Origin of the sequence: Agromyces fucosus (assembly GCF_004134865.1) — a bacterium.
Lineage (GTDB): Bacteria > Actinomycetota > Actinomycetes > Actinomycetales > Microbacteriaceae > Agromyces > Agromyces fucosus.
The window spans coordinates 677,611-733,175 of the sequence record NZ_SDPO01000002.1 but is presented as its reverse complement, the minus strand read 5'-3'; the positions used below and the strand labels follow the sequence as shown (position 1 = coordinate 733,175).

General features: G+C 70.0%; 57 protein-coding genes and 3 tRNA genes (2 of these 60 only partly in view). 29 read left to right on the top strand and 31 right to left on the bottom strand.

Features of this window, described 5'->3' with window-relative positions:
• Positions 1-783, top strand: the 3' portion of a protein-coding gene (locus ESP57_RS09170) for an amidase domain-containing protein (protein WP_129231309.1). Its footprint begins 537 nt before the window's first position; 783 of the gene's 1,320 nt are visible here — the last part of the coding sequence; its start codon lies beyond the left edge, outside the window; its stop codon occupies positions 781-783.
• A gap of 5 nt (positions 784-788) precedes the next feature.
• Here ESP57_RS09170 and pgm read toward each other — a convergent pair whose 3' ends face one another.
• Both pgm and ESP57_RS09160 read right to left on the bottom strand, forming a co-directional pair.
• The gene (gene pgm, locus ESP57_RS09165; protein ID WP_129231308.1) at positions 789-2,414 is read right to left on the bottom strand and encodes a phosphoglucomutase (alpha-D-glucose-1,6-bisphosphate-dependent); all 1,626 of its coding nucleotides are present in this window, start codon (positions 2,412-2,414) and stop codon (positions 789-791) included.
• A gap of 27 nt (positions 2,415-2,441) precedes the next feature.
• Positions 2,442-3,719 (bottom strand): DUF445 domain-containing protein, encoded by a 1,278-nt coding sequence (locus ESP57_RS09160; RefSeq protein ID WP_129231307.1) that lies wholly within the window; start codon positions 3,717-3,719, stop codon positions 2,442-2,444.
• Between the two features lie 98 nt (positions 3,720-3,817).
• Here ESP57_RS09160 and pheA point away from each other — a divergent pair, with 98 nt between their 5' ends.
• From pheA to ESP57_RS09140, 4 genes are read left to right on the top strand one after another with little or no spacing between them, the layout of a single operon-like run.
• Complete coding sequence (gene pheA, locus ESP57_RS09155; RefSeq protein WP_056006266.1) at positions 3,818-4,771, top strand: prephenate dehydratase; 954 nt, start codon at positions 3,818-3,820, stop codon at positions 4,769-4,771.
• A gap of 27 nt (positions 4,772-4,798) precedes the next feature.
• A complete protein-coding gene (locus ESP57_RS09150; RefSeq protein WP_129231306.1) occupies positions 4,799-5,374 on the top strand; it encodes a hypothetical protein in 576 nt (191 codons plus the stop codon).
• On the top strand, positions 5,371-5,658 hold the full coding sequence (locus ESP57_RS09145) for a hypothetical protein (RefSeq protein WP_129231305.1): 288 nt from the start codon (positions 5,371-5,373) through the stop codon (positions 5,656-5,658). Before ESP57_RS09150 ends, ESP57_RS09145 begins: the two co-directional genes overlap by 4 nt.
• A gap of 1 nt (position 5,659) precedes the next feature.
• Positions 5,660-6,553, top strand: coding sequence for a hypothetical protein (locus ESP57_RS09140; protein ID WP_129231304.1), 894 nt, complete (start codon positions 5,660-5,662; stop codon positions 6,551-6,553).
• On the opposite strand, the gene ESP57_RS09135 is transcribed toward ESP57_RS09140, so the two are convergent.
• Positions 6,510-7,517 (bottom strand): diacylglycerol/lipid kinase family protein, encoded by a 1,008-nt coding sequence (locus tag ESP57_RS09135; protein WP_056007767.1) that lies wholly within the window; start codon positions 7,515-7,517, stop codon positions 6,510-6,512. The two genes, ESP57_RS09140 and ESP57_RS09135, sit on opposite strands and share 44 nt — an antisense overlap.
• A gap of 107 nt (positions 7,518-7,624) precedes the next feature.
• Here ESP57_RS09135 and serS point away from each other — a divergent pair, with 107 nt between their 5' ends.
• The 6 genes from serS to ESP57_RS09105 all read left to right on the top strand — a co-directional run bounded on the left by serS (position 7,625) and on the right by ESP57_RS09105 (position 12,837).
• Positions 7,625-8,890, top strand: coding sequence for a serine--tRNA ligase (gene serS / locus ESP57_RS09130; protein ID WP_129231303.1), 1,266 nt, complete (start codon positions 7,625-7,627; stop codon positions 8,888-8,890).
• On the top strand, positions 8,887-9,717 hold the full coding sequence (locus ESP57_RS09125) for an HAD family hydrolase (RefSeq protein WP_235507617.1): 831 nt from the start codon (positions 8,887-8,889) through the stop codon (positions 9,715-9,717). The genes serS and ESP57_RS09125 overlap by 4 nt, the downstream gene beginning before the upstream one ends.
• A 74-nt stretch (positions 9,718-9,791) precedes the next feature.
• Positions 9,792-11,063, top strand: coding sequence for an LCP family protein (locus ESP57_RS09120; RefSeq protein ID WP_129231302.1), 1,272 nt, complete (start codon positions 9,792-9,794; stop codon positions 11,061-11,063).
• Positions 11,064-11,258: 195 nt separating this feature from the next.
• A tRNA-Ser gene (locus ESP57_RS09115) sits at positions 11,259-11,343 on the top strand.
• Between the two features lie 27 nt (positions 11,344-11,370).
• A complete protein-coding gene (locus ESP57_RS09110; protein WP_129231301.1) occupies positions 11,371-12,669 on the top strand; it encodes an LCP family protein in 1,299 nt (432 codons plus the stop codon).
• A gap of 79 nt (positions 12,670-12,748) precedes the next feature.
• Positions 12,749-12,837 (top strand) — tRNA-Ser (locus ESP57_RS09105).
• Between the two features lie 47 nt (positions 12,838-12,884).
• Here ESP57_RS09105 and ESP57_RS09100 read toward each other — a convergent pair.
• A complete protein-coding gene (locus ESP57_RS09100; protein WP_243648500.1) occupies positions 12,885-14,354 on the bottom strand; it encodes a serine hydrolase domain-containing protein in 1,470 nt (489 codons plus the stop codon).
• 255 nt (positions 14,355-14,609) lie between these two features.
• Here ESP57_RS09100 and ESP57_RS09095 point away from each other — a divergent pair, with 255 nt between their 5' ends.
• Entirely contained in the window at positions 14,610-15,050 is a 441-nt protein-coding gene (locus tag ESP57_RS09095) for a hypothetical protein (RefSeq protein ID WP_129231299.1), read from the top strand.
• A gap of 78 nt (positions 15,051-15,128) precedes the next feature.
• Here ESP57_RS09095 and ku read toward each other — a convergent pair whose 3' ends face one another.
• The gene (gene ku / locus ESP57_RS09090) at positions 15,129-16,040 is read right to left on the bottom strand and encodes a non-homologous end joining protein Ku (protein ID WP_129231298.1); all 912 of its coding nucleotides are present in this window, start codon (positions 16,038-16,040) and stop codon (positions 15,129-15,131) included.
• An 87-nt stretch (positions 16,041-16,127) separates the two neighbouring features.
• On the opposite strand from ku, the gene ESP57_RS09085 reads away from it, so the two are divergent.
• A complete protein-coding gene (locus tag ESP57_RS09085; protein WP_129231297.1) occupies positions 16,128-18,659 on the top strand; it encodes an ATP-dependent DNA ligase in 2,532 nt (843 codons plus the stop codon).
• A 36-nt stretch (positions 18,660-18,695) separates the two neighbouring features.
• Here ESP57_RS09085 and ESP57_RS09080 read toward each other — a convergent pair whose 3' ends face one another.
• Both ESP57_RS09080 and ESP57_RS09075 read right to left on the bottom strand, forming a co-directional pair.
• Positions 18,696-19,598, bottom strand: coding sequence for a DNA topoisomerase IB (locus ESP57_RS09080; RefSeq protein WP_243648467.1), 903 nt, complete (start codon positions 19,596-19,598; stop codon positions 18,696-18,698).
• 89 nt (positions 19,599-19,687) lie between these two features.
• A complete protein-coding gene (locus ESP57_RS09075; RefSeq protein WP_056006231.1) occupies positions 19,688-19,954 on the bottom strand; it encodes a DUF7218 family protein in 267 nt (88 codons plus the stop codon).
• A 252-nt stretch (positions 19,955-20,206) separates the two neighbouring features.
• Here ESP57_RS09075 and ESP57_RS18420 point away from each other — a divergent pair, with 252 nt between their 5' ends.
• Positions 20,207-20,371 carry a hypothetical protein gene (locus ESP57_RS18420; protein WP_165877426.1) on the top strand — a complete coding sequence of 55 codons (165 nt, stop codon included), beginning with the start codon at positions 20,207-20,209 and terminating at the stop codon, positions 20,369-20,371.
• Between the two features lie 74 nt (positions 20,372-20,445).
• Positions 20,446-20,838 carry a DUF7882 family protein gene (locus ESP57_RS09070; protein WP_243648466.1) on the top strand — a complete coding sequence of 131 codons (393 nt, stop codon included), beginning with the start codon at positions 20,446-20,448 and terminating at the stop codon, positions 20,836-20,838.
• A gap of 31 nt (positions 20,839-20,869) precedes the next feature.
• Here the strand turns inward: ESP57_RS09070 and ESP57_RS09065 are convergent, their stop codons facing one another.
• Positions 20,870-21,406 (bottom strand): SRPBCC family protein, encoded by a 537-nt coding sequence (locus ESP57_RS09065; RefSeq protein ID WP_056006228.1) that lies wholly within the window; start codon positions 21,404-21,406, stop codon positions 20,870-20,872.
• 133 nt (positions 21,407-21,539) lie between these two features.
• Here ESP57_RS09065 and ESP57_RS09060 point away from each other — a divergent pair, with 133 nt between their 5' ends.
• Complete coding sequence (locus ESP57_RS09060; RefSeq protein ID WP_115959040.1) at positions 21,540-21,731, top strand: hypothetical protein; 192 nt, start codon at positions 21,540-21,542, stop codon at positions 21,729-21,731.
• A 27-nt stretch (positions 21,732-21,758) separates the two neighbouring features.
• Here the strand turns inward: ESP57_RS09060 and ESP57_RS09055 are convergent, their stop codons facing one another.
• Positions 21,759-22,085, bottom strand: a complete 327-nt coding sequence (locus tag ESP57_RS09055; RefSeq protein ID WP_056006222.1) for a DUF7882 family protein — start codon at positions 22,083-22,085, stop codon at positions 21,759-21,761.
• A gap of 104 nt (positions 22,086-22,189) precedes the next feature.
• Between ESP57_RS09055 and ESP57_RS09050 the strand changes: the two genes are divergently transcribed.
• Positions 22,190-23,380, top strand: a complete 1,191-nt coding sequence (locus ESP57_RS09050) for an alcohol dehydrogenase catalytic domain-containing protein (RefSeq protein WP_129231295.1) — start codon at positions 22,190-22,192, stop codon at positions 23,378-23,380.
• Between the two features lie 28 nt (positions 23,381-23,408).
• On the opposite strand, the gene ESP57_RS09045 is transcribed toward ESP57_RS09050, so the two are convergent.
• A complete protein-coding gene (locus ESP57_RS09045) occupies positions 23,409-23,645 on the bottom strand; it encodes a hypothetical protein (protein WP_129231294.1) in 237 nt (78 codons plus the stop codon).
• Positions 23,646-23,794: 149 nt separating this feature from the next.
• Entirely contained in the window at positions 23,795-24,502 is a 708-nt protein-coding gene (locus ESP57_RS09040) for a DUF6766 family protein (RefSeq protein ID WP_207904514.1), read from the bottom strand.
• A gap of 134 nt (positions 24,503-24,636) precedes the next feature.
• Between ESP57_RS09040 and ESP57_RS09035 the strand changes: the two genes are divergently transcribed.
• The 4 genes from ESP57_RS09035 (at position 24,637) to ESP57_RS09020 (ending at position 27,178) form a co-directional block, all read left to right on the top strand.
• Positions 24,637-25,035 carry an MmcQ/YjbR family DNA-binding protein gene (locus ESP57_RS09035; protein WP_129231293.1) on the top strand — a complete coding sequence of 133 codons (399 nt, stop codon included), beginning with the start codon at positions 24,637-24,639 and terminating at the stop codon, positions 25,033-25,035.
• Between the two features lie 126 nt (positions 25,036-25,161).
• Positions 25,162-25,234, top strand: a tRNA-Arg gene (locus ESP57_RS09030).
• A gap of 215 nt (positions 25,235-25,449) precedes the next feature.
• Positions 25,450-26,922 carry a DUF998 domain-containing protein gene (locus ESP57_RS09025; RefSeq protein WP_129231292.1) on the top strand — a complete coding sequence of 491 codons (1,473 nt, stop codon included), beginning with the start codon at positions 25,450-25,452 and terminating at the stop codon, positions 26,920-26,922.
• Positions 26,885-27,178: a GNAT family N-acetyltransferase gene (locus ESP57_RS09020; RefSeq protein ID WP_056006193.1), complete on the top strand. Its 294-nt coding sequence runs from the start codon at positions 26,885-26,887 to the stop codon at positions 27,176-27,178. The genes ESP57_RS09025 and ESP57_RS09020 overlap by 38 nt, the downstream gene beginning before the upstream one ends.
• Positions 27,179-27,471: 293 nt before the next feature.
• Here the strand turns inward: ESP57_RS09020 and ESP57_RS09015 are convergent, their stop codons facing one another.
• From ESP57_RS09015 to upp, 6 genes are all read right to left on the bottom strand, one after another.
• Positions 27,472-28,743 carry an APC family permease gene (locus ESP57_RS09015; RefSeq protein ID WP_056006190.1) on the bottom strand — a complete coding sequence of 424 codons (1,272 nt, stop codon included), beginning with the start codon at positions 28,741-28,743 and terminating at the stop codon, positions 27,472-27,474.
• A gap of 80 nt (positions 28,744-28,823) precedes the next feature.
• On the bottom strand, positions 28,824-30,179 hold the full coding sequence (locus ESP57_RS09010) for a M20/M25/M40 family metallo-hydrolase (protein WP_056006188.1): 1,356 nt from the start codon (positions 30,177-30,179) through the stop codon (positions 28,824-28,826).
• Between the two features lie 72 nt (positions 30,180-30,251).
• Positions 30,252-31,703, bottom strand: coding sequence for an SLC13 family permease (locus tag ESP57_RS09005; protein ID WP_129231291.1), 1,452 nt, complete (start codon positions 31,701-31,703; stop codon positions 30,252-30,254).
• 110 nt (positions 31,704-31,813) lie between these two features.
• Positions 31,814-32,257 (bottom strand): MarR family winged helix-turn-helix transcriptional regulator, encoded by a 444-nt coding sequence (locus ESP57_RS09000; protein ID WP_056006182.1) that lies wholly within the window; start codon positions 32,255-32,257, stop codon positions 31,814-31,816.
• Positions 32,258-32,580: 323 nt separating this feature from the next.
• Positions 32,581-33,378 carry a winged helix-turn-helix domain-containing protein gene (locus ESP57_RS08995; RefSeq protein ID WP_129231290.1) on the bottom strand — a complete coding sequence of 266 codons (798 nt, stop codon included), beginning with the start codon at positions 33,376-33,378 and terminating at the stop codon, positions 32,581-32,583.
• Between the two features lie 499 nt (positions 33,379-33,877).
• Positions 33,878-34,513 carry a uracil phosphoribosyltransferase gene (gene upp / locus ESP57_RS08990; protein ID WP_056006176.1) on the bottom strand — a complete coding sequence of 212 codons (636 nt, stop codon included), beginning with the start codon at positions 34,511-34,513 and terminating at the stop codon, positions 33,878-33,880.
• 45 nt (positions 34,514-34,558) lie between these two features.
• Here upp and tadA point away from each other — a divergent pair, with 45 nt between their 5' ends.
• Complete coding sequence (gene tadA / locus ESP57_RS08985) at positions 34,559-35,026, top strand: tRNA adenosine(34) deaminase TadA (protein WP_268753181.1); 468 nt, start codon at positions 34,559-34,561, stop codon at positions 35,024-35,026.
• Here tadA and ESP57_RS08980 read toward each other — a convergent pair.
• Positions 35,013-35,633, bottom strand: coding sequence for a TetR family transcriptional regulator (locus tag ESP57_RS08980; RefSeq protein WP_056006173.1), 621 nt, complete (start codon positions 35,631-35,633; stop codon positions 35,013-35,015). The two genes, tadA and ESP57_RS08980, sit on opposite strands and share 14 nt — an antisense overlap.
• Before the next feature lie 115 nt (positions 35,634-35,748).
• On the opposite strand from ESP57_RS08980, the gene ESP57_RS08975 reads away from it, so the two are divergent.
• Entirely contained in the window at positions 35,749-36,534 is a 786-nt protein-coding gene (locus tag ESP57_RS08975; protein WP_056006170.1) for an SDR family NAD(P)-dependent oxidoreductase, read from the top strand.
• A 239-nt stretch (positions 36,535-36,773) separates the two neighbouring features.
• Here ESP57_RS08975 and ESP57_RS08970 read toward each other — a convergent pair whose 3' ends face one another.
• A complete protein-coding gene (locus ESP57_RS08970; RefSeq protein ID WP_129231289.1) occupies positions 36,774-37,502 on the bottom strand; it encodes a glutamine amidotransferase in 729 nt (242 codons plus the stop codon).
• The gene (locus ESP57_RS08965) at positions 37,499-38,461 is read right to left on the bottom strand and encodes a cation diffusion facilitator family transporter (protein ID WP_129231288.1); all 963 of its coding nucleotides are present in this window, start codon (positions 38,459-38,461) and stop codon (positions 37,499-37,501) included. The genes ESP57_RS08970 and ESP57_RS08965 overlap by 4 nt, the downstream gene beginning before the upstream one ends.
• Positions 38,462-38,598: 137 nt before the next feature.
• On the opposite strand from ESP57_RS08965, the gene proC reads away from it, so the two are divergent.
• On the top strand, positions 38,599-39,450 hold the full coding sequence (gene proC, locus ESP57_RS08960) for a pyrroline-5-carboxylate reductase (RefSeq protein ID WP_129231287.1): 852 nt from the start codon (positions 38,599-38,601) through the stop codon (positions 39,448-39,450).
• An 8-nt stretch (positions 39,451-39,458) separates the two neighbouring features.
• Entirely contained in the window at positions 39,459-41,093 is a 1,635-nt protein-coding gene (locus ESP57_RS08955; protein ID WP_243648465.1) for a beta-N-acetylhexosaminidase, read from the top strand.
• Positions 41,094-41,167: 74 nt separating this feature from the next.
• Here ESP57_RS08955 and ESP57_RS08950 read toward each other — a convergent pair whose 3' ends face one another.
• A complete protein-coding gene (locus tag ESP57_RS08950) occupies positions 41,168-41,419 on the bottom strand; it encodes a hypothetical protein (protein WP_129231285.1) in 252 nt (83 codons plus the stop codon).
• A 75-nt stretch (positions 41,420-41,494) separates the two neighbouring features.
• Positions 41,495-42,619: a 23S rRNA (uracil(747)-C(5))-methyltransferase RlmC gene (gene rlmC, locus ESP57_RS08945; RefSeq protein WP_129231284.1), complete on the bottom strand. Its 1,125-nt coding sequence runs from the start codon at positions 42,617-42,619 to the stop codon at positions 41,495-41,497.
• Between the two features lie 33 nt (positions 42,620-42,652).
• Between rlmC and ESP57_RS08940 the strand changes: the two genes are divergently transcribed.
• Positions 42,653-43,216 carry a DUF402 domain-containing protein gene (locus ESP57_RS08940; protein ID WP_165877425.1) on the top strand — a complete coding sequence of 188 codons (564 nt, stop codon included), beginning with the start codon at positions 42,653-42,655 and terminating at the stop codon, positions 43,214-43,216.
• 93 nt (positions 43,217-43,309) lie between these two features.
• The gene (locus ESP57_RS08935; RefSeq protein WP_129231282.1) at positions 43,310-44,818 is read left to right on the top strand and encodes an HNH endonuclease signature motif containing protein; all 1,509 of its coding nucleotides are present in this window, start codon (positions 43,310-43,312) and stop codon (positions 44,816-44,818) included.
• 2 nt (positions 44,819-44,820) lie between these two features.
• On the opposite strand, the gene ESP57_RS08930 is transcribed toward ESP57_RS08935, so the two are convergent.
• From ESP57_RS08930 to ESP57_RS08900, 7 genes are read right to left on the bottom strand one after another with little or no spacing between them, the layout of a single operon-like run.
• The gene (locus ESP57_RS08930) at positions 44,821-45,525 is read right to left on the bottom strand and encodes a response regulator (RefSeq protein WP_129231281.1); all 705 of its coding nucleotides are present in this window, start codon (positions 45,523-45,525) and stop codon (positions 44,821-44,823) included.
• A complete protein-coding gene (locus ESP57_RS08925; protein ID WP_129231280.1) occupies positions 45,522-48,053 on the bottom strand; it encodes a DUF4118 domain-containing protein in 2,532 nt (843 codons plus the stop codon). The genes ESP57_RS08930 and ESP57_RS08925 overlap by 4 nt, the downstream gene beginning before the upstream one ends.
• Positions 48,054-48,064: 11 nt before the next feature.
• Positions 48,065-48,670, bottom strand: coding sequence for a potassium-transporting ATPase subunit KdpC (gene kdpC, locus ESP57_RS08920; protein ID WP_129231279.1), 606 nt, complete (start codon positions 48,668-48,670; stop codon positions 48,065-48,067).
• 27 nt (positions 48,671-48,697) lie between these two features.
• A complete protein-coding gene (gene kdpB, locus ESP57_RS08915) occupies positions 48,698-50,893 on the bottom strand; it encodes a potassium-transporting ATPase subunit KdpB (RefSeq protein ID WP_129231278.1) in 2,196 nt (731 codons plus the stop codon).
• A gap of 1 nt (position 50,894) precedes the next feature.
• Positions 50,895-52,568, bottom strand: coding sequence for a potassium-transporting ATPase subunit KdpA (gene kdpA, locus ESP57_RS08910; protein ID WP_129231277.1), 1,674 nt, complete (start codon positions 52,566-52,568; stop codon positions 50,895-50,897).
• Complete coding sequence (locus ESP57_RS08905) at positions 52,568-52,657, bottom strand: potassium-transporting ATPase subunit F (protein WP_022891167.1); 90 nt, start codon at positions 52,655-52,657, stop codon at positions 52,568-52,570. The genes kdpA and ESP57_RS08905 overlap by 1 nt, the downstream gene beginning before the upstream one ends.
• On the bottom strand, positions 52,654-52,854 hold the full coding sequence (locus ESP57_RS08900; RefSeq protein ID WP_129231276.1) for a hypothetical protein: 201 nt from the start codon (positions 52,852-52,854) through the stop codon (positions 52,654-52,656). The genes ESP57_RS08905 and ESP57_RS08900 overlap by 4 nt, the downstream gene beginning before the upstream one ends.
• Positions 52,855-52,936: 82 nt before the next feature.
• Between ESP57_RS08900 and ESP57_RS08895 the strand changes: the two genes are divergently transcribed.
• Entirely contained in the window at positions 52,937-53,332 is a 396-nt protein-coding gene (locus ESP57_RS08895) for a hypothetical protein (protein WP_056006126.1), read from the top strand.
• A gap of 3 nt (positions 53,333-53,335) precedes the next feature.
• Here ESP57_RS08895 and ESP57_RS08890 read toward each other — a convergent pair whose 3' ends face one another.
• Both ESP57_RS08890 and ESP57_RS08885 read right to left on the bottom strand, forming a co-directional pair.
• The gene (locus tag ESP57_RS08890; RefSeq protein WP_115959001.1) at positions 53,336-54,004 is read right to left on the bottom strand and encodes a potassium channel family protein; all 669 of its coding nucleotides are present in this window, start codon (positions 54,002-54,004) and stop codon (positions 53,336-53,338) included.
• A complete protein-coding gene (locus ESP57_RS08885) occupies positions 53,997-55,439 on the bottom strand; it encodes a TrkH family potassium uptake protein (protein WP_056006120.1) in 1,443 nt (480 codons plus the stop codon). The genes ESP57_RS08890 and ESP57_RS08885 overlap by 8 nt, the downstream gene beginning before the upstream one ends.
• A 71-nt stretch (positions 55,440-55,510) precedes the next feature.
• Here ESP57_RS08885 and ESP57_RS08880 point away from each other — a divergent pair, with 71 nt between their 5' ends.
• Positions 55,511-55,565, top strand: partial view of an ArsR/SmtB family transcription factor gene (locus ESP57_RS08880; protein ID WP_129231275.1) — the 5' portion only. The gene runs 386 nt beyond the window's last position; only the first 55 of its 441 coding nucleotides appear in the window; its start codon is at positions 55,511-55,513; the stop codon falls past the right edge of the window.

Sequence of the window (55,565 nt, the reverse complement as noted above, 5' to 3'; positions counted from 1 at the left end):
ACGCAGGTAACCGTCGCCGGCGAGCAGCTCGACCAGGTCGCCCAGGTGGCCGTCGGCGGCGTTGCGGCTCCCATCGTCGCCGCGACCGCCGAGCAGTTGACCTTCCAGGTGCCCGCGGTCGCCGACACCGCCCTCGGCGCAGTGGCCGTGGCGTTCACGGATGCCTCGGGCGCCCCGGTCGCCGTCGCCACCCCCGGCACCGCGACCGTCGCCGGTGCCGCGGCTCCGGCCTCGCTCGCCGCCCAGCTCACGGAGATCGACGAGGCCGCCGTGTACGCGCCGACCACGTCCCTCACCCTGACGTACACCTCGAACCCCGCGATCGACGCCCAGGTGGGCTATGTGCTCACCTACTGGAGCAGTTACAACACCGCGCAGTACACCGTCTTGAGCGGTGTCGACTGCGCGAACTTCACGAGCCAGTCGCTCGTCGCCCGGGGCTGGGCGATGGACGCCGGCTGGTACTACGACCAGGCGACCGGCGCGATGTCGCCGAGCTGGTCGAGCTCGACCGCGATGCGCGACTGGCTGTACGGCCGCCCCGACCTCGCGACCCCGCTCGACGACTCGCAGCGCGGGCTCGTCAAGGTCGGCGACATCGCGCAGTTCGACTGGGACGGCTCGGGCGATCGCGACCACACCGCCGTCGTCACCCGGGTCGAGCACGGCGCGAACGGCACGACCGTCTGGGTCGGCGGCCACACGAAGGACGCCGACTACTGGAACGTCGACGAGGCGCTCGCCTCGGGCGGCGGCAGCGTCACCTACTTCTCGCTGAAGTAGGCCGCTCAGCCCCCGAGCGCCCCGTCGACGATCGCCTTCGCCTCGGCCTGCACGAGCCGCAGGTGCTCCGGCCCCTTGAACGACTCGGCGTAGATCTTGTAGACGTCTTCAGTACCGCTCGGGCGGGCCGCGAACCACGCGTCGGCCGTCTCGACCTTCACGCCGCCGATCGCCGCTCCGTTGCCCGGCGCATGCGAGAGCTTCGCCGTGATCGGCTGGCCCGCGAGCTCCGTCGCCGGGATGGCGTCGCCGTCGAGCTTGCCGAGGGCCGCCTTCTGGGCAGCGGATGCCGCGGCATCCGTGCGCTCGTAGGCGGGGTTGCCGAAGCGCTCGGCGAGCTCCGCGTAGAGCGCCGACGGCGACTTCCCGGTGACCGCGCGAATCTCGGACGCGAGCAGGCAGAGCAGGATGCCGTCTTTGTCGGTCGTCCAGACGGTGCCGTCGAAGCGCAGGAACGAGGCGCCCGCGCTCTCTTCACCACCGAAGCCGACCGAGCCGTCGACGAGTCCGGGCACGAACCACTTGAAGCCGACCGGCACCTCCCAGAGGCGACGGCCGAGCGCCGCGGCGACCCGGTCGATCATCGAGCTCGAGACGAGGGTCTTGCCGATCGCGGCATCCGCTCGCCATTCGGGTCGGTGCGCGAACAGGTACTCGATCGCGACGGCGAGGTAGTGGTTGGGGTTCATGAGTCCGCCGTCGGGCGTGACGATGCCGTGCCGGTCGGCGTCGGCGTCGTTGCCCGTGAGGATGTCGTATCCCTCGTGCGCGAGCACCGAGGCCATGGCGCTCGGCGATGACGGGTCCATGCGGATCTTGCCGTCCCAGTCGAGCGTCATGAACGACCAGGCGGGGTCGACGCGCTCGTTCACGACGGTCAGGTCGAGCTCGTAGCGGTCGCGGATCGCGCCCCAGTACGAGACGGATGCCCCGCCGAGGGGGTCGGCCCCGATGCGGATGCCGGATTCGCGGATCGCGTCGAAGTCGATGATGTTCGCGAGGTCGTCCACGTAGTTGCCGCGGAAGTCGTAGGTCTCGACGCCGCTCGGCTCGGCCTGCTTGACGTCCTTCAGGCCGCCCGCGATGAGTTCGTTGGCGCGGTCGGCGATCCACTTCGTGGCGTCCGAGTCGGCGGGCCCGCCGTGCGGCGGGTTGTACTTGAACCCGCCGTCTTGGGGCGGGTTGTGCGACGGCGTGATGACGATGCCGTCGGCCTCGCCCTCTGCGCGCTTGGCCGGGTCGTTGTTCCACTTCAGGATCGCGTGCGAGAGCGCCGGCGTCGGCACGTAGTCGTCGAACTCGTCGGCGAGCACGCGCACTCGGTTGGCGACGAGCACGTCGAGTGCGGTCGTCTGCGCCGGGGCGCTCAGCGCATGCGTGTCGGCGCCGATGAACAGGGGGCCGGTGATGCCCTGCGAGGCGCGGTACTCGACGATCGCCTGCGTGATCGCGAGGATGTGGTCTTCGTTGAACGCCGTGTTGAAGGCCGAGCCGCGGTGGCCCGAGGTGCCGAAGGCGACGCGCTGCTCGGGCACCGAGGCATCCGGATGCAGCTCGTAGTAGGCCCTCACGAGGGCCTCCACGTCGATGAGGTCGGATTCGATGGCCGGGGTGCCTGCGCGCTCGTGCATGCGACCAGTCTGGCACCGAGCGGCGGCTCAGACGAGGGCGTGCACCGCAGTGGCGATCGAGTAGATGGCGAGCCCGGCGAGCGCGCCGACGACGGTGCCGTTGATGCGGATGAACTGCAGGTCGCGCCCGACCTGCAGCTCGAGCTTCTCGGTCGTCTCCCGGGGATCCCAGCGTTCGACGGTCTCGGTGATGACCCCCGCGATCTCGTGGCGGTAGTTGCGCACGACGTAGGCCGCGGCATCCGTCACCCACGCGTCGACCTTGCCGGCGAGCTGCTCATCGACGACGAGCCGTGCGCCGACCTCGACGACCGCCGAGGTGAGGCCGGCCCGCAGCTCGCTCGACGGGTCGGCGAGCGCGGCGTCGAGCGTCGCCTTCACCGAGGCCCACGCCTCGCCGGCGAACTCGCGCACGCGCGGGCTCGCGAGCAGCTCGGCCTTGAGGTGCTCGACGCGCGCGATCATCGCCGGGTCGTGCTGCAGCTCGTCGGCGAGCTCTGCGAGGTAGCGGTCGATCGCGAGGCGCAGCGGATGCGCGGGATCGGCACGCACGGCGCGGACGAACGCGAGCACTTCCCGGGAGGCGCGGTCGTCGACGAGCCGGTCGACGAAGCCGGGAAGCCAGCGGGGGAGACGGTCGGAGACCATGCTGCCGAACGCCTCGGGATGCGCCTCGAGCCACGCCTCGGCCTTCTCGAGCACGACGTCCACGGCGGCCCGCTGCTGGTCGGCGGCCACGAGCCGCGCGCCGACCCGGCCGATCGCCGGGCCCCAATCGGGCTCGAACAGGTGGCGGCGGGCGAGCCGCTCGATCACGTCCTCGACGTCGTCGTCGCCGAGCAGGGTCAGCACGCCGCGTGCGGCGACGGATGCCTCGGCGGTCAGCCGCTCGGCATTGGCGGGCGTCGCGAGCCAGCCGCCGAGCTGGCGGGCGATGCCGATCGAGCGGAGCTTGCCGAGCACGACCTCGTCGGAGAGGAACTCGTGCTCGACGAACGCTCCGAGCGTCGCGCCGATCTCGTCCTTGCGCCTCGGGATGATCGCGGTGTGCGGGATGGGGATGCCGAGCGGATGGCGGAACAGCGCCGTCACCGCGAACCAGTCGGCGATCGCGCCGACCATGGCGCCCTCGGCGGCCGCGCGTACGTAGGCGAGCCACGGCACCTCGTCCTGCAGGGAGAACGACACCGCGAAGACGACCGCCGCGACGACGAGCAGTCCGGTCGCGACGCGCTTCATGCGTCGCAGCGCCGCGAGCCGTTCGGCATCGGTGGGCACGGTCCGGTTCGCGTCGATCGTGGTCATCGGTCCCTCCTCACGTGCGAGGCGCTCCGCGATCGAACCGCGTCGCACGGTGTCGACGCTAGCCGCTCGCCCATGACCCGGTGGCTAGGCTGGCCTGCATGACGGATGCCGCGCCCACACCGCCCGAGGAGACCTACTCCTACCTGGGGCCGGCGGGCACGTTCACCGAGGCGGCGCTGAAGCAGGTCGCCGCGGCATCCGGAAAGCACTGGCGCGGCGTCAACAACGTCGGCGAAGCGCTCGCCGACGTCACGAGCGGCCGCTCGACGGCCGCCATGATCGCGATCGAGAACTCGGTCGACGGCGGTGTCTCGGCCACGCAGGACGCCCTCGCGACCGTGCCCGGCCTCCGCATCCTCGGCGAGTACCTCGTGCCGGTGAACTTCGTGCTCGTCGCCCGGCCGGGCACCGCGCTGGCCGACGTTCGCGTCGTGAACGCCCACCCCGTCGCCTACGCCCAGTCGCGCGGGTGGCTCGAGCGCGAGCTGCCGAACCACGGGCACATCCCCGCGACGAGCAACGTCTCCGCCGCGGCATCCCTCTTCGAAGGCAGCCAGGCCGACGCGGCCGTCGCGCCGCCCGGCATCACCGACCACCTCGACGTCGACGTGCTCGCCCGTGACATCGGCGACAACCCCAACGCCGTCACGCGCTTCGTGCTCGTCAGCCGTTCGCGCGAACTGCCCGAGCCGACCGGCGCGGACAAGACGAGCCTCATCGTCGAGCTGCCCGACGACGAGCCGGGCGCCCTGCTCGCGATGCTCGAGCAATTCTCGACCCGGGGCGTGAACCTCTCGCTCATCCAGTCGCGGCCCATCGGCGATGCCCTCGGCCGCTACCGGTTCGTCGTCGACGTCGACGGGCACATCGCCGACGAGCGCGTCGCCGACGCCCTGCTCGGCCTCCGGCGCACGAGCCCCAACGTGATCTTCCTCGGCTCCTATCCGCGGGCCGACGAGCAGACGGTCGCGTATCACTCGAAGTACGATGACGGCATCTTCATCGAGGCGCGCGACTGGCTGCGGGGCCTCTTGAGCGGCGAACCCGACTGATCGGGAAGCCCTGACCCGAGGAGCTCAGTGAGCGAAGGCGCCACGACTGGAATCGACCCCCGGTTCGACCCGCGCTACCAGCGCGGGTACACCGGACACGCGGGCTCGGATGCCGCCACCCGAGCGGATGCCGCCGCCGCGCCGCTGCCGGCGGTGTCACGGGTGCCCGAGCCGCCGGAGTCGATGCGTTCGCTGATCGCGCCGTCGCGCGATCGCGGGGTCGATCCCGCCGGAGCGCTCGCGGAGCGGCCGGTGGCCGGCGATGACGGCCCCGAGGCGTTCGCGGGGTGGATCGCCGATCCCGAACCGTCGGTGCAGGAGCGCGCCGACATCGCATTCGTGGCGGCGTGGGTCGTCGCCGCGACCGCCCTCGTCGCCGGGGTGGGACTCTTCTGGTCGGGCATCTCGACCGTGAGTTTCTACGGGCCGAGCACGGGTTCCGATCAGGTGCTCCAGACGACGGCCTGGCTCCTCGCGCCCTCGCTCGTGCAAGCTGGGCTGCTCGGCCTCGTGGGGATGCTCGTGTGGACCGGTGTCCGTCATGCGCGAGGCACGGCGCGCATCTTCGGTGCCGCGGCGACGGAAACCGGGGGCCGGCCGTGATGCGCCGGCTCCTCGCGAACCCGGCGTTGATCGTGCTCGCCGCAGTGGTGTTCATCTCCGTGATCGGCACGGTCTGGGGTGTCCAGATGAGCATGACCAGCCAAGACGGGATGAGCTGGACCGGCGAACCGAGCGAGGAACAGCTCTGGCAGTTCCGCCTCATGCGCATCAGCGGCTCCCTCCCACCGATCGCGACCTTCGTCGGAGTGGCAGCAGTGCTCGGCATCCTGGTGATCGCCTCCGCGAGCCGTCGTCGGACGATCCGCCCAGACCCGAGGGGCTGACGTGACCGACGACCCTGCGAGCGGTCTCGATCCGCGGTTCGACCCGCGCTACCAGCGCGGGTACTCCGGGCGGGAGACGGATGCTGTGCCGGTCGCGCCTGCGGAGAAGCCGATCGCCGACCCTCGCGATCCGGTGCCGGTGCCGGTGACCGCCGCAGAGACGGTGGCGGCGCCCGTGCCCGTGCCCGAGCCCGCAGCCCCGGCCCCGACGGCTGGTGCGACATCCGATCCCGATCCGCTGCCCGTGTCGGTCGAGACGCGCGAGGACTCCGACGTGTTCGCCCCCGAGCCCGGGGCCTCGGGCCCGTCGGTGCGCGCCTGGCTCATCGCCGGATGGGCGGTCACGGCAGCGGTGTTCGCAGCCGGGGCTCTCCTGTCGTGGATCGTGAGCTCCGACATCGGGTACTCGACGGGATCGTTCTCGAACGAGGACCAGTGGCTCAGGGAACTCGGCTGGACGCTGGCACCGTCACTGCTCACGGCCGGCGCGATGGGCGTCGTCGTCGTGACCGCGGTCGCAGCGCTCATGCCCACCCGGGGCGACGACGCGGCCACCGAGGGCGGTGGTCCGCGGTTCGGTCGAAGGGCCGCGTGGTGGGCGCTCGTCGGCATCGCCGCGGTCGCCGTCATCGGGGTCCTGTGGGCCATCGGCAGGGTCTTCGAGGGGTCGAACGCGAACGGCAGCCTCATGCTCGACGGGAACGGGAACCCCGCCGACGTCGCCGATCAGGCAGAGGTGTTCGCCCGGATCGAGCTCGGCCAGTTCGCCCAGTCCCTCGTCGGATCGCTCGCGCTCGCCGCGATCGCGGCGTTCGTGGCGCTCGTCGCGGTCGAGGTGCGACGCGCGACGCTCACCGCGGGACGCGGACGATCAGCGCCGCCGGATCGACCGTGAACCGCGCCGCGGTCACGAGCCCGAACTCGTCGCCGTCGATCTCGAACTCCTCGGCGTCGCCCTCGATCTCGAGGTCGACGGCGCGACCGCGCAGGTAGACGATCTCGCTGCGCCGGTTGCCGCCCGTGAGGTCGAGGAACTGCCGGCCGAGGGCCGACTTCCGCAGCACACGGTTCTCCCAGGTGACCTTGCGCCAGATGAGGAGCCAGCCGAACAGGTTGCGCGGCGCCAGCACGACCACGTCGAGGCGCCCGTCGTCGATCTCGGCGTCGGGGATCAACTCGATGTTGCCCGGCAGGTAGCCGAGGTTCGCGACGAGGATGCTCGAGACCTTCGAACGGTGGTGCCGGCCGGTGTCGACCCGGTGCACGGCGCGGAACGGCTTCGACGCCGGCAGCGCCCGCAGGCCCGCGTCGACGTAGGCCAGCCAGCCGACGCGCTTCTTCAGGTCGGGGTTCGTGTTCGAGATCATCGCGGCGTCGATGCCGATGCCGCTCATCACGAGCGAGACGTGGGTCTCCTCGCTTCCGTCGGGGCGGGTGACGTCGGCCACGATGACGTCGACGGCGCGGTCGAGGCCCGCGAAGGCGAGCACGACGGCGTCGGCCTGGTCGCTGACGGGGATCTCGAGGTTGCGGGCGAAGAGGTTGCCCGTGCCGATGGGCACGAGTCCGAGCGGCACGCCGGTGCCGCGCAGGCCGGCGGCGACCGAGCGCACGGTTCCGTCGCCCCCCGCGGCGATCACGAGGTCGACGCCCGCCTCGATCGCCTCGCGCGCCATGCCCTTGCCGGGGTCGTCGGCCTCGGTCTCGATCCACAGCGTCGGAGCGAAGTGCTGGCGCTCCTCGGCCGCGCCGACGGCGGCGCGGAGGGCCTCGACGCCCTGCTTCGTCGGATTGAAGATCACGGCCGCCCGCGGGCGTCGGCCCGCGACATCCGCTGCCCCCTGCTGTTCTGCCGTCACGCAGCCCACGGTATTGCATCGCGCCGTGAATTCACCCCGGCGGCCTGCGACCGCGTTCGGCGGAACCGCAGATCAGGCGGTCGGATGCCGCGGCTAGACTTGCTCGGGTGATCGATCCCGTGCTGCTTCGCGAGAACCCCGACCTCATCAAGCGCTCGCAAGAGCTCCGTGGCGAGTCCGTGGCGCTCGTCGACGCTGCGGTCGAGGCCGATGCCGCGAGGCGCACGGCCATCACGGTGTTCGAAGCGCTCCGAGCCGAGCAGAACGCGTTCGGCAAGCAGGTCGCGCAGGCGCCGAAAGACGCCAAGGCCGCCCTCGTGGCGGAGGCGCAGGAACTCGCCGCGCGCGTGAAGGCCGCGAACCAGGCCGCGGGCGACGCCGAGGCCGAGTTCACGCTCGCGGTGCAGCGGCTCGGCAACATCGTCATCGACGGCGTGCCGGCCGGCGGCGAAGACGACTTCATCGTGCTGCGCGAAGTCGGCGAGATCCCGGCGTTCGACTTCGAGCCGCGCGATCACCTCGAGATCGGCGAGCTGCTCGACGCGATCGACATGCAGCGCGGTGCCAAGGTCTCGGGCGCGCGCTTCCACTACCTCAAGGGCATCGGGGCGCGCCTCGAGATCGCACTCATGAACATGGGCCTCGACCGGGCGATCGCGGCGGGCTTCACCCCGCTCATCACGCCCACGCTCGTGCGCCCCGAGATCATGCAGGGCACCGGGTTCCTCGGCGCCCACTCCGACGAGGTCTACTACCTGCCCGAGCAGGAGCTCTACCTCACGGGCACGAGCGAGGTCGCGCTCGCCGGCTACCACGCCGACGAGATCATCGACGTCTCGAACGGCCCGATCCGCTACGCCGGCTGGTCGACCTGCTACCGCAGCGAGGCCGGCAGCCACGGCAAAGACACTCGGGGCATCATCCGGGTGCACCAGTTCAACAAGCTCGAGATGTTCACCTACATCGACCCGGCCGACGCCGAGGCCGAGCACGAGCGCCTGCTCGGCTGGCAAGAGGGAATGCTGCAAGACCTCGGGCTCTCGTACCGCGTGATCGACACCGCGGCGGGCGACCTGGGTTCGAGCGCAGCCCGCAAGTACGACGTCGAGGCCTGGGTGCCCACGCAGAACGCCTACCGCGAGCTCACCTCGACCTCGAACTGCACGACGTTCCAGGCGCGCCGCCTCGACATCCGCCACCGCACCGAGAGCGGCAAGACGGCGCCCGTCGCGACGCTCAACGGCACGCTCGCGACCACGCGCTGGCTCGTCGCGATCCTCGAGACCCACCAGCAGGCTGACGGTTCGGTCGTGGTGCCCGAGGCGCTTCGCGGCTACCTCGGCGGTCTCGAGGTGCTCGAGCCGATCGCATGAGCATCGAGCGGATGCCGCGGCTCGACGTCGACGAGCAGTGGTTCGTCGCGCTCGACGTCGACGGCACCATCATGCACGAAGACGGCTCGATCGACCCCGAGGTCGTCGTGGCCGTCGCCGCAGCACGCGACCGGGGCCACATCGTGACGCTCGCGACCGGGCGCTCGTGGGCGACGACCGCGCCCGTGCTCGAGCAGCTCGGCCTCACGCCCGAGTACGTGGTGTGCGCGAACGGTGCCATCACGATGCAGCGCGACGACTCGGCCCCCGGCGGGTACCTCCGTCGCCACGTCGAGACCTTCGACCCGACGCTCGTGCTCGAGCGCATCCGCGGGTTCCTGCCCTCCGGCAAGTTCATGGTCGAACTGCCCGACGGCTACCGCCTCTACACCGAGGGCATGACCGAGTGGAACCTCGAGAACGCCCGCGAGGTGCGCTTCGAGGAGCTGCTCGATCAGCGCGCGACGCGTGTCGTGGTCACGAGCCTCGAGCACGGACTCGATGAGTTCTTCGGCATCGTCGACCAGATGGGCCTGCACCACGTGAGCTACGCCATCGGCTGGACCGCCTGGCTCGACATCGCGCCCGACGGCGTCAACAAGGCGACCGCGCTCGAACGGGTCAGAGGGTGGCTCGACCTGCCGAACGACCGGGTACTGGCTGCCGGCGACGGCCGCAACGACCTCGAGATGTTCGCATGGGCGGGCGCTGCGGGCCGCGCCGTCGCGATGGGCCAGGCGCCCGACGAGGTGCGCGAAGCCGCGAACGAGGTGGGGGGCCCGGTCGACGAGGCCGGGCTCGCGGCGGTGCTCGACTCGCTGCCATGACGGCCGGGCCGCTGCGCGCGTGACGGGAACCTCCGAGGCCGCCAGCATAGAATCGGCCAGTCAGAGGGGGTGCGATGAGCGATTCGGGCGAACAGCAGGCCGCTGCCGATCAGGCGGTTGCCGCCGAGCCGGCGACGGTGCCGAGGCACGGTCGGCTGCCGAAGCACGGCGCCGCTTCGACGTACCTGAAGCTCGCGGCATCCGTCATCGCCGTGCTTGCCGTGGCCGCGACGTCGATCGCCGCGTACGCCGCCGTCGATCTCGTGCAGTCGATCAAGCCCGGCACCGAACTCGAGGACGAGCATCTGCTCGCCGGGGTGCCCGACATCGGTGCCATGGAGGGCGGGCTCAGCTTCCTGCTCGTCGGCAGCGACAAGCGTCCCGCCGACGGATCCTTCGGCGACCCTGAAGAGGACTCCGCCGTTCTCAACGACGTGACGATGCTGCTGCACATCTCGCAGGATCATTCGCACGTCGAAGTCGTCAGCTTCCCGCGCGACATGATCGTGCCGGTGCCCGAGTGCCCCGATCCGGTCGACCCCGAGAGCGGGCCGCTCTCGTCGATGTCGGGCGTGCCCCTCAACAGCGTGCTCGGCCACGGCGGACTCGGGTGCGTCGTCAGCACGATCAGCCAGCTGACCGGGGTCCCGATCACGGTCGCGGGTGTCGTCGAGTTCAACGGCGTGGCGGCGCTGTCCGAAGCCGTCGGCGGTGTCGAGGTCTGCCTCGCCGACCGGGTCGACGACGACTATTCGGGCCTGCACCTCGATGCCGGCACGCACAGCATCTCGGGGTACGAGGCGCTCGCCTTCCTTCGCACCCGGCATGGCGTCGGCGATGGCAGCGACCTCGGCCGCATCGCCAGCCAGCAGGCCTTCCTCGCCTCGCTCGCACGAACGCTGCAGAGCGACGGAACGCTCAGCGACCCGGTGAAGCTCTACTCGATCGCCAAGGCGATGCTCTCGAACATGGAGCTCTCCAACGCGCTCCAGAATCCGACGACGCTCGTCTCGATCGCTCGCACCCTCGCCGACGTCGACCTGTCGAAGATCGCGTTCGTGCAGTACCCGACCGAATACTCCGACGACCGCACTCGGGTGCTCCCGGCCGAGTCCGCCGAGGCGGTGAACGCCGCGCTGCAGGCCGATCAGCCGCTGGTGATCGACCCGACCGCCATCGACAACTCGGAGTTCGGCACGGTCGCCGACCCGGCCGCTCCGCCCGCCGACGGCTCGGCAGAGGCACCGCCTGCCGAGGCGAGCGCGCCGCCGACCGCTCCGCTGCCCGGTGACGTGACGGGCATCACCGGTGACACCGTGCGGTGCGCGAAGGCCAACGAGGGCTGATCCGGGGGCTCCCCGATCACCCCACCCAGCGCGCTTCAGCACCTTTTCAGACTGGCCTGCGAGGCTGTCTGAAACATGCTTCGGCTGGAGATCCGACGGAGACCTGCTTCGGTTCGAAGTCTGGCTGAAACATGCTTCGGCTAGAATCGGGCCTGTCTGCACGATCGAGCACCTCCGGGTGCGTCGCGCGGGCATGGAGGGCTGTCCGAGCGGCCGATGGAGCTGGTCTTGAAAACCAGTGGGCAGCAATGCCTCGTGGGTTCGAATCCCACGCCCTCCGCGAGACCGACGAGACGAAAGGACAGCGGTGGCAGACGAACTGCGCTCGAGTGCACGACGCGCCGTGGGGTCGACCCCTGTCGTCCGGCACGGACGACTCAAGCGACGTTCCATCTGGAAGACGATCGGCAAGGCGACGGCCTCGGTCCTCGCCGTTGCGCTGGTGTCCGGCTCCGCGGTCGCGGCGTACGCCGCATGGGATCTCGCCAACACCGCGAAGCCCACGGTCACGCTCGGCAACGAAGACGTGCTCGAGGGCGTGCCCGACATCGGCGCGATGCCGGGCGGCGTGAACCTGCTGCTCATCGGCAGCGACAGCCGTGAAGGTCAGGGCGACGGCTTCGGCGACCCCGACGAGGAGACGGCGGTCCTCAACGACGTCACGATGCTCATGCACATCTCGGAAGACCACTCGAACGCCTCGGTGATCAGCTTCCCGCGCGACATGCTAGTTGACGTACCGGAGTGCGTCGATCCGGCGGACCCGGCCGGTGATCCACTGTCGGAGCAGTACGGCGTGAAGATCAACTCGGTGCTCTCGCTCGGCGGCATGCCGTGCGTCGTGAAGACCGTCGAGCAGCTCGTCGGCGTGACCATTCCGTTCGCCGGCACCGTGCAGTTCATGGGCGTCGCCGGTCTGTCCGAGGCTGTCGGCGGCGTCCCCGTGTGCGTCGCTGAGCCGATCGAAGACGAGCACACCGACCTCTACCTTCCCGCCGGCATGCACGAGCTCGCCGGCATCCAGGCGCTGCAGTTCCTCCGCACCCGCCACGGCGTCGGCGACGGCAGCGACCTCGGGCGCATCTCGAATCAGCAGGTCTTCATGTCGTCACTGGCTCGAACGCTGCAGTCGAACGGAACCTTGAGCGATCCGGTCAAGCTCTACGGCATCGCGAAGGCGGCGCTCGCGAACATGCAGCTGTCCGACAGCCTCATGAACCCCAACACGATGATCTCGATCGCGAAGGCGCTGAAAGACACCGATCTCGACAAGATCGCCTTCATCCAGTACCCCACCTACAGCGCCGACGGCGCGCAGGTGCCGGCGGAGTCGGCGGAGGCGATTCGCGTCGCCCTGCAGAACGACCTGCCCGTGACGTTCGATCCTGCGTCGCAGGAGGCCTCGTTCGCCTCGGCTGGCGACCCGACCGCGGTCGATGCGGCCCCGGTGGCCGAGGCTCCGGTCGAGGGCGAGGCGCCTGCGGCGGATCCTGCGGCGGATCCCGCGGCGCCAGCGCCGACCGTCGAGGCGCTGCCGAGCGACGTCACGGGGCAGACCGCCGCCGAGACGCGATGCTCCGCCGGCCGCACGCTCGACGACCAGTAGACCGGTCGGTTCGGCCGAATCGTCATCCGAGGCAAGGTCGGGTTATGATGATTTTCGCGTGTCACGCAAGTGCGCGCGAGGAGACGTCGCATAGTCCGGCCGAGTGCACCACCCTGCTAAGGTGGAGTCCCCGTAAGGGGACCAGGGGTTCAAATCCCCTCGTCTCCGCACTTTCTCCCTGAGACCTGCATGCCAGGATTCTCGCGGTCGTCGAGTCACCGCGTGCTTCTGCGGCCGTGGCCGCGACGTCGAATGATCAGCAGGAGCCCGATGGCGACGAAGCCTGCCGCCATCATCCCCGGCACGATGAGTTCGGCCGTGGGTTGACCCGATTCCGCGAGAGCTGCCTGCGGCGCAGCGCTCGGCGCCGGTTCGGGAGCGGGCTGGTCGGCGACGAGCAGCTTGAGGAGCGTGATGGCGAGCGGCAGGCCCTGGTCGGTGTCCGACAGGCGCTTGTTGTACATCGTCGTGACGCCCACGCGCAGGCTCGGAGCGAGGGCCGTGTCGGTGCTGGAGCCGTCCGTCAAGCCGTTCTTGAATGCCCACGCCGCCCCGACATCATGGGTCGCGGCGTGGTGGAGCTCCCATCCCAGGCCCATCTGGAAGTGGGCGGGCCCGCACTGATCGGGAATCGAACAGCTCATGGTGATGTCGCTGATCGGCTGAAGCGTGTCCGCCATCGCCTGCACGCCGATCGGCGCGGTCGACGGAACGTATCCGAGGTGTGCGGCGACCCACGTGCCCATGTCGGTCGCGTCGGAGATGAGGCCGCCGGCACCGCTGATCGCGTTCGTGTTGTCCCAATGGAACGCGTTCGTTCCGTCTGCCTTGTATGGAGTGGCCAGGCGCCCGTCCCCATGGAACTCGAGCTCCGTCGACGACATTCCCAGCGCATCGAGGAACGCCTGGTCGAGCGCGGACTGGTAAGCCGGCGGCTCCGTCTCGATGACGGGGTCGAGCACGTTCGCGAGGATCGTGCCGAGCAGGCCGAACCCCCAATCGGAGTAGAGCCAGTCGGTCCCCGGTTGATACATCGGGCACGGCTGGCCGTTCAGGCAGGGCTGCGCGAACGCATCCCACAGCATGGTCTGCGTGTAGCCCGGGCGCGGATTCTCGCATCCGGGGTCAGCGCCGCAGCCCGCGCCGAGATTCGGGGGCGCGTCGAGCAGACCCGCCTGGTGGGTGGCGAGGTCGCCCAGCGTGATCGCGGTCGTGGCGCCGGTCTGCGGGTCGGTCCACTCCGGTACCTCCACCCCGGCAGGCGCGAAGAGCTGCACCGGGTCGTCGAGCGAGACCCGGTCGGTTGCGACGAGGTAGGCCAGGAGGTCGGCCGTGAACACCTTCGTCTCCGAGCCGAGCTCGAACTGCGTCGTGGCGTCGACCAGCTCAGATGAGCCCAGCGTCGGAGTGCCCGCGACGAACGTCGTGATCACGGGATCCGACCCGGCCCGGGCGGGAGTGACCACCGCCACGGAGAGTCCGGGCAGGTCGTGCTTCGCGAAGAAGGTGTCCACCTCGTGCTGCATCTTCTTCGTCAGCTCGGGCGTCATCTCCACGATGTTCACGGGCGGCTGATCCGAGGCCAGGGCGGGTGCGACCGCGCTCGTCGAGAGCGCTGCGATCGCCGCGGTCGCTGCTGCCGTCGCCGTCAGAGATCGATGCCGACGGCGTCGCGGGGTGCGCATGTTCACGGCAGTCTTCCTTCGCTCAGCGGTGGATGCCTCGGCTCGAGAGACAACTGCACCCACGCGTGCGGGCGACCGGATGAAAACACACTGGCACACGTGAGACCGCTGGAGCGTGAGCGGCACGCGAGCCCGGGCCGGGCACGTCGTGGCCATCGGGCTGTTTCTCTGGTGTGGTGGTGAGCACGTGCTCCAGAGCGCGTGTCGGCGAGCCTGAGTAGACTTTTCTGGTTCAACGATCTGGGGGCATTGCATATGCAACGAATCATCACTTCCACTGCGCTCGTCTTCGCGGGCGCCCTGCTGCTCTCGGGCTGCGCCACTGGCGGCGGCACCGAGGCGAGCGCGCCCGCCGACGACTGCGAGGTCGTCCGCGTCGAGGTGCGCGACATCTCGAACGGGGCGCAGAACGCGATCCTGACCGCATCCGACCCGGCTGAACTCCAGGCTTACCTCGACGAGCTCTCCGAGCGCGTCGACGCGCTCGACGAGCAGGCCGCCGACGACTCGGCCCTCGCGGATGCGCTCGACACGTTCGACGAGAAGATCGACGCCGCGAGCGACTGGGCCGAGACGCTGCCCACCGAGGCCGAGGTCGAGGCGGGCGCCGAGATCGACGCCGACGCCCAGGCCGCGCAGACCGAGGACATCCAGGCCGCTGCGGTCAAGGTCACCGAGGTGTGCACCGCCGAATAGCGTTCGACGAAGGGGCGCCTCCGGCAGCACGCTGAAGGTCACCGAACCGCACGCACGCGATGAGCGCGCGGCATCCGTTCACTCGGAGGCCGCGCGCTTTCGCGTGGTCGTCTTCTTCTCGCCTTGTGAGGACTTGGCCGCCGCCTTCTTCTTCCCCGTGCCCTTCGCAGCGCCCTTCGCGCCTTTGCCGCCAGAGTCGCCCGCCTCGCGCTTCGCCGCGATCGACTGGCGCAACGCCTCCATGAGGTCGATGACCTCGCCGCCGGTCTCCTCCTCGGGCTCCTCGCCGAACGTCGCGGCGGTGTCGATGCCCTCGCCCTGCTCGAGCTTCGCCTTGATGAGGGTGCGCAGCTCCTGCTGGTACTCGTCGACGTACTGCTCGGGGTCGAAGTCGGAGACGAGGCTCTCGACGAGCTGCTTCGAGAGGTCGAGCTCCTTCGCCGAGATCTTGACCGGCTCGGAGAGCGAGGCGAACTCGGCGGCGCGCACCTCGTCGCTCCAGAGCAGCGTCTGCACCATGAGCACGTCACCGTGCACGCGCAGCGCCGCGAGCCGGGTCTTCTGCCGCAGCGCCATCTGCACGATCGCGGTGCGGTCGGTCGACTCGAGGGTCTCGCGCAGCAGCACGTACGCCTTCGACGAGGCGGAATCGGGCTCGAGGTAGTAGCTGCGATCGAACATGATCGGGTCGATCTGGTCGTTCGGCACGAACTCGACGACCTCGATCTCGCGGCTGCGCTCGGCTGGCAGCGACTTCAGGTCGTCGTCGGTGATGACGACGGTCTGCTCGCCGTCGTCGTACGCCTTGTCGATGTTCTTGTAGTCGACGACCTTGCCGCAGACCTCGCACTTGCGTTGGTACCTGATGCGCCCACCGTCTTCGTCGTGCACCTGGTGCAGTGACACGTCGTGGTCTTCGGTGGCGCTGTACAGCTTGACGGGCACATTGACGAGGCCGAATGTGACCGCCCCCTTCCAGACGGCTCGCATGCCTCCAGTACACACCAGGGGGAGGCGTGTGCGATACCCCTCGCGGCATCCTCGTGATCCGGCGCCGACACCGGCATGATGGTGGGCATGGCCGAAGGCGCGCGCCAACTCGTCGAGGTCGACGGCCGCCGCCTGCGGCTGACGAACCTCGACAAGGTCATGTATCCCGAGACGGGCATGACGAAGGGCGAGGTGATCTCCTACTACGCGGAGATCGCCCCCGTCATGGTGCCGCTCGTCGCCGGGCGCCCGGTGACGCGCAAGCGCTGGGTGCACGGCGTGGGCACGGCGGATGCCCCCGAGCACCCGTTCTTCGAGAAGAACCTCGCCGAGCACGCGCCCGAGTGGGTGCGCCGCGGCATCCAGCACCACTCCGACGGCGACAAGGCGTATCCGATCGCCGGAGACCGCGCGACGCTCGTCTGGCTCGCCCAACAGGCGTCCCTCGAGGTGCACGTGCCGCAGTGGCGATTCGATGCCACGGGGAAGCCGGCGAACCCCGACCGCATGGTCTTCGACCTCGACCCGGGCGAGGGAATGGGGCTCGCCGAGTGCGCCGAGGTCGCGAGGCTCGTACGCGACCTCGTCGCGGGCATGGGCCTCGAGGCGATGCCCGTCACGAGCGGCAGCAAGGGGATCCACCTCTACACGGCGCTCGACGGCTCGCAGACCTCCGATCAGGTCTCCGCGGTCGCGCACGAGCTCGCCAGGGCGCTCGAGGCCGATCACCCCGAGCTCATCGTGTCGAGCATGCGCAAGTCGCTGCGCACGGGCCGGGTGCTCATCGACTGGAGCCAGAACAACGGCAAGAAGACGACGATCGCGCCGTACTCGCTGCGGGGGCGACCGTGGCCGACCGTCGCCGCGCCGCGCACGTGGGAGGAGCTCGAGGATGCCGGGCTCCGTCAGCTCGAGGCATCCGAGGTGCTCGAACGTGTCGCCGTTGCTGGCGACCCGATGCGCGCGATCACGGATGCCTCGCACGGCGGGCCGCTCGCGCAGTACCTGTCGATGCGGAGCGCCTCGGCCACTCCCGAGCCCATGCCGGCATCGGCATGGGGCGCGGCGAGCGCAGGGGAGCCGCGCTTCGTCATCCAGGAGCACCGCGCCAGGCGTCTGCACTTCGACCTGCGACTCGAGCGCGACGGGGTGCTGAAGAGCTGGGCGGTGCCGAAGGGCGTGCCGGAGTCGTCGGGCACGAACCACCTCGCCGTGCAGACCGAGGATCACCCGATGGAGTACGCCTCGTTCGAGGGCACCATCCCGAAGGGCGAATACGGCGCCGGTTCCATGACGATCTGGGACTCCGGCACCTACGCGACCGAGAAATGGCGTGACGACGAGATCATCATCGACGTCGACGGGCAGCCCGGCGGGCCGCTCGGCGGGGCGGTGCGACTCGCGCTCATCCGCACCGACGGACAGGGCGAGAAGAGTTCGTGGCTGCTGCACCGCATGAAGGACCAGAGCGCCCACCCCGAGCGAGTCGAGGAGGCGCGCAACCCCGTTGGGCGGGTCGAGCCCGTCGAAGCCGAGCCCGTCGAAGCAGAGCCCGTCGAAGCCCCTGGTGCGGCCACCTCGGTTTCGGCAGGCTCAGCCCGCAGTATTTCGACGGGCTCAACCAGCAGTGTCCACCGCGTCGGCCCGATCACTCAACGGCCGATGCTCGCGACGCCGGGCACCCCCGGCATGCTCGCGGGTGAGGACTGGGCGCTCGAGTGGAAGTGGGACGGCATCCGCGTGCTCGCGCGCGTCGGCGCCGACGGCGTGCGACTCCTCAGCCGCAACGGGATCGACATCACCTCCCGCTACCCCGAGCTCGCCGACCTGCCCGCCGTCGTCCGGGGCGAGGCATTGCTCGACGGGGAGATCGTCGCGCTCGACGCCGACGGGCGGCCCGACTTCGGGCGGCTGCAGCGACGGATGAACCTCACGAAGCTGCGCGAGATCGAGCGGGTGGCGGCATCCGTGCCCGTGCGCCTGCTGCTCTTCGACGTCCTCGAGGTCGACGGACGACCGGTCGTGGACGAACCGTACCGCGAACGCCGCGCACGACTCGCCGGACTCGTCAGGATGAAACGCGGCGTGCCGGTCGAGGTTCCCGCGCCCGCCACGGGCAGTCCCGATGAGGCGCTGGAGGAGAGCCGCCGGCTCGGGCTCGAGGGGCTCGTCGCGAAACGGCCCGACTCCCGCTACCGGCCCGGCGCCCGCAGCAGCGACTGGCTGAAGCTCAAGCTCACCCTCACGCAGGAGGTCGTGATCGGTGGCTACCGCCGCGGCATCGGCACGCGCACCGGGCGCATCCGCTCGTTGCTCGTCGGCATTCCCGGCGACGGCGGCCTCGAGGTCGGCGGCCTCGAGTACGCCGGCCGCGTCGGCTCCGGGTTCGGCGAACGCGAGCTCGATCGGTTGCTGGCGGCGTTGCAGCCGCTCGAGCAGGCCGGGTCGCCGTTCGTGCAGGTGCCCGCGGCAGACGTGCGCGACGCGGTTTGGGTGCGCCCCGAACTCGTCGGCGAGATCGAACTCGGCGACTGGACGAGCACCGGGGTCGCGCGGCATCCGCGGTGGCGGGGCCTTCGGCCCGACAAGTCACCGGCCGAGGTCGTGCGCGAGACCTGAGGCGTTGAGCCGGCCGGCTCGACATGACCCCCCGCGTCAGGCGCCGCCGACGTGATCGAGCAGCTCGATCAGTCGCGCCTCGCGATCGGCGCCGGATGCCACGACGACGCCGTCCTCGTAGGCGACGAGCACCCGCGGGTCGATGTAGCTGCCGCGCGCGATCGCGGGCGTGTTGCCGAGTACGCGAGCCGCCTCCTCGATCGCCTCGCGGACGGCCGCCTTGCGGGCGCGGGCGGAGTGCTCCGGACCGATGCCGGCCAAGTGCTCGGCGGCGGTCATGGTGCCGCGGAGCGTGCGGAAGTCCTTCGCCGTGAAGCCGCCGCCGGTGCGCTCCCGGATGTCGCCGTTCACGTCGACGGGAGCTGCCGCGCGCATCGAGCGGCCGTCGCGCCACGCGTAGAGGCGGCCAGCGGGCGACCGCTCGCCACCAGTGTGCTCGATGAACCCCGCCAGCGCGGCATCCGAGATCCGCAGGTCCTGTGCGATGCCGCCCTTCGCGCGGAATCGGAAGCGAACGGTGTCGTCGTCCTCGAGCCGGGCGTTGCGCACCAGCAGTGTCGTCAGGCCGCGGCTGCGGAAGCCGGCGAGGGATTCCTCCGAACCGATGCGGATGCCGCCGAGATCGAGCGTGCGGAACGCGGCCGCGAGCACCCGCTCAGGGGTGAGCTCGGGTGCTTTCAGGTCGCGGGCGACGCTCCGACGGGCCGCGGGCAGGGCTGAGGCGAGTGCGGTCATTCGCTCGAACTTCTCGGCGTCCTGTCGTTCGCGCCACACCGGGTGGTAGAGGTACTGCCGTCTCCCGGCGGCGTCCACGCCGACGGCGAGGATGTGGGCGTTCGCAGCATCCGAGATCCAGACGTCCTGCCACGCCGGCGGGATCGCGAGATCGGTGATGCGCGCTCGCTCCGCCCGGCTCGCGCTGCTCCCCGTGCTGTGCACGTAGCCGAATCCGCGACCGCGTCTCACCCGGACGAACCCGGGGGACAGGTAGGGCTCGACCCGTTTGAGACGCGGCACGGCCGGGGCCGTCAGTGGTTGCGGAGCGCGGAGATGAGTTCGGACTTGCGCTTGCCGCTGTAGCCGCTGATCCCCAGCTCCTTCGCCCGCTTGCGCAGGGCGTCGACCGTCCAGTCCTCGTAGTCGCCGTGCTTGCCGCCCTTGCGGCCGACGGCGCTGCGGCCCTGCTTGGCGGCGGCGTTCGAGATCCGCGCGGCCTTCTCCTTCGAGGCCCCGTCGTCGCGGAGCTCCTCGTAGAGTTCGGGGTCCTTCAGCGATGCGTTCCTGCGTCCTGGCATGGCGGGTGCTCCTCTCATCGGTTCCGCGAGCCACGCTACGCCCGGACGTCGCGCGGGGGGAGGGGATTGACAGCCCTGCGCGCACGCGCAAGTAGCAGCCGGCGAGAGCGGGGGTCAACCCCTAGCCGCCGGTGCCGGCTGGGCCATAGCGTCGAGGGACGAGGCGTACCCCCGCCTCGAGGTTCTGCCCGTCGGGCGTGAACCACTCGCCGCGCTCGTCGATCACGAGCGCGGAACACCTGAAGGAGAATCATGAACATCCTCGTCGCCATCATCGCCATCGCCGCCGTCGTCCTGCTCATCACCGGCGGAGTCGTCCCTGCACTCAACTTCCTGATCTGGGTCGGCGTCGTCCTGGCGGTCATCGCGCTCATCGTGTTCCTCGTTCGCTTCATCGGCGGGAACCGCACGGTCTGACCGGCACTACGACTCCCGGAACGGGCGGCCCTCGGGCCGCCCGTTCCGCATGTTCACGCCGTATAATCGGACGCGTGGGAACCTTGTACTACGGCGACTCCGGCACCCCGATCGGCATCGAAGACCGCACCCTCGCCCACCTGAAGATCGCCATCACGACGAAGCTCCGGCGGGGCGAGTCGTTCACGCTGTCGTGGCAGCACGCCGAAGACCAGCCGCGCGGGCGGAGCACCCTCTGGGTGCACGCGAGCATTCCGCTGCGCTTCGTCTTCGACGAGCCCGTGGCACCGGAACTCAGCCGCCAGTGGATCGAAGACCTGATGCGCTCGGCGAACAGCACCGGTGGCATCCGTCTCGTGCCCGAGAACCTCGACACCGATCCGATCCCGACGCTCGCCGATCAGCCCGTGCAGGTCGGTGTCGACGTCCAGCAGGTCGAGACCGACGACGCACCGGTCGGGGTCTAGCGGAGCGAGCCCCGACCGACCCAGGTCGCGGTCAGACGCGCAGGTCGGGATCCGTGCCGATCACGTCGTCGTCCTGCATCACCGCATTCGATCCGAGGCTGCGACCGGTGTCGCCACCGTGGATCTCGCCGCGCCAGGCGCCGGTCGCGCGATGACGATCCTCGATGAAGTCCTTGAAGCGCGCGAGATCGCGCTGGACCTGCATGTCGTCGAGCTGAAGAGCGGCTCCCGCCTCTTCGACGAAGCCCTCGGGCTCCCACTCGATCTCGAGGTCGATGCGCGTGCGATCGGCCTCCACCGGGGTGAACTCGACGCGTCCGCGATGCACCACTTCGCCGATCGAAGACCAGGCCACGTGATCGTCGGGTACCTGGTCGCCGATCTCGGCGTCGAACTCGCGCTTCACGCCGCCGATCGAGACGACCCAGTGCGTGAGTGCGTCATCGACCTGGCGCACCTCCTCGACGCCTCCGAGGAACTCGGGGAAGGATTCGAACTGCGTCCACTGGTCGTAGGCGGTGCGCACGGGGACATCGGCCTCGGTCGAGGCCGTCAGGGTCGTGCTCATGGTCGTGTCCTCCTGTTCCGGACGCACGTTCGGCGTCCGAGATCAACGCTAGGCACGCCCCCCTCGCACCCGCGAGGGGCTTGTCGCCCGCGGGAGCACCTGCTAGACGGGAGGTATGAGGGATGGAGTTGCGATGTCGAACGTCGAGACGTGGTGGCCGCACCTGACGATCGCGGCCAAGCATCGGCTGCTGGCCGACCTGAGTGCGCCGATCGATGCCGAGACGGCACGGGAGATCGAGGCGATCACGGGAGAGACGGCCCCGTCGCGGTTGTCGCCGTCCGACGAGGCATTCATCCGCACCCAGGTCGAAGCGGTCGACTGAGCGCGAGGTTCGCCCGGCGCGGGCGAGCTACTCGACGCCCTCGAACTGTTCGCTCTCGGGCGGCTCGGGCACGAAGTGCAGCCCGGCGGTGCTGTTGGCCGAGAGCAGCATCTGCTCGATCCAGAGGCGGTTCAGCACCGGCGGACGATTGCCGCTGAAGACGAACTGCAGCGGAACCGAGTCGTGGAGCCAGAAGGTCGTGCGGCCGCTGCCGTTCTCCACGCCGTGATCCCAGGTCATGGCGAAGCTCTCGGAGCGTCGCAGCTTGTTGAGGATCGCGACACGCAGGTGGGCGAGGGTGCGATCGTCGATTTCGATCTCGCGGGGGGATGAGTTGTAGATGAACTTGCCCATGGCCGGGACTCTAGCCGTTCAGGCCGCTCGTTCGCACGCGGCATCCGTGGCGGGGCGGTGTCAAGCCCCTGCACGCGACGCCGTGTCGCGACTAGGAACGGAGCATGAGAGCAGTCACCTGGCATTCAGCGCGCTCCGTCGAGGTCTCCGTGGTCGCCGATCCGGGGCTGATCGAGCCGACCGACGCGATCGTGCGCGTGACGTCCACCGCGATCTGCGGCTCGGACCTGCACCTGTACGACGTCTTCGGTCCGTTCATGCACCGCGGCGACATCCTCGGGCACGAGGCCATGGGGGTCGTCGAAGAGGTCGGGGCAGCCGTTCGGCGGGTGAAGGCGGGCGACCGGGTGGTCGTGCCGTTCGTGATCGCGTGCGGAACGTGCCACATGTGCGTCCGCGGCCTGAGCAGCCAGTGCGAGACCACCCGGAACACGGACCACGGCACCGGCGCCATGCTCTACGGCTACACGGAGCTCTACGGTCGGGTTCCCGGCGGCCAGGCCGAGTATCTGCGCGTGCGCCTCGCCGACGCGAACGCGCACGTCGTCGGTCATGACCTCCCCGACGAGCGGTACCTCTTCCTCACCGACGTGCTGCCGACGGCCTGGCAGGCCGTCCGGTACGCCGGCGTCCCGCCCGGCGGATCGATCGCCGTGCTCGGCCTCGGACCCATCGGGCAGATGGTGGTGCGGATCGCCGTGCACGACGGGATCCGGGTGATCGCCGTGGACCCCGTCGTCGAACGGCGTTTGATGGCCGAGCGGTACGGCGCCGAAACGCTCGACCTCGACGCCGACGTGCTGGAGCGCATCCGTGAGCTCACACGCGGTCGAGGCCCGGATGCCGTCGTCGACGCCGTCGGGCTCGAGGCCGACGGCAGTCCGGCCGCGGCCCTCGCGCAGAACGCGGTGGGAGTCCTGCCGAGCGGCATCGCCAAGCCCGTCATGACGAAGGCCGGCCTCGACCGCCTCGCGGCCCTGCACCTCGCCATCGAGGCGGTGCGTCGTGGGGGCACGGTGTCGGTCGTGGGGGTCTACGCGGGCAACCTCGACCCGATGCCCATGATGACGATCTTCGACAAGCAGCTCACGATGCGGTTCGGCCAGGCGAACGTGCAGCACTGGCTTCCCGAGCTGATGCCGCTCGCTGAAGCCGACGGGGACCCGCTCGGCCTCGAGGATCTCGCGACGCATCGGGTGCCGCTCGCGCGCGCCCCCGAGATGTACGAGATGTTCAAGGCGAAGTCGGCGGGCTGCATCAAGGTCGTCCTGAAACCGAGCACCCTGACCAGCTGATTCCCGAGCAGCACGACGCGGCAGCCGCTCAGATGACGTGCCCGTCGGGATCGAGCGGATCATTCCGGCGCATTCCCGGCTTGTGGGCGTCGAGCGGATCGTCGCTCGACAGTTGAGCATCGGGATCGCTGAGCGACGGGCCTTCGGCGCTCGGTGGTGGGAGATCGCGCAGGAGGCGCCGGCGTGCGGCGTCGTCGAGGAGTGCAGGCTCCGGTCGGTCGGGTTCGGTGCGGGCTTCGGCGATCCGCGGTCGCGGCTCACCCATGACGTGCTCCTTTCGGTGGGGGCGGAGTTGGAGGCATCCGCTCGCTTCACGGTAGGCGCAGGCCGCTCCCGCCCGACAGGGGGTTGACCCGATCGGCTCGAGCACTCAGATCGCCCACGGCCGGCGGCGCGCTCGCCCGATGTGCTCGTCTATGCGCCCGTCTCGTGGTGCGGCGTCGCGACGGGCTTCGACTCCGGCGAGCCCCGCTGCCTGAGGTAGACGGATGCCCCGACGATCGCGGCGACGGCGAGGAACTCGCTCTGCCAGTTCTGCAGGGACTCGAACCAGAATTGCGAGGTGGCGAGGTACTCGACGACTCCGACGGGTGGAAGTCCATGCTGGGCCTGCTCCTCGGAGTAGGCCTCGGCTCCGCCGACCGCGTGGAACCAGAACGAGAGTCCGAACAGCACGAAGAAGAAGATCGCGAGCGAGTTCTCGTAGAGCACGAGCCAGACGCCGCCGCGCCGCACCGGCCACGGGGTGTCGTCCGAGATCGACGTGCGGCGCGGATCGGCGTCTTGAGGCGTGTGCTCGCCGATCGGCTTGGATTCAGACGAGCCCTTCTGGAAGAGGAAGATCGTGAGCACCACGTACGCACCCATCTGCAGGAACTCCGACTCCCAGTTCTCGAACGTGGCCTCGATGAACGAACCCGAGCGGAGATACTCGCCGAAGGGAATCGACGAGGATCCGTGCGCGAGCTGCTCCTCGTTGTAGACCTGCAGGCCTGTGATCGCCATCCCGGTGAGGCAGAGGAGGAAGATCACCATGCAGACGAGGAAGAGGGCGTGGTCGTGGAACCAACGTCCAGCGTTCGAAGCCGGGGCCGGGCGCGTCTCGGCGCGTGTCTTCGTCATCTCGCCTCCTCGAAGGTGGTTCGATCGTGACCCCGTTCACATGGGGGCGGCAAGCCCTTGACAGCGTCAAGGGCTGACGGGCAGCGGATGCCGCGGCTCGCGCCGTGTCGCCGGTGCGGCGTAGCGTGGGCGGCGTGGAGCATCCCCGAGTCGTCGACCCGCGGCATCCGCTCGTCGAGCGCGTGCGCGCCGTGTGCCTCGCGCTGCCCGAGGCCGTCGAGGTCGAGGCGTGGGGCCGGCCGACGTTCCGGGCGGCGAAGCCGATCTTCGTCCACGTGAGCGCCTCGATGGACCGCCCGCTCTCGATCGTGCTGAAGACCGACCCCGACGAGCACCAGGCACTCACGCAAGACGGGCGATTCTTCGGTCCGCCCTACTACGACCGCGACCGATGGGTCGGCGTCGACCTCGACCAGCCCGACACCGACTGGCAGCTCCTCGCCGAGCTCATCGAGACGTCGTACCGCCAGGTCGCGAACCGTCGGCAGCGCACCGCGCTCGACGCGCTGCGGCCCGAGCACGCCGACGGCTGAGACCGTCGGCCGCACGGTTCGCGGCATCGAGTCCGGGCGAGGCGGCGCTCGATTGGCGAGATCTGAGCCGGTGCGTTAGAGTTACGTGGTTGCCTGATCGCGAAGGAAGCGCCAGGCGACATGACTGCGCCCGTAGCTCAACGGATAGAGCATCTGACTACGGATCAGAAGGTTGGGGGTTCGAATCCCTCCGGGCGCACACTGGTTGAGACAGTAGGAGAACGGCTCGCGAAAGCGGGCCGTTTTCGTTTTCCCGGGCGACGGCGGCCACTGTGCGCGCGCTTCATGGTGGCCCGCAGTTCGCTGGGAGTCTGCTGAGTATCGGCGTGGGTGACGTGACACAGGGGTGACGCGGCTGTCCGGCGCCGGTTAGGCTCGCCTCACATCTGATTCTGGGGGATCGAGAGTTCGGATATGAGGGGTGCGTTCGCCGGGGTCCCTCCGGAGGCGTTGAACCGGGTCCTCGTCGTGCCGACGCACGCGGTGGGTGCCGAAGCCGCCGAACGTGTGGGGCACGTTCGGCTCCGAGCCGTGCGCTCGCGACCGCTCGCCTCCCATGTGCGGCGCATCTACGCCCTGCTCATCGCCGCGGCCGTCTCGATCGTGCTCTATCGAGCACTCGATCCCCGGTTCTCCACCGGCGGTCACTCCCACGGGATCGACGTCGTCTGGGTGGTGCCGGCGCTCGCGGGCGGTGCAGCCGTCGGCGCGTGCCTCGTCGTGGCCTCGGCATCGAGCAACGCGATCGCCGCGCTCACCCGGCTCGGGCTGCCGGCATTGCGCGTCGAGTCGCGGGCGATCGCCAACGGCATGACCTGGGCGGCGATCGCGTTGCTCGCCGTGCACTTCACCTCCGAGGCATTCGACGGGTTCCCCGGCGGGCACGAGCTGTTCGGGCTCCTGCTCGGGGTCGTGTTCGGCGTCGGCACGTTCCGCCTGCACCGCGGTGCGATCGAGCACGAGGCCTACCGCACCTTCAACCTCGTCGCGATGCTCCTCGCGGCCGGCAGCCTCGCGAGCATGAGCATCACCCCCACCGGCGACTGGTGGACGCACAACTTCAGCACCCTCGGCACGTCGAACGACCTGGCCGCCGCGTGCTTCAACGTCGCGATCATCGTGTCGGGGTTCGGCATGGCGGGCCTGTCGGGGCTGCTCACCAGATCGCTCGCGCACGGACCGTTCGCACTCCGCCCCGGAGCCCGTACCGTGATGCGGTTGTTCGTCGCGCTCGTCGGCCTCAACCTCATGGGCGTCGGGCTCGTGCCGATCGACACCGACACCGACCTGCACAACGGCTTCGCCGTCGGGGCGGCCGCGGCCTTCGCCGTGCTGTGCGTCGGCATCCAGCTCTTCGCGCCGCGGATCCCGCGGTGGTTCGCCCGATTCTCGTATCTCGCGGTCGCGGTCGAGGCGGCCGCGATGGTGGCCTACGACCGGCTCGGCCTGTTCAACCTCACGGTCTTCGAGATCGTGGCCTTCACGCTCGTGTTCGCCTGGCTGATCGCGCTCGTGGTCGCGACCGTGCACGAGCACGGCGAACGGCCGGCGGATGCCGCGGCGCCCGTTCGCGGCATCCGTCGCTGCCTCTCCCGGCCGGTGAGCGCGGCGCGTCGCACGCCCGAACCGCTCGCCGTCGCGCGACTCGCCCGCGCCGAAGCGGTGGCGCGCGCGCGAACCCTCGGCGTGCCGCCCGGCGCGAGGTGCGATGGCCGGCGTCTGCGCCACGTCGTTCCCGCCCGAACCGTGCGGCTGAGCTCGGTTGCGGCGCCCGCGTGGCCGTGGCGACGGCGCCGTGGACTGCGCCGCTCGAGGCGCGTCGGCCGGGACGGTCGAGTAGAGTCGCGCCATGGCCACCGACATCGTCGAAATCGTCCGCAACGATGACCGCCACCGCTACGACCTGACATTCGGGGGCGAGCGCGCGGGCTTCGCGCAGTACCGGCTGGAAGACGGCGTGATCGTCTTCACGCACACCGTCGTGCTGCCCGAGTTCGAGGGGCGCGGCCTCGGCAGCAAGCTGGCCCGCACCGCGCTCGACGACGCCGTCGCCCGCGGTGAGCGCATCGTGCCCGAGTGCCCGTTCATCGCCGCTTACCTTCGTCGACACGAGGAGTACGAGGCATCCGTCGACTGGCCCTGATCGCGGCCGCCGACGTGCCCGCGCGGGCGTGAGAGCCGCGCGTGGAAGCGTTCTCACCCCCCAATCGGGGCAGTATCCACCGGTCGATCGGGCGGATACGATTCGAGCAGACCCGAGTCGACCCCTGTGCCGACCTGCTCGTGCTGACCCCCGCGAGTAGAGCGACGGAGCATGCTCCGTTCGCCGGGACAAGCTCGCCGGGCTCAGTTCGGGTCGCTCGGCGGGAGGTCTCCCCGGAGACCGCGGTGGGGTGGGAGGTAGGGTTCCCGCCCCACCGTCACCCGCCGCGCCGTTCAGGCCTGCGCCTCGGGATGCTTCGAGCGTCGCGCGGCGGCCTTCCAGGTGAAGTCCACGGCGACCGCGAGTACGATGATGCCGACGAGGGCGAGTGCCGTCGTCGGTTCGTCGACGAGCGTCGTGGTGCAGAAGATGATGAACGTGCCGAGCGTCGCCACCAGAGCGATGACGAGCATGATGATGCTCGCGCCCGTCTCGCGGTACAGCCGGAAATGGGCGACCGTGACGGCGGAGAACACGAGCAGGGCGACCGCGCTGCCGATCGAGGCGATCTTGTTCAGATCGAATCCGATCACGAGCACGCTCGCGAGTACCGCCATGACGACGAGCCCGACCGGGAAGCGCCCGACCGAGCGGCTGAACATCGGCGGGAATTGCCCGACGGAGGCGAGGTGCTGCGTCATGCCGATGGATGGGTAGAGGCCCGCGTTAACCGCACCCGTCGTCGAGAAGAGCGCCGTGATCACCATGAGCACGTACCCGGCCTGGCCGAGCGACGGCTTCGCGGCCTCGGCGAGTGCCGTCGTGCCGTATTCCACCACCTGGTCGGCGGTGAGCGTGCCGAAGACGCCGATCGAGACGGCGATGTAGATCGTCGTCGCGATGGCGAGTGCCATGTAGATGGCTTTCGGGAGCTGTCGGGCAGGATTCGGAAGGTCCTTCGCGGTGAAGGTGATCACACCGAACCCGAGGAAGGCGAAGAAGGTGAGGGCGACGCTCGCCACGATCTCCTTCGCGGCGGGGTAGCCGGCGGGCGCGAGCAGGGCGAGGTCGATGTTCGCGATCGTGACGGCCGCGAACACGACGAGGATGCCGAGGACGACGATCACGATGACCGACTGCACACGGGCGACGGCGGTGGCGCCGACCGTGTTCAGCACCGACATCACGACGATCAGCGCCACCGCGAGCACCTTGCCCCACGTCTCATCCCCGCCCGCGACGACCGAACTCGCGTATCCGCCGAACGAGGTGGCGATCATCGCGACCACGATGGACCCGGCCGTGAAGAAGAGCCAGGAACCGATACCCGTGAGGTGGCCCTCGCCGAGACCTCGAGAGAGGTAGGTCAGGATGCCGCCGCCCGACGGGTACTTCGCCCCGAGCTTCGCGAAGGAGTAGCCCTGGAGCCCGGCGATGATGCCGGCGATGAGGAACGACACCCAGACGGCCGAACCGGCGACCGCTCCCGCCGCGCCGAGCAGCGCGAAGATGCCGGCGCCGACCATGGAGCCGACCCCGATGAAGGTCGCCTGGAGCACGGTCATTCGCTTCTCGGACTGCGGAACGGACACGCGCACCTCGCCTTCGCGGCGCCCGGCTGCCGAACGACGGCCGGGCGGTTCGATCAGGACCGTTCTGCTGCTGCGAGTCCCTGGATGAAGAGGGTCTGCGCGGCGATCATCCGCTCGATCTCACCGGGGTCGACCGACTCGTCGGATGCGTGGATGCGCGACTGCGCTGTGTCCTCCGCTCCCCAGAGCACGATCGCCGAGTCCGGGGCGACCTTCTGGAGGGATGCCACGAGGGGGATCGACGCACCGCTGCCGATCGACTCGACGGGTGCGCCGTACGCCGCCTCGAGGGCGGCCTCCGCAGCGACGATCGCGGGATGCGAGGCGTCGACGGCGAACGGATGTCCCGTCTTCACCTTCTCGACCTCGACCTCGCAGTTCCACGGGCGCTGGGCGCGCAGGTGCGCCATGAGGGCGTCGAGCTGCGCGTCGGCGTCGGCGCCGGGGACGATGCGCATCGAGAGCTTCGCCGTCACCGACGGCAGCAGCACGTTCGACGCCTCTGCCGTGTTCGGCAGGTCCATGCCGAGCACCGTCACCGAGGGCTTCGCCCAGATGCGGTCGGAGAGCGAACCGGTGCCGAGGTAGTCGACCCCGGGCAGCACCGCCGACCCTTCTCGATAGACGTCCTCCTCCATGTCGGCACCGCTCCAGTGCCCGCTGTCGACGCCGGGGATGACGGTGTCGCCGTGCTCGTCGTGGAGCGTGTCGAGGATCCGGATCATCGCCGTCATGGCGTCGGGCGCCGCGCCGCCGAACATGCCCGAGTGCACGGGGTTGCCGAGCGTGCGCACGGTCACCGTGCACGCGACATCCCCTCGGAGCGCGGTCGTGAGACCCGGCCGCCCCACACGCTGCGGGCCGATGTCGGCGATGACGTACGCGTCGGCGGCGAAGAGCTCGGGGTTCGCCTCGACGAACGCCTCGAGGTGGGAGATCGTCTCCTCCTCGCCCTCGACGAGGATCTTCAGGTTGCAGGGGCGGTCGGCGCCGAGGAGCTTCAGGGTGCCGTAGTGGATGACGAGGCCCGACTTGTCGTCGGCGGCTCCGCGCCCGTACATGCGACCGTCGTCCTTCGTTACCGGCTCGAAGGGATCGGTCGACCAGCCCTGGCTCTCGGCAGCGGGCTGCACGTCGTAGTGGGCGTAGAGCAGCACGGTCGGCGAGCCCTCGGGACCCGGGAGGTCGGCGTAGACGCACGGATAGCCGTCGGGCACGTCGAGCAGCTTCACGCCGGTGGCCCCAGCCGCCTCGAAGAGCTCGACGACGGCCGCTCCCATGCGGTGCACGGGCTCGGGGTCGAACCCGGGGAAGGCGACGGATGGGATGCGCACGAGCGTCTCGAGACGGTCGAGCACCTCGGGCATCAACTGCGCGGCGGCGGACTTCACGTCTGCGGCGTCGGTCATGGGTTCCTCCTCGGCTGGATGGTGCGGATGCTTCGGGCGCGTCGTGATCGCGCGGTGATCGGGCGTGCTGGGTCAGGCGGGCACGACGAGCTGGATCAGGAGGCCGGCCCCGACGACGGCGACCCACGACACGAGCATCGGGATGGTGAACGAGTGCCACACGGGCACCTGCGTCAACTTCGTCGAGCCTGTCAGGTCGGTCTCGACGGCGGCGATCTGCGAGCCGTTGGCCGGGAACAGCCAGACGCCGATGAGCGATGGCCACATCGCCGTGATGATGCCGGGCGCCAGGCCGGCGGCGAGGGCGATCGGGATCATCGTGTTCGTCGTCGCCGACTGGCTCGTCGTGAGGCCGCAGACGATGAACAGCGCGACGGCGAGGAGCAGCGGGTTCGCCTCGATCATCGCGCCGAGCGGCTCGATGATCGTCTCCTCGTTGGCGGAGATGAAGGTGTCGGCCATCCAGGCGATGCCGAACAGCGCCACCGCGGCGACGAATCCGGCCCGCAGCAGCGGCTGCTCGACCACGAGCGACGGCTTGACCTTGCGCACGAGGATGATGACGAGGGCCACCGAGAACATCACCATTTCGATGATGGTCGACATGCCCAGCGGCACGAGCTCCCCTGACTCGTCGGGGAACGCGGGACGCAGGCCCGGGAAGAGGCCGAGCAGCACGATGAGCAGCGTGCCGGTGACGAAGATGTACGCGGCGGTCGCGCCACCCGGGGGTACGGGGTGCTCGATGCGCGCGGGCGGGACGTCGGCCGGGGCGACCGGACCGCCGGTCCCGGTGGCCGTCGCCGTCGCGGTGCCGCCGGCCGTCACCGGGGTACCGCCGCCGACCTTGGCCTCGTAGCGGGCCTTCAGCGCAGCGGGCACCTCGACGGTGCCGTCGGCGACGCGCTTCAGGTACACCGGGTCGTCGAGCAGGTCCTTGCCCACGCGCTGCTGCACGAGCGAGGTGACGATGCAGGCCACGATCGCCGCCGGCACCGTGATGAGGAGGATCTGCGGCAGTCCGTAGCCGGTGCCGTCCATGAGCACGAGGTAGGCGGCCATGGCCGCCGACACCGGGCTGGCGGTGATGCCGAGGCCCGAGGTGACGGTCGACGCGGCGAGGGCCCGCTCGGGGCGCTGTCCGTTGCGGTACGCCGTCTCGTAGATCACGGGGATCAGGGCGAAGAAGATGTTCGAGGTGCCCGAGAGCACGGTGAAGACGAACGCAACGAGCGGTGCGACGTAGGTGAGCCGCTTCGGATTGCGCTGGATGATCTTCGACGCGATCGCCACGAGGTAGTCGATGCCGCCGGCCGCCTGCATCGCCGACGACGCCGTGATCACCGCGATGATGATGAAGAAGGCATCGATCGGGATGGCGCCCGGCGGCAGTTGGAAGACGAACACGAGGATCACCGTGCCGACGACGCCCCAGAGGCCCAGGCCGATGCCGCCAGTGCGGACGCCGAGCACGATCGCGCCGATGACGACGCAGGCTTGCAGTATGACGAGCACGATGTCCATGACGTCCCCCCAGGAACTCAGCCAGAACCACTCTTTAGGCTGAGAGTAGTGCCCGGGGGAACCGCACGTCTACGTCGGGTTTTTCGCGCTTCCTCGCGGCTCCGAACGCGTCAGGACTGGTCGAGTTCGGGGCGCAGCCGGTTGCAGAGATCGGCGAGCGTGCGGAGCTCGTCTTCGGACAGGCTGTCGCCGAACTGGCGGTTGATGGCGTCCATGTGGGTGATCGCGACACGGCGGAAGAGATCGAACCCCTCGTCGGTGATCGCGACGATCGTGCCGCGGCCGTCTCGGGGGTCGGGCAGCTTCGCGACGAGCCCGCGGGTCGTCAGCCGGTCGACGAGACGGCTCACGCTCGGCTGGGTGATGAGCACGTTCTGGTTCAGGTCCTTGAGGCGCAGGCGTCGACCGGGCGCGCGTGTGATGTTGAAGAGGACGTCGTACTCGTTGAGCGAGATGACGTCGCTCGGGAACTCGGCCGCGAGGGCGCGCATGATCGAGACCTGCGCGCGGAACAGCGATTCCCAAGCAGCCACCGTGATCGCGCGATCTGCCATGCGGGGTCCTTCCGATTGTGGGCTGATCCCACAATAGGGAACCTCGGGAGGAATCGGTTGAGGGCCGGTCGTGGAGGCTGACGGTGCGGGGGCGCTGCCCCTCGGCTCACCGTCTGGAATCGGTTGAGGGCCGGTCGTAGAGGCTGACGACCGGCCCTCTCCCTTGCACCAAGAGTGTCCTGCAATCACATTCCACGTCGCTTGCCACAGCAAACAAGCGGCGCAGTTCCGAATATATAACGGATCGGTAACAGGCGCTAGTTATCGTTCCGTTATTTTTCGAAGCGGCCGATTCCGGCCCTCCGGCGCGCGCCGGAGGGGCCTCAGTACAGGTCGGGGGAGGGCGTCGAGGCCTGGCGGATCGAGACATCCGCGTGACGGTCGAAGCGGTAGCCGACGCCGCGAACCGTGCGCACGATGTCCTGGTAGTGGGCGAGCTTCGAGCGCAGGCGACGCACGTGCACGTCGATGGTGCGCTCGCTCGGAGCCTCGTCATCGGCGTCCCAGAGGTTGTCGATGAGCTCGTGGCGGTCGATCGTGCGGCCCTCGCGGAGCACGAGGTACTGCAGCAGTTCGAACTCCTTGTAGGTGAGGCCCGCAGCCTCGCCGTCGAGGAGGACGCGCTTGCGCGAGATGTCGATGATGACGCCGTTGGGGTGACGATCGGTGTCGTCGCGGACGCCCTGGCCTTCGCGCTGCTTGGCGAGCGCCGAGGGGTCCTGCAGGGCGAGGCGCACGACGTCGACGTCGCGGCCGCCGGCGCCCTCCGGCGCGAGTGCGACCGCGGCGTACGTCTCGGCGGAGGGCGAGACCTCGGCCGTCAACGCGCGCAGTGCCTCGACGATGCGGTGGAGGGTGGTGCCGTCTGCGAGCGCCTTGGCCTCGTCGATGCCGACGTAGAGCACGAAGCCGCGTGCTTCGGTGCCCTCGGGCACGGCGCGGACACGGGGGCTGCGGCCGGCGGCCGCCTCGGCGGAGGAAGCCGCGGCGATGGCCGGCTCGGCGACGTCAGCGGGCACGGAGCGGAGCGGGGCGGACACATGCGTCGGTGCTGCGGCGAGCGACGGTGCGGTGCGGGCCTGGACGGTGCGGATGGGAGCGGGTGCGAATGCGAGAGACATGACGGAGAATCCTTGCGTGAAGGGTGCAGCGACGGACCCCTGGAGTCGGGGTCTGAGCGAATGGCCGGACGGCCGGGCGAACCCCCGGATGCGGTGGGTTCAGAGGAGTCGGCGTCGATCTGGATGCGGATCGGCTGCGGAACTCGGCGGTGGGGTCGCGGTCAGCGGCACATTCGACAACACATGGCTGCACGTGCCGGCATCATCATGCCGGTCGTCCTGAGAACGCCGTGGGCGGTCAGGTTGCGTGCGGTGTCTGTCATGAGCGTCAGTCAAACCGATCGTCGAGCATGTGTCAATTCGTGACCATCACGTGACGGGGTGTGACATCGCACGCGGTGCGCGATGCCGAGAGGCAACCGGCAGGATCAGTCAGCCCGACCCGAAGCGCGCAAGATTCTGCGACGAATAGGCAGTTTCAGAAATCTTCCGCGTCGGAAACTCGCCCCGGCGTGTCGAGGCTCGAAGATCCTTCGGTGAAGGTGATTCGTGGCGCTGCTTATACCGTGCCGTACAGCCGGTCGCCTGCATCGCCGAGGCCGGGCACGATGTACCCGAGCTCGTTGAGTCGCTCGTCGACGGCGCCGAGCACGATGGTCACCTCGCCGCGGCCTTCCATGGCCGCCTCGACGGCTGCGAGCCCCTCGGGCGCCGCGAGGATGCAGATCGCCGTGACATCCGTCGCGCCGCGCTTCAGCAGGAACTCGATCGCCGCGATGAGCGAGCCGCCCGTCGCGAGCATCGGGTCGAGCACGAAGCACTGGCGGTCGGAGAGGTCGTCGGGCAGCCGCTCGGCATAGGTGGTGGGTTCGAGCGTCTCCTCGTTGCGCGCCATGCCGAGGAATCCGACCTCGGCGGTCGGCACGAGCTTCACCATGCCCTCGAGCATGCCGAGGCCCGCGCGAAGGATCGGGACGATGAGCGGCTTCGGGTCGGCGATGCGCACGCCCGTGGTGGGGGCCACCGGGGTCACGATGTCGACCGGCTCGACCCGCACGCCGCGCGTGCCCTCGTAGGCGAGAAGCGTCATGAGCTCTTCGACGAGCGAGCGGAACACCGGCGACGGCGTCTTCACGTCGCGGAGCACCGTCAGCTTGTGGGTGATGAGTGGGTGGTCGGCAACGTGGACTCGCATAGGCTCGAGTCTAGTTCGGGAGGGTCGAGCGCGGAGGGGGAGAACGTGGAGCTGCCGCAGCACCGGGAGTGGATGCGCCTCGCGCTCGCCGAGGCCGCCCAGGCGCCCGCGACGCGTGATGTGCCGGTCGGCGCGATCGTCGTCGATGGCGCTGGACGGGTCATCGCCGCGCGCCGGAACGAACGCGAGCTGCACGGCGATCCGACCGCCCATGCCGAGCTCCTGGCGCTTCGCTCGGCGGCCGAGGTCACGGGTGACTGGCGGCTCACCGACTGCACCCTCGTGGTCACGCTGGAGCCCTGCGTCATGTGCGCCGGAGCGATCCTGGCCGCACGGATCCCGACCGTCGTGTTCGGCGCCTGGGACGAGAAGGCCGGTGCCGCCGGCTCGCTCTACGACGTGCTGCGTGATCGCCGGCTCAACCACCGGGTCGAGGTGTACGCCGGTGTCGAAGCGGATGCCGCGGCGCGACTGCTGCTCGAGTTCTTCGAGGACCCGCTCAGGCGCTCGTGAGCCCCGCCGAGAGCCGGCGGAAGTTGTGGACGGCCCGCTCCGCCGGCGACCCGGGTCCTACCTCGGGGTCGTCGGTCTCGGCCCAGGCCTCGAGCGCGATGCGGATCGCGTCGGTCGCCGCTGCGGCGACGAGACGTGCGGTGGGCTCGTCGACCGTCGGCCCGCCGAGCTCGAGGATGACGCCCCGAAGCTTCGTCTCGGACTCCCGGTTGACGCGGTACCAGACGTTCATGAGGGCGGGGTCGTCGACGCCCGCGCGCAGGAGGCCACGCGTCCAGCTCACGCCTTCGAGGTCGTCGCCCGGTGGGGTGAGCGCCTCGGCGATCGCGCGCTCGATCGCGATGAGCGGGTCGACGGATCGATCGGATGCCGCGAGCAGCGCCCGCCAGTGGTCGGCGCCGACGGTGAGGAGCGGGGCGACGGCGTCCTCCTTCGTCCGGAAGTAGCGGTAGAAGGTGCGGAGCGCGACACCCCCTGCCGCGGCGATCTCCTCGGCGGTCGTCGCGTCGGGGCCGCGGTCGGTGAACAGCCGGGCGGCGGCACGGGCGAGCTCGAGCTGGGTCGCGGCCTTGCGGCGTTCGGTCAGCGTCGGAGGTCTCTCATCCACGTTCGAAGCGTACGCGATGCCGCGCGATCGGTGGCGTTCGTCGCCACACTGGCACAACGTGTCAAGGTGGCGTAACGTGTAACACAACTTCCCGAACCCCGAAAGGTCACCAGTCATGAACCGTTACGAAGGACGCCGCGCGATCGTCACAGGCGGAGGCTCCGGCATCGGCCAGGCCACCGTGCTGCGCATGCTCTCCGAGGGCGGCGTCGTCGTCGCCGCCGACGTGAGCGAGGCTGGTCTCGCCGACACCGTGGCGAAGGCCGGCGACGCCGCCGACCGTCTCACGACCGTCGTCGTGAACATCTCCGACGAGGCATCCGTTCGTGATGGCGTCGCCGCTGCGGTCGCCGCACTCGGAGGACTCGACGTGCTCGTCAACGCCGCCGGCATCCTGCGCTCCTCGCACACCCACGAGACGACCCTCGAGCAGTTCCAGCAGGTCATCAACGTGAACCTCGTCGGCACGTTCCTCATGATCCGCGAGTCGATCCCCGCGCTCCTCGAGGGCGACGGGCCGGCGGTCGTGAACTTCAGCTCGACGTCGGCGGCGTTCGCGCACCCCTACATGTCGGCCTACGCGGCCAGCAAGGGCGGCGTGCAGTCGATGACCCACGCACTCGCCGCGGAGTACGGCAAGCAGGGCATCCGCTTCAACTCCGTGCAGCCCGGCTCGATCTCCTCGGGCATGACCGACGGCAGCGGTGAGAGCAAGCAGAGCCAGGGCCCCGGCCTGCCCGCCGATGCCGACTTCAGCCTCTTCATGAAGCTCACCCCGGCGATCGCGCAGGGCATGGCGAGCCCCGAGACTGTCGCCGGCGTCGTCGCGATGCTCGCGAGCGACGATGGTGCATTCATCACCGGCACCGAGGTGCGCATCGACGGCGGCACGCACTTCTAGCCGTCACTGCAGCAACACACAGGGCGCCGTCCGGGTTCATCCCCGGGCGGCGCCCTCTCCGCTGTGTGCATGCCAATGCCCTGCAGGTGCACCGCGTCGGAGATCTGCGCCGAATCGGATAGATTCGGCGCACGACACCGATCTGCTGCAGATCTCCGAAGTCACGGCGGAGACGTGCGGCGTGGAGGCGCGGCGCGGACGCCGAGACGACGCGGTACCTCGACCGGCCGGGCGCGAGACTACGCGGCGCGAGCGTTGCGCGCCGCGAGCCTCTCGAGGTACTCGCCGAGCAGTCGAGCGGATGCCGCCTCCGCGACCGGCCCGAACGACGCGCGCTCCTCGCGCAGCTGCTCGCGGCTGAGGCCGTACTCGGGCAGTTCGTCGCCCCACTCCCGCAGCCAGTCCTCGTGGATCTCGTCGGTGACCTCGGGATGGAACTGCACCGCGAGCAGCCACTCGCCCTTCGCGAACGCCTGGTTCTCGTAGGCACCCGAGGAGGCGAGCCGTTCGACGCCCTCGGGCAGTTCGAAGGTGTCGCCGTGCCACTGCACCGTCGGAACCCCGGCGAAGTGCCGCACCGGCGAGCTCGCGCCGGCCTCGGTCGGCTCGACCGTCAGCCAGCCGACCTCCTTCTTCGGGCCCTTGAAGACCTCGGCGCCGAGCGACTTCGCGAGCAGCTGCGCGCCGAGGCAGACGCCGAAGATCGGCGCCTCCGCCTCGATGCGCGTGCGGAGCAGCGCGATCTCGTCGGACAGGTACGGATAGCGGTCGGTCTCATAGGCTCCCTCGTCGCCGCCGAGCACGACGACGAGGTCGGGTGCCAGGGCGTCGAGCGCCGAGACATCCGTCGACGGGGCGTCGACCGTGACGATCTCGTAGCCGTGCGCCTCGAGCGTGGGTCCGAGGTTGCCGAGGCCGATCGCGGAGTCGTGGCGCAGCACCAGGGCGGTGCGGGCGACTCGCGTCACTCGAGGCCCTTGATGACGATGGCGTCGGTGGGCGGGGCCGGGTGGTTCGGCTCGACGTAGACGTCGGGCTCGATGTAGATGGCCCGTGCCGACGGCACCGCGTCGCGGATGCGCTGCTCGATGGCGTTCGTCGCCGCCGACACCTCGAGCAGGCGCTGGTCGGCGGTGAAGCCGAGCTTGGCGGCGATGAGCAGCTCGTCGGGGCCGAGGTAGAGGGTCTTCATGTGGATGATGCGCTCGGCCTCGGGGCCGGCGAGGATCGCCTGCTCGATGCGCTCGAGGTCGTCGTCGTTGGCGCCCTCGCCGACGAGCAGCGACTTCGTCTCGATGCCGAGCACGATCGCCACGAGCACGAGGAGGGTACCGATCATGAGCGTGCCGATCGCGTCGAACGTCGGGTTGCCGGTGATGACCGTGAGTCCGACGGCGAGGAACGCGAAGACCAGGCCGATGAGGGCCGCGACGTCTTCGAGCAGCACGACGGGCAGCTCGGGCGCCTTCGCCCGGCGCACGAACTGCACCCACGTCTGGCGGCCGCGGATGTGGTTCGACTCCTTGACCGCCGTGCGCAGCGAGAACGACTCGAGCACGATCGCGATCGAGAGCACGAGCAGCGGCAGCCACGCGTTCTCGAGCTCGTGCGGGTGGGTCAGCTTGTCGATGCCCTCGTAGATCGAGAAGATGCCCCCGACCGAGAACAGGATGATCGAGACGACGAAGGCGTACACGTAGCGCTCGCGGCCGTAGCCGAACGGGTGCTCCTTGTCGGCGGCCTTCTTCGCCTTGCGACCGCCGAGGATGAGGAGCAGCTGGTTGCCGGCGTCGGCGACCGAGTGCACGCCCTCGGCGAGCATCGATGCCGAGCCCGAGAAGAACCACGCGATGAACTTCGTCAGGGCGATGCCCGTGTTCGCGAGGAACGCCGCGATGATTGCCTTGGTGCCGCCCGATGCGCTCATGAAGAAATCCTAAAGGTGGATGATTGGCTGAGTTCGCGTCGAGCCCGATGCGCTCATGAAGCAATCCTAAACGGGCGTGCCGGGGCGATTCGTCTACGCGAAGCCACAGCATCCGGCCCCGAATCTAGGATGGTCGCATGAGTGCCGAGGCCCCCGTCAGACTGCCCGCGATCGCGTTCCTGGGGGCCGGCTCGATGGCCCGTGCCATCCTCACCGGCCTGTTGCAGCCGGGCATCGAGGTAGAGGGCGGCATCCGCGCGACGAACCGCAGCGCCGAGAAAGCGGCCGAGCTCACGGCGCTTCCGGGAGTCGTCGCCTATGCCACCGAGACGGATGCCGCGGCGAACCGCACGGCCGTCGCCGGCGCGAAGCTCGTGGTCGTCGCCGTGAAGCCCGCGATGGTGCCAGCCCTCCTCGAGGAGATCGCCGATGCGCTGGAGCCCGGGACGATCGTCGTGAGCGTTGCGGCCGGGGTCACCGTGGCGACGTTCGAGTCGCTGCTGCCCGAGTCGGTCGCGGTGATCCGCTCGATGCCGAACACGCCCGCGGTCGTCGGCCGCGCCGTCACGGGCGTCTCGGCCGGCACCCGGTCGAGCGACGACGACCTCGCGCTCGCCGTCGCGCTCTTCGAGACCGTCGGCGAGGTGCTCGTCGTGCCCGAGGCGCAGATCGACGCCCTCTCGACGATCTCGGGCTCGGGCCCGGCCTACGTCTTCTACCTCATCGAGCAGCTCACCGCGGCGGCGGTCGACAAGGGCTTCACGCCCGAGCAGGCGGCCGTCATGGTCGAGGGCACGTTCCGCGGTGCGAGCGAGCTGCTCGCGGCATCGGACGACGGCCCCGCCGAGCTGCGTCGACGCGTCACGAGCCCGAAGGGCACCACCGAGCGCGCCGTGGCCGTGCTCGAGGAGGCGGGCTTCAAGCAGGCCTTCGACCGCGCCACCGATGCGGCGCTCGCCCGCGCGAGGGAGCTGGCCGCCGGCGCATGAGCGGCGGCGTGATTCCGAAGCCCCTCTCGTTCGAGCAGCGCGACGGCGAGTTCGCGGTCGACGATGACACGGTCATCAGGGCGTCGGATGCCGCGGCTCCCGCAGCCCGCCGGCTGCAGGCCGACCTGGCGGCGGCGACGGGCCTCACGCTGCCGATCACCCCCTCCGCACCGGCTGGTGGGCGCGAAGGCGCCGGCGCCGCGATCGAGCTGGACGTCGACCCCGAACTGCCTCGCGAGGGCTACCGGCTCGAGATCGCGCCCGACGGCGTACGTCTCGCGGGCGGCTCCACCGCGGGGCTCTTCCACGGCGGCATCGCGTTCCGGCAGCTGCTCGGCCCCGACGCGTTCCGGCGGGCGGCGCTGCCGGGGCGGCAGTGGCGCGCCGCGGCATCCGTCACCGTCGACGCCCCGCGTTTTGCATGGCGGGGCTTCATGCTCGACGTCGCCCGCGGCTTCCGGCCGAAGCACGAGGTGCTGCGGCTCATCGACCTGCTCGCCCTGCACCGGGTCAACGTGCTGCAATTGCACCTGACCGACGACCAGGGCTGGCGCATGGAGATCCACCGCTACCCGCGCCTGACCGAGGTCGGTGCGTGGCGGCCCGAGTCGCAGCTCGGCCACGGGCCGGACTCGACCCTCGACGGCCGCCCCGTCGGCGGCTTCTACACGCACGACGACCTGCGCGAGATCGTCGCCTACGCGGCAGAGCGGCACATCGAGGTCGTGCCCGAGATCGAGACCCCCGGGCACGTGCGGGCGGCGCTCGCCGCCTACCCCGAACTCGGTGTCACGGGCGGGCCCTACGAGGTGTGGCCGCGGTACGGCATCAACGACGACGTGCTGAACGCCGAGGAGTCGACGGTCGAGTTCTTCCGCAACGTGCTCGACGAGGTCATGGCGGTGTTCCCGTCGACCTACATCGCCGTCGGCGGCGACGAGGCGCGCAAGGTGCAGTGGGCGAATGACTCACGCACGCAGAAGCTCATGGCGTCGCGCGGGCTCGAGACGCCGAACGAGTTGCAGGCGTGGTTCATCCGGCAGCTCGACGCGCACCTCACGGCCGCCGGTCGGCGACTCTACGGATGGGACGAGGTGCTCGAAGGTCCGCTCGGCCCCGGTGCGACGATCGCGTCGTGGCGCGGCCTTCGCGGGGCCGAGGTCGCGGTGGCGCGCGGCCACGACGTCGTGCTCTGCCCCGACGACTTCGCCTACCTCGACTATCGGCAGTCGGACTCGGCCGAGGAGCCGATCCCGGTCGGCACGGTGCAGTCATTGCGCGACGTCTACGAGTTCGAGCCGCTCCCGGAGGATGCCTCCGAGCCGATGCGCCGCCATGTGCTCGGGGTGCAGGCGAACGCCTGGAGCGAGCACATGGACACGGCGTCGAGGGTCGACTACATGGTCTTCCCGCGACTCGCCGCGTTCGCCGAGGTTGCCTGGAGCGCGCCGGGCAAGCGCTGGGCGGACTTCGAGGCGCGCCTCGACGCGCAGCTCGCGATCTACGGCGCGATGGGCGTGGCGTACCGACCTCTCGCCGGGCCGCATCCGTGGCAGCAGCGTCCCGGAGTGCCGGGTGCGCCCCGTGCCAAGGCCGACCGGCAGGCCGAACTCGCGGCGCTCACCGCCGACCTGCACGAGTGACGCACCCGGGCGCAGGGAGTGCCTGCGCCCGGGTGCGTGATCGCGTGATCGCTCGCGCGAGGTGGTGCATGCCGCTACAGCGCGGCGTGCGCCTTGCCGGAGCGCGCCCTGACGAGCATCTTCGTGAGCCGCACGCTCGCCGCGATCACCAGGGCGGCGCACACGGCGCCGATGCCCATGGTGACGCCGGCCATCAGTGCGTCGGGGTGCTCACGGGTGAGCGTCGGGTGCGTCGCGAGTTCGTTCTCGAAACCGGCGGCGAAGCCGATCATGAACAACCAGGTCGCGACGATCATCGTCGCGAGGAATGGTGGGATTCTCCTCATGTCACCTCCTTCGGCGTGACCTGCCAGTATAGTCCACGCCTCTGGAAATGCCTGAACCGGGCCGGTTTCTCGAGCTCAGGCCCGCTCGAGCAGCACCATGACCTCGAAGTGCGTCGTCTGCGGGAACATGTCGAACACCCTCCCGCGCACCGGCCGCAACGACGGCATCGCCTCGAGGTCGCGAGCGAGCGAGGCCGCGTTGCAGCTCGAGTACAGCACGTGGCGAACAGCGGATGCCTCGAGCCATCCGCTCAGCTCCCGGCCGATGCCCCGTCGAGGCGGGTTCACGATCACGAGATCGGGAGCAGCGTCCGCCCCCAGGGCGAAGGCGGTGGCGTCGCCGGCTTCGAACCGCACGCGTGAGAGCGCGGCATCCGTTCGGCTCAGCTCGGCGCTCGCGACGGCCTCGACGCTCGTCTCGATGCCGGTGACGGATGCCGCGGCATCCGCGATGTGCAGGGCGAAGCCGCCGACGCCCGAGTAGAGGTCCCAGGCCGAATCGGGCGCGAGGGCACGCACCCAGTCGCGCGCCTCGACGTAGAGCGCCTCGGCGATCTCGGTGTTCGTCTGGAAGAAGCTCTGCGGGCGCAGGTGCATCGTCACGTCGCCGAGGCGCATCGGCAGCGTCGAGGCCTCGGTGAAGACGATCTCGTGCTCGCCCTCGAGCACGGCCTTGTGCTCGGGCAGCACGTTCGCGGTGACGACGCGGGCGTTCGGGAGCTCGGCCAGAAGCCACGGCAGGTGCTTGCGGATGCGTCCGACCGGCTCGGTCGAGCGCACGACGAAGCGGATCATGAGCTCGCCGTCGGGCGACTCGGTGAGGATCAGGTGCTTGAGCTCGCCCGTGCGGCTCGGCACGTCGTAGGGCGTGAGGCCGGCGCGCGTGATGAATGCCGCGATCACGGGGAACGCCGCCCGGTGGCCGGGAGAGCAGATGCCGCACGCCTCTAGGTCGATGCCGTGGCCGTCGGCGTCGAGGATGCCGATCGTCGGCGCGTCCGTCGTGCCGCCGATCACCATCTTCGCCTTGTTGCGGTAGCCGCCTTCGCGGCTGCCGATCGGGGCCAGCCAGTCGAGGCCCGTGTGTGCGCGCAGGAGGTCTTCGGCGTGCCGCTGCTTGTCGGCGAGCTGCCGCTCGTAGGGCTGCCCCATGAGCGAGCACGAGGTGCAGCGCCCGGCGTCGAAGTAGGAGCAGTCCACGGGTTCCAGCGTAGGCGCGGATACGGTGGTCGGGTGAGCGCCGCCGACGACCGCCCCCGCATCCCCGGAGATCTCGTGCGGGTTCGCGCGACGAAGTGGCTCGGGCAGCCCCACTGGGAGTTCGACGGGCGCTGGCTCGGGGCCGACGAGCACGGCGACTGGGTCGGGTTCCCGGCCGGCACGCGGTTCGCGCGGCCGGGGCACGGTTTCACCGCGACGTGGGACTCGGTGTCGCTCTTCCCGCGCGCGGGCTGGGCGGCAGGGTTCAACGCGGGGCATCCGCGCGGGCTCGGCATCTACGTCGACCTCGCGACGGTTCCCGAGTGGCGAGCGGATGCGTCGGGGGCCTGGACGGTCTCGTACGTCGACCTCGATCTCGACGTCGTCGAACGTGCGGGCGCACCGGCGTTCATCGACGACGAAGACGAGTTCGCCGAGCATGCGGTGGAGTTCGGGTATCCGGACGAGTTGGTGGCACGGGTGCGCGCCGATGCCGAGGCGGTGCTCGGGGCGGTGCGGCGACGCGAGGCGCCGTTCGACGGGGCGACGGCGAGGGAGTGGCTCGGGCGTCTGGGTCGCCTCGAGCGGCTCGGCTGACGTCATGCAGTCACCCTTTGCGCCCGTCGGACACCCGTCGCTTCATTCGAACATATCTTCGATTTCGTGACCGATTTCCGCTAGACTCAGACCATGCCCGAAGCGAGCGCAGCACTCTCCGACCTGAGAGTGGCGTGCGAGCTCACCGACGAGACCTGGGCGGGCGCGCTGCTGCGGCCATCGACCGATTCGGTCGCCGATGTGGTCGCGATGAGCGGCGACGGGCTGGTTCGCGTGACCGAGTCGCTGGCCGAATTGGCGCGTCGTGTGCAGGCACTGCAGGCGAAGTGCGCTGCCGAGATCGCGAGTCGATCGCGCTCGGGTGGTGAAGACGATGTCGCTCGCCGCCACGGCTACTCCTCGGCCGAGCGACTGATCGCATCGGTCACCGGTGGCCGGTTCAGCGATGCCGCGAAGCTCGTGACGGTGGGCGAGGCGACCGCGCCGCGGGCATCGTTCACCGGCGAGGCGCTGCCGCCGCGGCATCCGCATCTGGCTGCCGGCCTCGAGTCGGGCTCACTGTGCGTCGACGCGGCCGAGACGATTCGCCGATTCCTCGACGGGGTGGCGCTCCGAGCCGATCGGCAGCAGGTGAGCGAAGCCGAAATGCTCTTAGTCGAGCGGGCGCCGATCGTCGGGGTCGATGGGCTCACTCGGCTGATCAAGCACCTGCAGGCTCGCCTCGATCCAGACGGCGTGAAGCCGCGCGAAGACGAGCTGCGTTCACAGCGCGGGCTGCGCATCTGGGAGGATCGCGCCGGCATGATCCAGCTGCAGGGCGCGTTCGACCCGGTGAACGGTGCGCCGATCAAGCTCGCGGTCGAGGCGCTCGTCGGTGCAGAGCTGCACCGGGCACGCGATGCGAAGCGTGGCTTCGGCGCGTCGGTCGTTGAGGGCCAGGCGGGTGACGGCGGCCAGCCTCAGGTCGGCGAGCCTCACGCGATCGGCGAGCCCGATGACCTCTTCGACGAACGGCGCACGATCGCGCAGATGAACGCCGACGCCCTCGCCGACATCGCGCGGCTCTCACTCGGGGCCAAGCAGGCGCCCGCGGCGCTCCGGCAGGTCACGGTGGTGGCGCGCATCGACGCCGAGTCGCTCGTCGGCGGTCACGGCCATGCCACGATCGACGGCATCGACCAGCCCGTCTCGGTCGCGACGGCACGCGAGCTGGCGATGTCAGCGGGCATCAGCCCGCTCCTGCTCGACCACCGGTCCGAGCCGCTCGAACTCGGCCGCGCCGCCCGACTCTTCACCGCCGCGCAGAAGCTCGCACTCGTCGAGCGCGATGGCGGTTGCGCATGGCCGGCGTGCAATCGGCCGCCGTCGCACACGCAAGCGCACCACATCAAGTGGTGGAAGCGTCATCGGGGTCGAACCGATATCGGCAATGGCATCATGCTGTGCTCGCATCATCATCACCGCGTCCATGACGACGGGTGGGTCATCACCGTGCGCGACGCGCAGACGTGGTTCACTCCACCGGTGCATCTCGATCCGCAGCAGCGGCCGCGCCCCGGCAACCGGCGGCGACATCCGACGGGCTGGGCCGAGGAGGGCGGTGGCCGAGGTACGCCGGTCGCACGGGTCGCGGCGGCCTGAGCTCAGGTGGCCTCGACGGCTCCAGGCTCGAAGCGGTACCCCATGCCGGGTTCCGTGAGGAAGAACCGCGGCTCCGACGGCGTCGGCTCCAGCTTGCGCCGCAACTGGGCGACGTAGAGACGCAGGTACCCGGCGTCGTTCGCGTGGAACGGTCCCCACACCTCGCTCAAGAGCATCTGCCGGGTGAGGAGCTTGCCCGGGTTCTTCAGGAACAGCTCGAGCAGGCGCCATTCTGTCGGCGTCAGGCGCACGGATGTCGCGTTGCCCGAAGCATCCGTCGACCTGATGGTCTTCGCCGCGAGGTCGACGGTGAGGGCACCGATCGCGTGCGCAGCGGCATCCGCTTCACCGCTCGTCGACCGGGCCCGGGCGCGGATGCGGGCGAGCAGCTCGTCCATCGCGAACGGCTTCGTCACGTAGTCGTCGGCGCCCGCGTCGAGCGCATCGACCTTCTCGGCCGAGTCGGTGCGACCCGAGAGCACGAGGATCGGCACCTTCGACCACGCGCGCACCGCCCGGATGACGTCGAGGCCATCGACGCGCGGCATGCCGAGATCGAGGAGGATGAGATCGGGGTGCGCATTCGCGGCCAGGTCGATCGCCTCGGCGCCGTCGCGGGCGGCGATGACCTCGTAGCCGCGGGCGGCGAGCGTGATGCGCAACGCACGCTGCAGCTGGTCGTCGTCGTCGGCGAGGAGGATCCTCATCGCAGCTCCTCGGCGTTCGGGGATGTGGGCGGGGGTGTCGGGGTCGTCGTCGGAGTACCGGCCGAGGGCAGGGTCACGACCATGGTCAGGCCGCCGCCGGGCGTGTCCTCGACCTCCAGTGTGCCGTCCATTCCCTCGACGAAGCCCTTCGACAGGGCGAGGCCGAGCCCGAGGCCGGTGTCGTTGTCGGTGTCGCCGAGGCGCTGGAACGGCGTGAACACCTCGTCGCGGCGTTCGACGGGGATACCGGGTCCGCGGTCGACGACGCGCAGTTCGATCCGGCCCTGGAACGAGCTCGCCGCGAGTCGCACGCGCTCGCCGTCGGGGCTGTGCCGCACGGCGTTCGCGAGCAGGTTGACGACGACGCGTTGCAGCAGCACGCCGTCGGCCAGCACCGGGGCGAGCTCGTCGGCGAGGTCGAGCTCGACGTCGGCGGGCCCGAGCCCGAGTTCGTCGAGGGCGGGCAGCACGACGTCGGCGACCTCCGTGGGAGCGAGCGTGACGCCGAGCGCCCCCGCCTGCACCCGGCTCACGTCGAGCAGGTTGGTGACGAGTTCGGCGAGCGCATCGAGACTCTCCGAGGCGGTCGCGAGGAGTTCGTCGCGCTCGGCGGCGGGCAGCTCGACCTCGCGGGAGCGCAGCCCGCTGATCGCGGCCGACGCCGAGGTGAGCGGCCGGCGCAGGTCGTGTCCGACGGCGGCGAGCAGGGCCGAGCGCACCCGATCGGTCTCGACGAGGGCATCGGCCGCCGAGGCTGCGGTCGCGAGCGCGCCGTGCTCGATCGCGGCATCCATCTGGGCGGCGATGACCTGGAGCAGGCGGCGCTCGGATGCCTCGAGGTCCTGTCCGTGCAGTTCGAGCACGCCGCGGCTGCCGATGGGGATCTCGGTGACCCGGTCGTCACGACTCGGCTCGCCGTCGGCGACCCGGGGCTCGCCGTCGACGAGGAGGCGGACCCCGGTGAGGCCGAACGCCTCGCGGGTGCGGGTGACCATCGCCTGCAGGGCGTCCTCCCCGCGGAGCACGCTGCCGGCGAGCGTCGCGAGCAATTGCGACTCGGCGGCCGCCCGGCGGGCGACGCGGGTGCGGCGGGCCGCCTGGTCGACGACGTAGCTCACGAGTAGCGCATTGGCGACGTAGAACACCAGCGCGAGGAACTGCCGGGGGTCGCTGATCGTCAGGGTGTGGATCGGTTCGACGAAGAGGAAGTTGAGGGTGAGTCCCGAGAGCACGGCCGCGAAGAGACCGGGCCAGATGCCTCCGATGAGGGCGACGACGATCACGAGCAACTGGTAGGCCAGCACGTCGCTCGTGATCGACGTCTCGGTGTGGAACGTCACGAGCAGCCAGCTCAGCAGCGGGCCGGCGATGAGCGCGACCGCGAAGCCGACGAGCAGGCGCCCGCGGCTGAGTGCACCGCCGAGCCTCGGGAGCGAGAACCCCGACCCCGCCGCCGCGTGCGTGACGATGTGCACGTCGATGTCGCCCGACTCGCGGATGACGGTCGCCCCGATGCCCGGCCCGGTGAACGCCGCGGCCAGCCGCGACCGGCGACTCACGCCGAGCACGAGCTGCGTCGCGTTCGCCGCGCGGGCGAAGTCGACGAGTGCACGAGGCACGTCGTCGCCGACGACCTGGTGGAAGGTGCCGCCGAGTTGTTCGACGAGCGTGCGCTGGCGATCGAGGGCGTCGGGATGCCGCGCCCGCATGCCGTCGGGCCGGGTGACGTGCACCGCGACGAGCTCGCCACCCGAGGAGCGCGAGGCGATGCGCGCCCCGCGGCGCAGGAGCGTCTCGCCCTCGGGGCCGCCGGTGAGGGCGACGACCACGCGCTCGCGCGCCTCCCACTTGCGGTCGATGCCGTGCTCTACCCGGTAGGCCTTCAGCGCGGAGTCGACCTCGTCGGCGAGCCAGAGCAGCGCGAGTTCACGGAGCGCCGTGAGGTTGCCGAGCCGGAAGTAGTTCGACAGCGCGGCGTCGATGCGCTCGGCCGGGTAGACGAGACCTCCCGCGAGCCGGTCGCGCAGCGCCTGCGGGGCGAGGTCGACGACCTCGATCTGGTCGGCCGCGCGCAGCACGGCGTCGGGGATGGTCTCGCGCTGGGCGACCCCGGTGATCTGCTGCACGACGTCGCCGAGCGACTCGATGTGCTGGGCGTTGACGGTGGAGATCACGTCGATGCCGGCATCCAGCAGCTCGTCGACGTCCTGCCAGCGCTTCGCGTGCCGCGAGCCCGGCGCATTGGTGTGCGCGAGTTCGTCGACGAGCGCGACCTCGGGCCGGCGTTCGAGCACCGCATCGAGGTCCATCTCGTCGAGGCCCATGCCGCGGTGTTCGACCGTCGTGCGGGGCAGCACCTCGAGCCCGCTGACCATCGACGCGGTGGCCTTGCGGCCGTGCGTCTCGACGAAGGCCACGACGACGTCGCGGCCGTCGCCCCGGAGTCGACGACCTTCTTCGAGCATCGAGTAGGTCTTGCCGACGCCGGGGGCGGCGCCGAGCAGCACGCGAAGCCGGCCCCGTCTCATTCGCCTGCCCCTCAGCCCAGCTCGGAAAGGGCGAGGTTCAGCTGCAGCACGTTGACGGTCGGCTCGCCCAGGTACCCGAGATCCCGTGCCTGAATCCTAGACTCCACGAGTTCGCGCACCTCGGATTCGGGCAGGCCCCGCTCGCCGGCGACGCGGGCCACCTGCTGCAGCGCGTACTCGGGGCTGATGTGCGGGTCGAGGCCCGACGCCGAGGCAGTGAGGGCGTCGGCCGGGACATCCGCTTCGTCGACGCCGTCGAACGCGGCGACCTGCGCCTTCCGCTCCTCGATCGCGGCGATGAGGTCGGCGTTCTCGGGCCCCTGGTTGCTGCCGCTCGACGCCCCGCCGTCGTAGCCGTCGCCGGCCGCGGACGGGCGCGGCTGGAACCATTCCGGCAGCGGTTCGCCCGAAGCATCCGCGAACGACTGGCCGATGAGGGCGGAGCCCACGACCTCGTCGCCCGAGCGCTCGAGCGATCCGTTCGCCTGCGCTGGGAGCGCGACCTGCCCGATGACGGTGACGACGGTCGTGTACGCGACGCCGAGCACGAGCGTGAAGAGCAGCATCGCGCGGATCGCGACCCAGTGCGTGCGGGCCGTCGTGCGTGTCGTACTCATGTTTCTGGTGTCCTTTCGCGTCCGGGCCTAGAACCCGGGGATGAGGCTGACGACGAGGTCGATCAGCTTGATGCCGATGAAGGGGGCGACGATGCCGCCGAGGCCGTAGACGAGGAGGTTCCGGCTGAGGATCGCGGACGCGCCGCCGGCCCGGTACCTTACGCCGCGGAGCGCGAGCGGGATGAGGAACACGATGACGATCGCGTTGAAGATGATGGCCGACAGGATCGCCGAGGCGGGCGAGTGCAGCTGCATGACGTTCAGCACCGCGAGGCCCGGGAAGACGCCCGCGAACATCGCCGGGATGATCGCGAAGTACTTCGCGACGTCGTTGGCGATCGAGAACGTCGTGAGCGCACCGCGCGTGATGAGCAGCTGCTTGCCGATGCGCACGATCTCGATGAGCTTCGTCGGGTCGCTGTCGAGGTCGACCATGTTGCCGGCCTCCTTCGCGGCCGACGTGCCGGTGTTCATCGCGACGCCGACGTCGGCCTGCGCGAGCGCCGGGGCGTCGTTCGTGCCGTCGCCGGTCATGGCGACGAGGTTGCCGCCCGCCTGCTCGCGCTTGATGAGCGCCATCTTGTCTTCGGGGGTGGCCTCGGCGAGGTAGTCGTCGACGCCCGCCTCGGCCGCGATCGCCTTCGCGGTGAGCGGGTTGTCGCCCGTGATCATCACCGTGCGAATACCCATCGCCCGAAGCTCGGCGAAGCGCTCGGTGAGGCCGTCCTTCACGACGTCCTTCAGGTGCACGACGCCGAGCAGGCGCGCCGCGCCCTCCGCGTCCTTCGCGGCGACGACGAGCGGCGTGCCGCCGCTGTTCGAGATCGCCTCGACGCGCTGCTCGAGCTCGTCGAAGGCCGACGAGGCGATGCGACCGGATGCCTCGACCCACGCGATGACCGCCGAGCCGGCGCCCTTGCGGATGCTGGAGCCGTCGGACAGGTCGAGTCCCGACATGCGGGTCTGCGCCGTGAACGGCACGACCTCGCCGTCCACCCCGTTCTCCGAGCCCGTCGAAGGGTCGAAGCGGATGCCGCGCTCCGCCGCCAGCTCGACGATCGACGACCCCTCGGGGGTCGGGTCTGCGAGCGACGAGAGGGCGGCAGCCCGCTCAAGCTCCGAGGCCTCGACACCCGGCATCGGCACGAACTCGCTCGCGCGGCGATTGCCGTAGGTGATGGTGCCGGTCTTGTCGAGGAGCAGCGTCGTGACGTCTCCCGCGGCCTCGACCGCGCGGCCCGACATCGCGAGCACGTTGCGCTGCACGAGCCGGTCTATGCCGGCGATGCCGATGGCCGAGAGCAGGGCGCCGATCGTCGTCGGGATGAGGCAGACGAGCAGGGCGATGAGCACCGGGATCGAGACCGGCGCTGCTGCGTAGGAGGCGATCGGGTTGAGGGTGAGCGTGACGATCACGAAGATGATCGAGAGGCTCGCGAGCAGGATGTTCAGTGCGATCTCGTTCGGCGTCTTCTGACGCGAGGCGCCCTCGACGAGCGCGATCATGCGGTCGACGAAGGTCTCACCGGGCTTCGAGGTGATGCGCACCACGATGCGGTCGGAGAGCACGCGGGTGCCGCCCGTGACCGCCGAGCGGTCGCCGCCCGACTCCCGCACGACCGGGGCCGACTCGCCCGTGATCGCCGACTCGTCGACCGAGGCGATGCCGTGGATGATGTCGCCGTCGCCCGGGATCGATTCGCCCGCGGTCACGACGACGACGTCGCCGAGCCGGAGGTCGCCCGAGGGGACCTCGACGATCGAGGCGCGCGAAGCTGCGGCATCCGTCACCTCGTCGTACGCCGTGACGCGGCGGGCGATCGTCGACGTGCGGGTCTGCCGCAGCGTGTCGGCCTGCGCCTTGCCGCGGCCCTCGGCGACCGACTCCGCGAGGTTCGCGAAGAGCACGGTGAGCCAGAGCCAGACGGCGATCGCCCAGGTGAAGGTCAGCGGCACAGCGGTGCCGCCCGACGTGCCGGGGCCGCCGACGAACGGCTCGGCGATCGCGAGCACGGTCGTGAGCGCGGCGCCGACCTCGACGAGGAACATGACGGGGTTGCGCCACATCTGCCTCGGGTCGAGCTTGCGGAACGCGCCGGGCAGCGCCTGCATGATCTGCGCCGGTCCGAAGGCGCCGGCGGGGCGTTTCGAGGGGGAGCCCATCTGGCGGGGCGTGTGCTCCGCCACGGCGTCAGGGGCGGTGCCGGTGGAGACGGTGGACATGTCAGTTCAGCCCTTCAGCCAGGGGACCCAGCGTGAGAACGGGGAAGTAGGTGAGCGCGGTCACGATGACCGTGACGCCCACGAGGAGGCCGACGAACTGCGGCCGGTGGGTGGGCAGGGTGCCTGCGGTGGCGGGTACTCGGTCCTGCGCCGCGAGCGAGCCGGCGAGGGCGAGCACGAGCACGATCGGGATGAACCGGCCGAGCAGCATCGCGACGCCGAGCGCCGTGTTGAACCAGGGCGTGTTCGCGGTGAGCCCCGCGAACGCCGAACCGTTGTTGTTCGACGCGCTCGTGAACGCGTAGAGCACCTCGCTCATGCCGTGGATGCCGGGGTTCCAGATGGAGACCGACTCGACATCGGCACGGATCGCGGGGATCGCGAACGACAGGGCGGTGCCCACGAGCACGAGAGTCGGCGTGACGAGGATGTAGAGGCTCGCGAGCTTGATCTCACGCGGCCCGATCTTCTTTCCGAGGTACTCGGGCGTGCGACCCACGAGGAGGCCCGCGATGAACACCGCGATGATCGCGAGCACGAGCATGCCGTAGAGGCCCGAGCCGACGCCGCCGGGAGCGACCTCGCCGAGCATCATGTTGAGCATCGGCATCATGCCGCCGATCGCGGTGAAGGAGTCGTGCATCGAGTTCACGGCGCCGGTCGAGGTGAGCGTCGACGTCGTGCCGAACAGCGTCGAGCCGAAGATGCCGAAGCGCGCCTCCTTGCCCTCGAGCGCGCCGCCGGCGAGCTCGGGTGCGGTGCCGTTGCCGCCCGCCTCGAGCGCGCTGAGCGCCGCGAGCGAGACGACGTAGAGCGTCGCCATGACCGCGAGGATCGCGTACCCCTGCTTGTTCGAGCCGACCATCCTGCCGAAGGTTCGGGGCAGGGCGAACGGGATCGCGAGCATGAGCACGTTCTGGAAGAGGCTCGTCCATGCGGTCGGGTTCTCGAACGGATGAGCGGAGTTCACGTTGAAGAACCCGCCGCCGTTCGTGCCGAGCAGCTTGATGACCTCCTGCGAGGCGACCGGGCCGCCCGGCAGGCTCTGGGAGTTGCCGGCGAGCGTCGTGATCTCGGTGAATCCGTTGACGTTCTGCACGACGCCGCCGATCATCAGCACGATCGCGCCGATGACCGAGAGCGGCAGCAGCAGGCGGAACGAGCCACGGAACAGGTCGACCCAGAAGTTGCCGATCGTGCCCGAGCCGCGCCTGGCGAAGCCGCGCACGAGCGCCACGGCGACGGCGATGCCGACGGCGGCCGAGACGAAGTTCTGCACCGCGAGGCCCGCGAGCTGCACGGTGTAGCCCATCGTGAGCTCGGGGGAGTACGACTGCCAGTTGGTGTTCGCCACGAAGGACGCGGCGGTGTTGAACGACAACCCCTCGGGCACGGCCGGGAGGCCGAGCGAGTACGGCAGCACCGCCTGGGCGCGCTGCAGCACGTAGACGAAGAGCACGCCGACGACCGAGAAGGCGAGCACGCCGCGGAGGTAGGCGGGCCACGACTGCTCGGAGCGGGGGTCGACGCCGATGAGGCGGTAGAGGCTGCGCTCGAACCTCCAGTCCCGATCGCTCGTGTAGAGGCGCGCCATGTAGTCGCCGAGCGGGCGGTAGACGAGGGCGAGGATGAGGGCGAGGGTGGCCGCCTGCAGGACGGCGAACAGCACGGCCATCAGAACCGCTCGGGTTTCACGAGGGCGTACACGAGGTACACCACGGCGGCGACACCCAACGCGGCAGCGAGGAGCTCGAAGAAGATCACAGCTTCTCGACCCCCCTGGCGATGAGGCCGACGAGTACGAACACGGCGATGATGCCGAGAAGGTAGACGACGTCGAGCACGAGGACTCCAGATTCAGGATGGCGCGAGCCGCGGGCGCGGCTGGCGGGCCGGTTCGACGGGCTCGACCGGCAGAGACGATGCAACACCCGAGCGGATGCCTCGGCGCCGATCCTCACGGACCCCTAACGCCCCGCCGGCCGATCCGAATGCCGCGCTCACATGGCGTCGACGCCGCCCGCGGAGCGATACGTTTGGCACATGAACGCGGCGGACACCATCTCGGTCATCACCGAGGTGATCGGATGGTTCGCGCTCGCCGTGGGGCTCACGTGCCTGTTGCTCGCACTCCTCATCCGGGTCGCCGACGGCCGCTGGCTGCGCACCGAGGCGGTCGTGATCGACGGCGAGGGCGGCAGCATCGTGCGGTGGTTCACCGACGACGGATTCCAGTCGCGCGTGCTCAGCGCCGACGAGCGCGCACACGTCACCCGCCCCGAGGAGGAGCCCGCGTTCTACAAGGAGCGGGAACCCTACCGCCTGCGGCTCCACGAGCCGCCGCCCGGTCGTCGGGTGATCCGCATCCTCGGCTTCGTGTTCATCGGCATCGCCGCGGCCTCGGCCGTCATCGGCGTGGTGCTGATGTTCGTCGGCTGAGCGCTACTCGAGCGCCGCGAACCGCTCGATGTCGCTCTCGGTGCCCGACACGATGATGAGGTCGTGGTTCGAGACCACGGTGTGCTCGGTCGCGTAGGTGAAGGGCTTGCCGGGGCTCTTCACGCCGACGACCGTCACCCGGTACTTCGACCGCACACCCGACTCGGTGAGGTTCTTGCCGCGGATCGGCTTGGGCGGGTACATCTTGACGAGGGCGAAGTCGTCGTCGAACTCGATGAAGTCGAGCATGCGACCGCTCACGAGGTGCGCGGTGCGCTCACCGGCCTCGCGCTCGGGATAGATGACGTGGTTGGCGCCGATGCGCTGCAGGATCTTGCCGTGCGAGGCCGAGATCGCCTTCGCCCAGATCTGCGGGATCTTCAGGTCGACGAGGTTGGCCGTGATGAGCACGGATGCCTCGATGGAGGAGCCCACCGCGCAGACCGCGATCGAGAAGTCCTGCGCGCCGATCTGCTTCAGCGCATCGATCGACTTCGCGTCGGCGACGACCGCGTGGGTCACCCGTTCCGACCACTTCTGCACGAGCCCCTCGTTCTCGTCGACGGCGAGCACCTCGCGGCCGAGCCGGTCGAGCTGACCCGCGGTCGCGGCTCCGAAGCGGCCGAGGCCGATCACGAGCACCGGGGCGTCGTGCCTGATTCGATCAACCAACGATGGGCCTCTCTTCCGGACGCTTGAACAACTGCCGGCGCTGGCTCGCCGCCAGGGCCGCGGCGAGTGTCACTGTACCAACCCGCCCCATGAACATCGTGAGGGCCATGACGTAGACGCCCTCGGGCGGCAGTTCGGCGGTGAGCCCCGTCGACAGGCCGCACGTGGCGAACGCCGAGATCACGTCGAAGAGCACGTAGTCGAACGGCTGCTTCGTGATCTGCAGGATGGCGATCGACGAGACGGCGACGATGGTCGCGCCCCACAGCACGACGCTCACCGACAGGCGCAGCATGTCGCGCGGGATGCGACGGCCGAACGCCTCCATCGAGGGCGCACCGCGCGCCTCGGCGAATGCGGCGAGGAACAGCACGGCGAGGGTCGTGACCTTGATGCCGCCGGCGGTCGATGCCGAGCCGCCACCGATGAACATGAGCATGTCGGAGACGAGCAGGCTCGAGCCGTTGAGGTCGTGCATGTCGATCGTCGAGAACCCGCCCGACCTCGTCATCATCGACATGAAGAACGACTGGAAGACCGTCGGGCCGGCGTCGAGCTGGCCGTACGTCTTCGGATTGCCGTACTCGAGCAGCAGGAACATCGCGGCACCGGCGACGAAGAGGATCGTGGTCGTCGTGAGCGTCAGCTTGACGTGCACGCTCCAGCGATGCGGATGCCGCCAGGCCCGGGCCAGCGCGAAGATGACGGGGAAACCGAGGCTGCCGAGGAACACGCCGAGCATGAGCAGCGACTGGAACCAGTAGTCGCCGACGAGCGGCTCGAGGCCGCCCGGGTTCGGGCTGAACCCCGTGTTCGTGAACGCCATCGCCGAGTAGTAGAAGCTGTACCAGAACGAGTGCCAGGCGTCGTATCCGGCCGCGAGCATGCTCGGGATCATGCCGATGGCGATCGTCACCTCGATGACGAGGGCGCTGATCGCGACCGTCGCGAGGAGCCCGCCGACCTCGCCGAGGCGAATCGCCTGGCGCTCCGACACGGGGCCGACATGGATGCGCGAGGGGTTCGAGTCGCTCGCCGCGATGAGCTTCGCCCGCAGCCCGAGGCGGCGCGAGATCACGAGGCCGAGGATCGACGCGAGCGTCAGCACGCCGACGCCGCCGATGTTCACACCGATGAAGACGAGGGTGTTGCCGAACGGCGACCAGTGCGTCGCCATGTCGACGGTCGCGAGGCCGGTGACGCAGATGACGGAGACCGCCGTGAACACCGCGTCGTGGAGTGGCGTGACCTGTCGGTCGGCACTCGCGATCGGCAGCGAGAACAGCACCGTGAAGAGCACGATGAGCGACGCGAAGATGAGGATCGCGAATCGCGACGGCGAGTGCTTGACGAGGGAGTCGACGGCGTCCCGGACCTTGCCGAGCCACGACCGGCGGTCGACTCGGCCGAGTCGACCAATCGGCTGTGCGCGCATCGAGCCCCCTCCGTGCGTCAGCGAACGCGTGAGTCATGGTACTCCCCGCCGGGAGTGACTAGCCTTGGGGCATGGCGGACATCTTCGACGTGGTGGCGGACTCGACGCGGCGCGACATCCTCGCGG

Coding starts and splice junctions, on each gene's coding strand:
- pgm (WP_129231308.1), bottom strand. CDS start 2,414: ATGCACGAGCGCGCAGGCACCCCGGCCATCGAATCCGACCTCATCGAC.
- ESP57_RS09160 (WP_129231307.1), bottom strand. CDS start 3,719: ATGACCACGATCGACGCGAACCGGACCGTGCCCACCGATGCCGAACGG.
- pheA (WP_056006266.1), top strand. CDS start 3,818: ATGACGGATGCCGCGCCCACACCGCCCGAGGAGACCTACTCCTACCTG.
- ESP57_RS09125 (WP_235507617.1), top strand. CDS start 8,887: ATGAGCATCGAGCGGATGCCGCGGCTCGACGTCGACGAGCAGTGGTTC.
- ESP57_RS09120 (WP_129231302.1), top strand. CDS start 9,792: ATGAGCGATTCGGGCGAACAGCAGGCCGCTGCCGATCAGGCGGTTGCC.
- ESP57_RS09100 (WP_243648500.1), bottom strand. CDS start 14,354: ATGCGCACCCCGCGACGCCGTCGGCATCGATCTCTGACGGCGACGGCA.
- ESP57_RS09095 (WP_129231299.1), top strand. CDS start 14,610: ATGCAACGAATCATCACTTCCACTGCGCTCGTCTTCGCGGGCGCCCTG.
- ku (WP_129231298.1), bottom strand. CDS start 16,040: ATGCGAGCCGTCTGGAAGGGGGCGGTCACATTCGGCCTCGTCAATGTG.
- ESP57_RS09085 (WP_129231297.1), top strand. CDS start 16,128: ATGGCCGAAGGCGCGCGCCAACTCGTCGAGGTCGACGGCCGCCGCCTG.
- ESP57_RS09075 (WP_056006231.1), bottom strand. CDS start 19,954: ATGCCAGGACGCAGGAACGCATCGCTGAAGGACCCCGAACTCTACGAG.
- ESP57_RS18420 (WP_165877426.1), top strand. CDS start 20,207: ATGAACATCCTCGTCGCCATCATCGCCATCGCCGCCGTCGTCCTGCTC.
- ESP57_RS09065 (WP_056006228.1), bottom strand. CDS start 21,406: ATGAGCACGACCCTGACGGCCTCGACCGAGGCCGATGTCCCCGTGCGC.
- ESP57_RS09060 (WP_115959040.1), top strand. CDS start 21,540: ATGTCGAACGTCGAGACGTGGTGGCCGCACCTGACGATCGCGGCCAAG.
- ESP57_RS09055 (WP_056006222.1), bottom strand. CDS start 22,085: ATGGGCAAGTTCATCTACAACTCATCCCCCCGCGAGATCGAAATCGAC.
- ESP57_RS09050 (WP_129231295.1), top strand. CDS start 22,190: ATGAGAGCAGTCACCTGGCATTCAGCGCGCTCCGTCGAGGTCTCCGTG.
- ESP57_RS09045 (WP_129231294.1), bottom strand. CDS start 23,645: ATGGGTGAGCCGCGACCGCGGATCGCCGAAGCCCGCACCGAACCCGAC.
- ESP57_RS09040 (WP_207904514.1), bottom strand. CDS start 24,502: ATGACGAAGACACGCGCCGAGACGCGCCCGGCCCCGGCTTCGAACGCT.
- ESP57_RS09025 (WP_129231292.1), top strand. CDS start 25,450: ATGAGGGGTGCGTTCGCCGGGGTCCCTCCGGAGGCGTTGAACCGGGTC.
- ESP57_RS09020 (WP_056006193.1), top strand. CDS start 26,885: ATGGCCACCGACATCGTCGAAATCGTCCGCAACGATGACCGCCACCGC.
- ESP57_RS09015 (WP_056006190.1), bottom strand. CDS start 28,743: ATGACCGTGCTCCAGGCGACCTTCATCGGGGTCGGCTCCATGGTCGGC.
- ESP57_RS09010 (WP_056006188.1), bottom strand. CDS start 30,179: ATGACCGACGCCGCAGACGTGAAGTCCGCCGCCGCGCAGTTGATGCCC.
- ESP57_RS09005 (WP_129231291.1), bottom strand. CDS start 31,703: ATGGACATCGTGCTCGTCATACTGCAAGCCTGCGTCGTCATCGGCGCG.
- ESP57_RS09000 (WP_056006182.1), bottom strand. CDS start 32,257: ATGGCAGATCGCGCGATCACGGTGGCTGCTTGGGAATCGCTGTTCCGC.
- ESP57_RS08995 (WP_129231290.1), bottom strand. CDS start 33,378: ATGTCTCTCGCATTCGCACCCGCTCCCATCCGCACCGTCCAGGCCCGC.
- upp (WP_056006176.1), bottom strand. CDS start 34,513: ATGCGAGTCCACGTTGCCGACCACCCACTCATCACCCACAAGCTGACG.
- ESP57_RS08975 (WP_056006170.1), top strand. CDS start 35,749: ATGAACCGTTACGAAGGACGCCGCGCGATCGTCACAGGCGGAGGCTCC.
- ESP57_RS08965 (WP_129231288.1), bottom strand. CDS start 38,461: ATGAGCGCATCGGGCGGCACCAAGGCAATCATCGCGGCGTTCCTCGCG.
- proC (WP_129231287.1), top strand. CDS start 38,599: ATGAGTGCCGAGGCCCCCGTCAGACTGCCCGCGATCGCGTTCCTGGGG.
- ESP57_RS08950 (WP_129231285.1), bottom strand. CDS start 41,419: ATGAGGAGAATCCCACCATTCCTCGCGACGATGATCGTCGCGACCTGG.
- ESP57_RS08935 (WP_129231282.1), top strand. CDS start 43,310: ATGCCCGAAGCGAGCGCAGCACTCTCCGACCTGAGAGTGGCGTGCGAG.
- ESP57_RS08930 (WP_129231281.1), bottom strand. CDS start 45,525: ATGAGGATCCTCCTCGCCGACGACGACGACCAGCTGCAGCGTGCGTTG.
- ESP57_RS08925 (WP_129231280.1), bottom strand. CDS start 48,053: ATGAGACGGGGCCGGCTTCGCGTGCTGCTCGGCGCCGCCCCCGGCGTC.
- kdpC (WP_129231279.1), bottom strand. CDS start 48,670: ATGAGTACGACACGCACGACGGCCCGCACGCACTGGGTCGCGATCCGC.
- kdpB (WP_129231278.1), bottom strand. CDS start 50,893: ATGTCCACCGTCTCCACCGGCACCGCCCCTGACGCCGTGGCGGAGCAC.
- kdpA (WP_129231277.1), bottom strand. CDS start 52,568: ATGGCCGTGCTGTTCGCCGTCCTGCAGGCGGCCACCCTCGCCCTCATC.
- ESP57_RS08895 (WP_056006126.1), top strand. CDS start 52,937: ATGAACGCGGCGGACACCATCTCGGTCATCACCGAGGTGATCGGATGG.
- ESP57_RS08885 (WP_056006120.1), bottom strand. CDS start 55,439: ATGCGCGCACAGCCGATTGGTCGACTCGGCCGAGTCGACCGCCGGTCG.